This is a genomic window from Vibrio sp. Isolate22 (genome assembly GCF_022398115.1).
Classification (GTDB): Bacteria; Pseudomonadota; Gammaproteobacteria; order Enterobacterales; family Vibrionaceae; genus Vibrio.
In genome coordinates this window covers 1-57671 of record NZ_JAKEUW010000016.1, presented here as the reverse complement: position 1 = coordinate 57671, position 57671 = coordinate 1, and the positions used below count along the sequence as shown (strand labels likewise).

Sequence of the window (57671 nt, the reverse complement as noted above, 5' to 3'; positions counted from 1 at the left end):
CCACAATCACACACAGCCCAAACACAAAAAAGGATTGGTATCTCTACCAATCCTCTTTGGGGGTGTTTCGGTCTTTCTACCTTACGGAAGGCAGTAACGCGATTACTCGTAATCTGTCGCGTACGTATCTTCGTATGAGTGAGAGTAGAATTCGAATAAGTTGCCAAACGGGTCTTCTAGGTAAACCATTTGTGCTTGTTTTAGCTCGTCTTCTGGGTGGTAACGGTGAATGTCCATACGTACTTTACCGCCGAACTCTTCTACACGTTTGATAGCTGAATCAAATTGCTCTTTTGGAAGCTGTAGACAGAAGTGGAAGATACCTAGACGAGAGAAATCAACGTTATGACGCTCTTCACGGTCAACCATTTCGAATAGCTCAACACCGATACCGTCTGAAGTTACTAGGTGAGCAATGTTGAAGCCTTTGAAGCCTTCACCAAATACAGCGATACACATACGGCCGATTGCTGATTCGCGCTCTTCCATCACTTTAGTGTTGTTCATTACAACTCTTAGGCCTAGAGCTTTAGTGTAAAACTCTACTGCTTGGTCCATATCGCCAACCATGATGCCTACGTGATTCATTTTCATAACTTTCTCCAATTCTTTTTTAATTCTGTACTTTCGAAGCTCAGCTTCTGTATTTCGTTTCGATGGAGAGAGTATATGGAGATAAGTAGATTAAATAAAATTATCATAAATTATATTAATGATAATTTATTGTTATCTATTATTTCTAAAGGTCTATAGTAAACAAACATGTGCCCCAAGAACTTTTGCTTTTGGGGCACATTGATCATATGAACGATTGTTGTTCTCCTCACTAGCTTATCCATAACCCCTAACCCCAAACACAAAAAAGGATTGGTATCTCTACCAATCCTCTTCAGGGGGTGTTTCGGTTTTTCTATCTTACGACAGGTAGATGGCATCTATTACTCGTAATCAGTCGCGTACGTATCTTCGTATGAGTGAGAGTAGAATTCGAATAGGTTGCCAAACGGGTCTTCTAGGTAAACCATTTGTGCTTGTTTTAGTTCATCTTCTGGGTGGTAACGGTGAATATCCATACGTACCTTACCACCAAACTCTTCAACGCGTTTAATAGCTGAATCAAACTGCTCTTTTGGAAGCTGTAAACAGAAGTGGAAGATACCTAAACGAGAAAAATCTACTTCGTGACGTTCTTGGCGGTCAACCATTTCGAACAGCTCAACACCGATACCATCAGATGTTACTAGGTGAGCGATGTTGAAACCTTTGAAGCCTTCGCCAAATACTGCGATACACATACGGCCGATTGCTGATTCGCGCTCTTCCATCACTTTAGTGTTGTTCATTACAACTCTTAGACCTAGAGCCTTAGTGTAAAACTCTACTGCTTGGTCCATGTCGCCTACCATAATGCCTACGTGATTCATTTTCATAACTTTCTCCAATTCGTTTTTTATTCTGTGCATTTCGAAGTCTAGCTTCGTTATTTCGTTTCGATGAAGAGAGTATAGGGAGAGACCGTAATTAATTGAAATTATCATAAATTATATTAATGATAATTTTTCGTTATTTATAGTTACCAGGAGATCTCAGCTCACTTAAAGAAACACTGTCGACATAGATGTTCACGCTAATAGAGATAAGCCAAATGTAGAGGACAGCCTAAAGAGCATAGCTCCTCAAATAGGTGATGCTGATGTTTGATGGCTTTTACTAATTGTTTTTGTTGATAGCTTTTACCGATAGTCTTTTCTTTTCGAAGATAGGATTCGCCTATTGAATCTATAGAAATGTCCGATTTCACTAATTTTCGGTGCGGATGCAATATATCTCCATCGACGCGGGATAGCGTTAAACACTACAAATTAGAAAGAGAGTCAAATCATGATCAACACAGAAATCAAACCATTCAACGCAACAGCATTCAAAAACGGCGAATTCGTAGAAATCACTGAGCAAGACGTTAAAGGCAAGTGGGCGGTATTCTTCTTCTACCCTGCAGACTTCACTTTCGTATGTCCAACTGAGCTAGTTGACCTACAAGAAAAATACGCAGAGCTTCAATCTCGCGGTGTAGAAGTTTACTCAGTATCAACTGACACTCACTTCTCTCACAAAGCATGGCACGATACTTCTGACAAAATCGGCACTATCGAATACTTCATGGTAGGCGACCAAACAGGCACTATCACAAACAACTTCAACGTAATGCGTGAAGGTCAAGGCCTAGCAGACCGTGCTACGTTCCTAATCGACCCTGAAGGTGTTATCCAAGCAATGGAAATCACTGCTGAAGGTATCGGTCGTGACGCTGAAGACCTACTACGTAAGGTTAAAGCAGCACAATACGTAGCAGCTAACCCAGGTGAAGTTTGCCCAGCTAAATGGAAAGAAGGCGAAGAGACACTAGCACCATCTCTAGACCTAGTAGGTAAGATTTAATCTAAGCCTATCTAAAAAGAACAAATAAAACGGTTCTACAGGCGCGCTTCGGCCTCCCTCCTAAAGGGCAGTTGCGCGCCACCCTTTCAAAGCAGCAACACCACATTCAATTTGCCGACTTGCGCCCCCTTTTTATTTTCCTTTTTCAGCAAGAAGGTATTGGTCAATACCAAGACACAGAATTTAAGAGCAGGCACGATTATGTTAGATCAAGCAATGAAGCAGCAGCTAAAAGCATACCTAGAAAACTTAAAAACCAATGTTCAGTTAGTGCTGAGCCTAGATGACAGCGATACCGCACACAAACTCCAAGACCTAGCAAATGACATCGCATCTTTAACCGAAAAAATTGAAGTAACTCGCGATGATAGCGCAAGCACGCGTAGCCCTATCATGCAGGTAGTAAACCAAGAGAAAGGCACTGCGATTGGTTTCGCAGGTTTACCAATGGGTCACGAGTTCACGTCACTGGTACTGGCACTGCTTCACAGCGGTGGTCACCCTATCAAGCTTGAAGCTGACGTAATCGAGCAAATTAAAGAATTAGATCAAGAGCTTAATGTAGAGATTTTCATCTCGCTATCGTGCCAAAACTGTCCAGAAGTAGTTCAGGCATTCAATATGATGTCAGCAATTAACCCGCTGATTAAGACAACCATGATTGATGGCGCAGCATTCCAAGAGGAAGTGAAGTCTCGCGATATCATGGCGGTACCAAGTGTGTTCATTAATGGTGAACTATTCGGTCAAGGCCGTATGTCACTGGCTGAGATCCTTAATAAAGTAGACTCAGGCGCAGCGGAAAAGAAAGCGGCAAACCTAAACCAACAAGCACCATTTGACGTGTTAGTTGTGGGTGGTGGTCCTGCTGGTTCTTCAGCAGCTATCTACGCTGCACGTAAAGGCATTCGCACCGGTGTTGTTGCTGACCGATTTGGTGGTCAGGTAATGGATACCATGGCGATTGAGAACTTTATCTCTGTGAAAGCGACGACGGGCCCTAAGCTAGTGGCTAGCCTAGAAGAACACGTAAAAGAGTACGGTGTAGAAGTAATGACTGAGCAGCGTGCTGCCAACATCATTGCTGCGGAAGACACAAAAGACGGCTACATCCACGTTGAATTAGAGAGTGGTGCAACACTACGAGCTCGCTCTGTTATCACAAGTACAGGTGCACGCTGGCGTGAAATGAACGTTCCGGGTGAGCAAGAATACCGCAACAAAGGCGTGGCTTACTGCCCACACTGTGACGGTCCACTGTTCAAAGGTAAGAAAACAGCGGTTATCGGTGGTGGTAACTCAGGTATCGAAGCAGCTATCGACCTAGCAGGTATTGTGGAACATGTAACCGTGCTTGAATTTGCAGACACGCTACGCGCTGACCAAGTACTTATCGATAAAGCGAACGCAACACCAAACATTGAAATCATCAAAATGGCTCAAACCACACAAGTGTTGGGCGATGGAAACCGCGTAACGGGTCTGGAATACAAAGACCGCAACACTGAAGAGCTGAAACAGCTCGAACTCGCGGGTATCTTCGTTCAAATCGGTCTAATGCCGAACAGCGAATGGTTGAAAGGTTCGAAGGTTGAGCTTTCACCACGCGGTGAGATTGAGATTAACGCTCATGGCGCAACATCGATGAAAGGTGTGTTTGCAGCAGGTGATGTAACAACAGTACCTTACAAGCAGATCATCATTGCGATGGGTGAAGGTGCGAAAGCAAGTCTAGGCGCATTTGACCACCTAATTCGTAACCCAGCTCCAGTTAAAGAGGCTGAAACCGCTTAATCTTGTAATCAAATTTTCTTTAAGTGTCCTTGTTAACGTATCAGTTATGATTAACTTATTAGTGATGATTAACTGACTGTTTATCGTTAACGACTTTGTCGATATTTAGACACCACTCCTATGGACTTAGGAGTGGTTTTTTTCTTTGATAAAGACGCTCTACGCTGGTTGATAAAGCATAAAAGCAACCACTAACGCTAGGCTTCCACCCAAACAGCGGTTAACCATCACCATCTGTTTTGGTGATTGTAATAGACGCTGAAACATAGTGCCGCAATACGCCCAAACCAACATACACAATACACCGGTTCCCACCATGATGGTGGTGATCGTCACCACTTGAATCAGGTAATCTGCCTGTGTGGTGATGAACTGAGAAAATACAGTCAGTGAAGCAATCCATCCTTTCGGGTTCAATACTTGAATCAAAACACCAGACATAAATCCTGAGCGATTCACCGACTCTTCTTGCTCAATTTCCATGTTGGCAATCGACCACGCCATAAACAGTAAATAAGCCGCCCCAAGGTACTTCATTACCGTGTAGATCTCTGGGTAGAGGGTAAACAGGCTTACTAAGCCAGCACTTGAACCCGCCAGTATGATGATAATGCCAAAAGCGTTACCAGAGACAAAAGGCAATGTTGCCGCAAATCCATATCGGCTTGATATCCCAAGCAATGCAATGTTTCCTGCTCCCGGTGTAATTCCAATCGATATTGAAAACAACAAGAACGCCAGCATTAATTGAGCGCTCATTCTTTCTCTCCTAGTAAATAAAACGTTATTGGGAGAAGAGTTTACCGATTCGAGTAGGAATTAAATTGCTATATGCGCTAGTATAAAATCAAACTTGAGCAGACTTTTTCTAAAAACACCATGAAAGTGAAAGAATCCACCAATGAAGTGCTAGATGATACGGATATTGCCATTCTTGGACATATCCAAAAAGATGGGCGCATGAGTAACAGCAAGCTTGCCGAGAAGGTCAACCTAAGTGAAACTCCTTGCTGGCGTCGTTGGAAGCGCATGGAAGAGACGGGCTATATTGATGGATATACCGCGCAGCTTAATCGCAAAAAGCTAGGGCTTCATGTGGCAGGTTTCACCCTAGTGACACTCGGTAATCATGAGGTTGAAAACACCGAGCCTTTTGAAGAGTTTGTCGCAGTCACAGACTGGATCACCATGTGTCACTGCATTGCAGGCGGAGCCGATTACATGATTCAGGTACTGGCAAGAGATCTGGAAGAGTATTTTGAGCGAATCAGCTCAATTCGACGAGTGAAAGGCGTCAGTGCAATTCAATCAAACATTTCAGTGAAAGAGCTTAAAAACAGCTACCAACTGCCACTGCAAGATTAGTGGATTTAAAACTTAGAAGCCCAGTCAGCGATAATGCGACTGGGCTTTTTGTTGTCGTTCATACAAGAGTATCTATCTCACAAAGGCTTGAGACTGAGTTGGCCTCTACTCACAAGGGTGTGCGAGATGAATTAGCGCTAAACCGCCCAATGAGGTCTCACGATACTTCTTATTCATGTCTTTACCCGTTTGGTACATGGTCGCGATAACCTTATCCAGCGAGATTAAGGATTTGCTGTTTCGCTTCAGTGCCATGCGTGATGCATTAATCGCCTTCATCGCACCCATTGCATTTCGCTCAATACACGGCACTTGTACCAAACCACCAATTGGATCACAGGTCATACCCAGCGAATGCTCCATTGCGATTTCTGCAGCTATGCAGATCTGCTCGTTGCTACCGCCACGCAATGCAGTTAACCCCGCAGCAGCCATAGAGGATGATACGCCAACTTCACCTTGGCACCCTACTTCGGCACCTGAAATGGAAGCGTTGGTTTTATACAAAATACCGATCGCGCCCGATACCGCTAAAAAGTCTTTTAGTTGCTTGGTATCCAACTCTTTAATGAAGCGATGGTAATACATCAACACTGCTGGGATAACCCCTGCAGCACCATTAGTTGGTGATGTGACTACCTGACCGCCAGCTGCGTTTTCTTCACTGACTGCAAAGGCAAATAAGTTAATCCAATCCATGATTTCCATTGGATCGTTCTCAACCGCAGCATTCGCTTCCAACTTCTTCAGTAGGTTTGGTGCTCGGCGAGTAACGTTCAATCCACCATCAAGAATGCCTTCGGTTTCAAAACCGCGTTCCATGCAGCGAGTCATTACTCGCCAAATTTGATCAGCCTTTTCTGAAATAACATCATCGCCTTGGAAAGCCGCTTCATTTTTCAGAATCATGCCACCCAAGCTCATGCCGCTGCTTTCGGCTTTTTGCAGCATCTCATCGGCATTTTTGAATGGGAAAGGGACTTCTACGGCTTGGGTTTGAGTGCCATTTTGCAGTTCATCAGCGGTTGCGATAAAACCGCCGCCAATCGAGTAGTAGGTTTCATCGATAATCGCATTTCCAGCTTGATCAAATGCGGTAATCATCATGCCGTTTTCATGCAGAGGCAGATTGTCTTCATGGAACAACATATCTGTCTGGTAATTAAAACCGATAGCATGACTACCACTTAGTTGCATTTCACCACTGTCGATAGCGCGTCGCATCGCTTCATTAGCGCTGGTAATCTTAATCGTGTCTGGCTTATTGCCAAGCAAACCCAAGATGGTCGCTCTATCGGTGTGGTGACCTATTCCGGTTAACGATAACGAACCATAAAGATCGACCTGAACACGCCCCACCTCTGTGATTCTGTCTGCGATTAATTGTGTGAAGTGGAAACCCGCAATCATTGGGCCGTTAGTGTGTGAGCTCGATGGCCCCACACCAATTTTGTAGATATCAAAGATCGATAACATAGATATACCAGTAAAGAATCGGTCAATTAAGAAAGAGCGGCATAAAGCCAATCAGGGATAACAGTACAAGCAACAATCGTCACTACGGCAAACACCAGCAAGCCGTAGTGACTCGCGGTAGGCTTAGCGAACAAATGCTTTTGCTTAGCGATAAATTCATTCTGTTGTTGAGTCACTTCACCAAAGAAGCGGCTCACGATAACGCCAAGAACGAGGAAAACGACGGTGCCAATCAGCGCAAACCAAGGCCAAGAAATACCACTGTATTTGGCAATAAACACCACAACCACACTGCCTATGCTGCCGGCAATCACACCCTTCTCATTCGCTTTCTTGAAAAACAGCCCAAGGATGAAAGAGCCAAGACGAATACCAACGAAAATCGAGGTTAGGCTGGCAATGGTTTTAAGCACCGACTCATTTGAAACAGCCAGCAAAGCAGGAACAACTACTGACGCTGCGGCAACAAGGCTCATCTTTCTTGCTACCGATTCATAGTGTGCATCGGAGGCTGACTTACGGAAGAAGCGCTTATAGAAATCGAACGTTGCGACCGTCGCCATAGAGTTATAAGTGGAATCCAGTGTCGACATCGCCGCAGCCGACAATGCAGAAATCACAAGCCCAACAATGATTGGGTTAGTATGGTTAAACACGAAATCGAGAATCACTTCATTGCTGTTCTCAAAGCTGGTGTCTTGATAAAAGACACTTAGCAATACACCCATCACAGCAAAAAACAGATAGATGAAGAACGCGCCGTAACCACAAAGCAGCATGGATTTTTGCGCTGTCTGAACGTTTTTTGTCGCCAGTGTTCTTTGGATAATCAGTTGGTTAGTGCCATACACACTCAGATGTAAAAAGCTCACAGCCACTACGCCGGCCCACAATGTGGTATCGACGCCTAAGTCAAAATCGAGATTGATGATATTCAAATGTTCAGGAGACAACACCTCCCCCGCATCAATCTTCATCAGCAATAAACCAAAGATCGCAATGCTGCCAATAATCAATACTGCTGACTGCAGCATGTCTGTCCATATGACGGTTGAGATGCCCCCCGCATAAGTATACAAGGCGGTAAATAAACTGATGTAGATGATCGCCTCGGAGATACTCACCGGCAGCACTTGCACCAAGATCAATGCTACCGCATACAAAATTACCCCTGCCGAAATACACTGAACCACAATAAACACGATGGAATTGATCGTGCGAGCAACAACGCCAAAGCGGTGCTCTAAGTATTCATAAATCGAGGTCAGGCCGAGTTTGTAGAACACTGGAACAAAGAAAACCACAGCGAAAAAGATCACTATTGGGTAATTCAGATGAACGCTCATTGCTTCCATGCCTGAGCTATAAACCCAGCCCGGCATACCCACGAACGTCATCGCACTGATGTAGGTTGCAAGAATCGACACACCCGCCGTAAACCAACCAAATTGTTTTCCACCAGTCGAAAAGTCGCCACCGACACTATAGCGCCTATTAACTAAGTAGCTGATAAACAAAGTAGTTAGTACATAAAGAGCAATAACCACAAAACTTGAGTACGTAACCATTTTTAGATTCCGTTTATTGTATTCTTCTAATCATTCGCCGCCAATAGTACTCAAAAATGGATATTTTCCCTCAAAAACCCACAATAAGTGTGACCATTATCACTAAGATAGACGATTAAACACTCAAATCGCCCCGCCAAGCACAAAAACTCGGCTAAATGAGATCAAGATCACTAAAACACACAAAATGGGTACGCACTCATTTTAAAATTGACTTTGATCACGGATCTAATAACCACAAAAATTCTATTATCTCTCCCGAAATGAAGACGGTGTGATGAAGCTAAAGAATCAACACACAATAATTAAAACCAAAACCACCCTATATAAAATAAAGGTTTATCGGTCATGACCATTAAAAAACACATGAGCGAAGTTCCTATGATTCAAAGGGTAGCCGCATATCTAGCAATTCTAGTGGGTTACTTTTTTTATTGTTATAACTTTGTAATTATTGACTACGTACGCCCATACATCGTGGAAGAATATGCTGGTATTAGCCTTTCTGATACCGCTCAGTTCTACACTTGGCAGTCTGTTGGTGCTCTGATTGGTGCACTGAGCTGTGCATGGTTCGCAACCAAGTTCGGTAAGAAGTCCACACTAGTAGCAATTACGGCACTAAACGGTGGTGCAACCATCATCAACATGATGTTTACCGACTACGCCACTTGGGCTGCAATGCGTTTCATCATTGGACTATCTTTAGGTGGTTACTTCACTGTAGCTGTATCTTTGATGATTGGCCTATTTACACCAACGGTTCGCGGTAAGTTAACAGCATTTGCTTCTTCCATGTTCTCTGTTGCTTTAGTGGCAATGGGTGCGTACGCAGCCTTCATTACAAGTGTTGATGCACCTTGGCAGAGCCTAATGTGGGTAGGTGGTATTCCACCGCTTGTAGCAGCAGCGTTAATGATCTTTGTATTACCAAGCGACAAAACAGTGATCGCCTACGGTGAAGAAGATCAACAAACCACAACCAATGCAGCTGGGGAAGTAACCGAAGCGAAAAAAGGTTCTTGGGGTGAGATGTTAAGCAAGCCTTACCGCAAAATTACGATTACTTGTTTACTTCTTTCTGGTCTTAACTTCTACGGATTCCAATTCTTCGGTGGCTTTGTAACTACCTACCTGAAAGATGTTCGTATGTTTGATGGTGCGACCATCGGTTTGATCTTCTCTATCTCAGCATTTGGTTCACTCTTCGGTGCATGGTTCTGGGGATGGGCAGCAGATAAGTACGGTCGTAAGATCAATGCGTTCGGCTTCATCCTCGCAGGTATCATGGTTTCTATCTTCTTTGTCGCACCTGGCGACATGGTGATTGGTGGCCTAAACATGCTGGCTCTTCTAGGTCTTATCTACAACTTCGGTCTGTCTGCTTCTGCAGTATGGGGCGGTTACTTCTCTGAATTGTTCCCAGCACGCTTGCGTAGCTATGGTGCAGCTTTATTCCATGGCGGTCGTATTATCGGCATGTGGGCACCAATGGTTCTTATCTTCATCCAAGAGCGTACCGACCTACAAACAGCAATGTGGGGCTCACCAATCGTATGGATTATCGCCGGCCTACTATGGCTAACACTGCCTGAAACGCTTAAAGGTGGCGTCTTCGATAAGAGCAAAAAAGCTGAAGCAGCAAAAGCTTAATTCGACACTCATACGCTGAAGTTCAAATACGAAAAATGTAAAGCCGGCTGATAAGTCAGCCGGTAACAAAATCCAAATCGAGTCCTGTTCCGAATGTTGACTCGACAACACAAAGAGAAATTATTATGTCTAAATATCAAGAAGCTAAACGCATTGTTCGTGAATACTTCGATGCAATGGAAAACGCAACTCACGAGAACGTTGCTGAAGTTTTAAAAGCACACACTTCTGAAGATTACTTGTGGCGCGGTGTTTACCCATTCCGTGAGCAAGAAGGCGCACAAGCAGCAGCTGACATATTCTGGGCGCCAATGATGAAATCAATGACTCGCATGCAGCGTCGTCAAGACATCTTCATCGGTGGTAACAACGAAGTTAACCCAGATGAGATTTGGGTAATGAGCATGGGTCACTTCATGGGTCTATTCGACGCTGAATACCTAGGCATGCGCCCTACTGGCAAGATTATGAACGTTCGCTACGCAGAATTTAACTGTGTTGTTGATGGCAAAATCACTAAGACAGGCTTGTTCCTAGACCTTCTAGGCATGATGGATCAAGCGGGTTGTTACCCACTTCCACCGTCAACTGGTAAGCACTTCGTATACCCTGGCCCACGCAACCACGATGGTCTGCTATTCGAAGACGCGGCTCCAGAGGAAGGTGTTGCGACACTTGCTCTAGTAAACAAAATGGTTGATGACCTGTCTGCTCTTAACGACAGCGGTGCGATGGGTTGCCCACCAGAAGTGCTAGCGAAGAGCTGGTCAAAAGACATGATTTGGTACGGCCCATGTGGTATCGGCGCGTCTTACACAATTCCTCGCTACCAACAACAGCACCAACTTCCTTTCCGTAACAACCTGAAAGACAAGAAGTTCAACGGCCACGTTTGTCGTTTCGCTGAAGGTAACTTCTCTTGTTTCTTCGGTTGGCCAAACCTATCAAACACACCAACAGGTGGCTTCCTAGGTATGACTGGTGGTGAAGTACGTGCAAACATGCAAGTAGTTGACGTTTACTACCGTGACGGTGACAAACTGTCTGAGAACTGGGTTCTTATCGACCTTCCTTACTGGCTACAACAGCAAGGTCTAGATGTGTTCGAACGCACTTCAACCATCATGAACCCAACGCTGTAACTGTGTCCTATTGTCTATCTAGTCCATACCTACACTAGATAAACATGGCTGCCGAGGGCTCCTTCTCGCCCTCGGCAACTTGCTCCACCCAAGATAACCAACTTGTGCCTAACGGATGGGCACACCCTGCCAAACCATTACCTATATAACGGGCTTGAAAGCACGGCGGCTTTCTACGGCCTGAATAAAGAGAATAACAATGAAAAAGTCGATTCTTTCAGCAGTGATCTTGACAGCACTTACTTCGGGTTCTGCTTTTGCTGCACACACTTTTACCAATGACGCGGGCGACAGCCTGACCCTAGATGGCCGTTTTGACGTTCGTTACCAAGACAAAGGTGGCGACCATAACGGTGAATGGAACAGCGGTAGTTCTCGTTTCGGTCTTAAAGGTCAAATGGGACTAGACAACGACTGGACTGGCTTTGGCCATGCCGAATGGGGTTACAACTCAGGTGCTAACGGCGACAATATTTACGACCGACTTCTATACGCTGGCGTAGAGCACGAAAAATACGGCAAGATTGCTGCAGGCACTAAGCAATGGTCGACCTTCTACGATGTGGCTTGGTTTACCGATATGGGTCGTGTGTTTGGTTCACGTGGCTCTGGCTACTACAACCTATCTGACTGGGGTATTGCTTCTGGTACAGGCCGTGCCGAAAACTCAATCACCTACCGCAACAACATCAACGACAACTGGAAATACGGCTTCACTTACCAAACCACTCGTGAAGATGTTGGCCTAGCTGACGGTTTAACCGCGACGCTGAAAAACGGTATGGGTGCGTCAACGCTTTACACTGTGATGGATGGCTTAACCATTGGTTTGGCTTACCACCAGAATGAGTTTGATGATGTTGATGCCGGCGTGCAAAACATTAAAGATGGCGATACCCAGCGCATCGGTTTATTGGGTGTGAACTACACCAATGATGGCCTATTTGTTGGTTTCACTTACAGCCAGGGCTCAAACTGGGAAACCACCAGCCAAGCTGAATTCTACGACCACCGTGGTGCTGAATTCTTCACGTACTACCACTTTGAAAACGGTCTGCGTCCAACCTTTAACGTTAACTACTTAACAGATACAGACGACAACGCTAACGGCTACGAGCGTCAGCTGATCATCCCTGGTCTTGAGTACCACTTTAAGAAAAACAAGTTCTTAGTGTGGACGGAATACCAATTCGACAACGGCAACGACAAATCAGTGGGTAACCGCTACGAAAACAGCGACGACCAATTCGCTGCAGGTATTCGTTACTACTTCTAATGGCTGAATAAAGCGTTAGATAAGTAAGAAGTATTGAACAACACTGTCCAACTAAAGCTCTACAATCTGCTTATGCATGTACGTAGAGCTTTCTTTTGGGTCATACCCAAGATAATACCCAACAACCTCAATTAGCCCTTATCTTTCATAACATTCTAATGCATTGCTTTTTTGAATACGTACCTATCTATGATACTCTACACGCCATTAATTCGGCTTATAATGCATAGTCTATGAACTCTCCAAAACACGCTTCGGTATCCAAAGCAACCGTAACTTCAAAAGATGTCGCTAAACTTGCTGGCGTTTCTCAATCGACTGTATCTCGTGTATTTGTACCGGGTAGTTCAGTTTCTGAAAAGACCAAGCAGAAAGTATTTGAAGCCGCGAAAGCACTCAACTATCGCCCTAATGCTTTTGCAAGAAGCCTGACGACCAATGAATCAAAGTTGATTGGTTTGGTCTTCCCTGATGCGGATTACCCAATTCATATGAAAACCCTGCAGCTCATCTCTACTGAGTTACAAAAACAGGGTTATTCTGCGGTACTGATTCCGTGGCAAGTCGATGGTAATGACAACCACTCGATTCCTAACATCTTCCAATATCGAGTCGATGGTGTGATCGCCGCATCAGCCACCTTCAATAAGTCGCTTTATGAAGAGTGTGAAGAGTTCGACATCCCTATTGTTCAGTATGCACGCGTGGTGGAAGGTACTAAGAGTAGCCATGTCGTAAGCGATAACTATGCAGCAGGCCAAGTTGCCGCTCAGCACTTGCATAGCGTTGGAACAAAGTCAGCGGTTTACCTAACCGGTAATGTCCCTACTTACACCAACGGCGAACGTGAAGCCGGTTTCTGCTCTGAGTTCGAAGATCTAACAGGTAAGCAAGCTCGTGTTATTGAAGCGGATTATGACTACCTTGATGCACTAGAAACGATTCGAGCTATGTTTGCAGAATCACCTACGCCAGAAGCGATATTCTGCGCGACGGATAACTTGGCGATGGCAGTCATGGACGTAGCTCGATTAGAGTTCAACTTGCGTATTCCTGAAGATCTGCAAGTCATTGGTTTTGATGATATTCCTCAAACGCAGTGGCTTAACTACCAGCTCACAACATTCAAACAAGATTTCAAACGCCTTGCTCGTGAATCAGTGAAAATTGTGGTGAACCAAATTCAAGATCAGGATACCAGTCTAGTAAAACTGATGGTTCCGGTTAAGTTTATTGAGAGAAACACGACGCTCAAATAAAGCTAAGATTAAGACGTAATTCAACAAAAATCCCGCTCACACAGAGCGGGATTTTTATTATTCTCTTTCCACTAATTCCCCACACCACCGGTATTGTCTGGCTGAGTTTCTGGCGTCTTAGGTGGCCACTCTTTGAAAGTCGCTAGGTGTTGCTGTACCGCCGCTTGAGCCGGGCCAAATGCCCACATTTTTTGTCCCATCCACTTCAAGTACATGCCCGATTCTTCTGCCGCTCGCTCATACGGATCTCGACGTAAGTTAAACAGTAGCGGTGCATTGAGCTCTTCTTTAGGGCCACTCCAACCATGATTTTGAACCACGAAGTGCGCCTTCCAATCTCCTACTCGAACCGCTTGTAGCTTATCTCGCTCGTAGTAGTAAATCTCTTTACGATTCGACTCACCTTTTTCCGTCAACATATCGACTTGGTTATAACCATCGAGGTGTGCTTTAAAGCCATCGTGACCTTTTAGCATTTTCTCTTTCAGATCAGCAGGACCACCCGCAGCTGCAACCAATGTCGGTAGCCAGTCCATACCATCAAAGATGCCGTTACCCACACTACCCGCTGGAATCTTACCTGGCCAACTAACGAGAGCTGGAGCACGAACGCCACCTTCCCAAGTCGTGCCTTTCTCACCGTGGTATGGTGTCATACCACCATCAGGCCAAGTCATGATTTCAGGGCCATTATCAGCCGTGAAAATGATGATGGTGTTGTCAGCAATGCCGAGCTCCTCCATTTTCGCCATCATCTCGCCAACATGATCATCAAGATCTTTCATCACCACTTCTTGAAGTCCCCACCCATTCTGACCAAGCATAGCCTCATATTCAGGTGATAGGTGCGTCCATACGTGACCGCGTGATGGACAGTACCAAGTGAAAAATGGCTTATCCGCTTCAACCGCCCTTTCGATGAAGTTGATCGCGTGTTTATTTACTTCATCATCTAGTGTACGCATACGCTCGATAGTTAGCGCGCCATCGTCTTCAATGGTTTGTCCGCCTTTGCCATCGGATTTCGCGTAAATCACATTGCGAGGCGCAAAAGCATCCAACGAACCGTCTTTTGGCCAGTCTGGATCTTCGGTGTATTCCATCGCATTCAGGTGATACAACCAGCCCCAATACTCATCGAAGCCGTGCATTGTGGGTAAGAATTCATCACGGTCACCTAAATGGTTTTTACCAAACTGACCTGTCACGTAACCCATGGTTTTGAGAATTTCTGGTAGTGTTGGCGTATCCGCATGCAGCCCAACAGGCCCACCCGGTAAGCCCACCGTGTGCATACCCGTTCGCACTGGTAACTGCCCCGTTAAGAACGCAGAGCGACCCGCCGTACAAGAGGGTTGCGCGTAATAATCAGTAAGCAGCATGCCTTTTTCGGCAATACTATCAATGTTTGGTGTTTCACTACTCATCACACCATTATGATAAGCACTGAGGTTTGATATCCCAATATCATCCGTAAAGATAACAAAAATATTCGGTTGTTCTTGGGCTGACCATGCCGATAGCGAAAAGCTACTCAACACACTCAGAACGACAAGGTCGAAGATCCTTTTCATAGAATTTCCTTATACTGTTTCAGATTGCTCTTTGTGAACCATTTTTATTCCTACCAAACCAAAGCCAAGCTCCAATAATAAATAAACAACAAGTAGCCAATGAGGCATACCATCCACCACCAAGCTAATGACTCGGCCGGCAGCCAAGCCCAACATGAAGACCACCAAACTGTAGAGTGCTGGCAGTCGGTATTTCTTTAGTAGCGCCCCTGCGATCCAAAACAGAGCCAACGCTAAGTACAAACCCATCACAGCACGAAAGATGTGGGTGACATTGACGGGAGTTGCATCAATTCCGAAAAGATAATCGAGGGAGACAACGGGAGCATAACCGTACGACAATGCAATCGGTGTTAAACCCAAAACAGCGACGAACAAAAAAACACTTTGTGGCTTCATATCCTTACTCTTTTAATTTGGCTCTTTTCAAAAAACATAGTCTACAATCAGCAATATACAAGTTGCATATATGGGAAATGAATGGTCAAAACATACATTCATAACAGTGGGATTTCACATTGAGGATAAGGATATCAATATGGCTAAATGGCGTTACCTACTCGCATCAGCATTGGCTGCCAGCTCAACCGTAAATGCTCAGGAAGCAAACGAACAAGCGGATACAAAAAAGTGGCAACATAGCTTCGAAATTTACGCGCTCGCACTCAATATCCGCGGAGACAGTACCATTGGTGATTTGTCTGCTGATGTCGATGTGGATCCTGCATTCATCATGGATCATCTTGATATGACCGCAATGGTGCGTTTAGAGGGTATCTATGACAATCAGTGGGGCTATTACATTGACTACAGCTTCATGAAGTTAAGCGGAAAAACAAACTCAGTTTTAGGTAGCAATCTAGAGGTATTGAAAGGCAATCTTGATATCCGACAAGGTGTTTTAGATGTGAAGGGGTTTAAGCGCTACCAATACGATTTTGGCTCAATTGATTATCTGTTTGGGCTTCGTTGGTGGGATAACGACATTGATGCCAAGCTTTACGGTTCAGGTGGTAAGCTAAGTACAGACCGATCACTCGATGAAGATTGGGTTGACTACCAAATAGGTGTGAGATGGATAACGCAGATCAATAAGGATTGGAAGTTTCACGCAACTATTGATGCAGGGCTTGGCAGTGACACCAACTTTACTTCATCTCTGCTAACTGGCGTACGATACCAGATAAACAGTTGGTCTGACTTAAATGTCGCCTACAAATCGACCTGGGTTGATTACGAAAACAAGGGCACCTTTGAATACGATACTGCATCGCAAGGGTTCCTGATTGGTTGGGCTGCTCATTTTTAATGAGGAGTCAAAAGGTTGAGAATTGAGGTAAGCCTAATTCATGGCTTACCTCTCAAACGAAGTCTACCTTTCAAGAAAAGCTTCTGGTGACTTACCTATTGATTCACAGGACCTGGCACAACACACTCTTTCTTCATGATAGTTAAGCCTGCTTCGAGAGTTTCTGTCCATGCTTGTTCGACGCTTTCATCGTAGTGAGGATCGTATTTTTTAACCGTATTGAGCAACGAATTGAACCATTCGTTGAGCTCAATTTCGGAAATATTCAGCCCTAAATCTTTATGCCTTTTACCCAATTTCTTTACTGAGTTACGCACGCTCGGCAGACCCGCAGAGTTATAGATAAGGATGATCGAAGCTTTAAGCATCTTGGTTTGTTGCTCTAACCCTATATTTTCAAAACGTTCTGAAAACCTTGGATTATGCTCGCAAAAATCAGCCAAAAACGTTTCGAGAAATTCTTGGTCAATCCGGCAGCGCTCAAAGCTTTCATAAAACAGTTCGTTCGATGTCATTTAGCTGATCCTTTGCAAAATTTTGAGTATTCAGGAAGCTAACAAGTTCAGAGCAGTGACTTCGCTAATTCCGAACCATCAACATGATCTAAGTATACGCCACTGTGGCATAAAATGAACGATGACATAAGGTAAACTACGGCATAAAGTGAGTCGCACAGATCTTGTTTCCATCAGGATCTCGCAAATAAGCCATGTACAAACGACGCTCGTCAGAACCTCTCGCTCCGGGGCCGTTTTCAATACTGGTGCCGCCATTTTCGACGCCAACTCGATGCCATTCGTCCACCAGTTCAGGAGAAGATGCTAGGAAGCCGATCGTCATACCATTGCCGTGCGTTGCAGGCTGACCATCAATCGGTTTGGTTAAACCTAATACACCAGTTTGGCTAACGTAAACACAGCGCCCTTTAGGTTCAACGGAACCTTCACTGTAACCAAGCACTTTCATGATGGGGTCATAAAAAGCCTTCGCGCGTTCAATATCTTCGGTACCGAGAAAAACATGGCTGAACATAACTAACCTCTTCTTTTATTGAAAGAACCACCTACACTAGACCTATAATTTGTGTTTGTCTAGGCACGCAATTCGGTCACAACTGTTGCTTAACCCATTGAGCAAACACCTGAAACTTTGTTCGTTGCTCCATGCCTTTCGGACACACTAAATCATACCCTTTGCCCGATTCAATGCTCATAAGAGGTGCGACCAACAAGCCTTGTTCAATCTGCGGTGCCATGAACTCTAGCCGCCCTAGTGCTAGCCCCATCGATAATATCGCTGCATCCATCGCCAAGCGATTATCGCTGTAATAGTCACACTGAAGCGCGCAGTTGGTATCACTTTGAGCTTCATGTAACCAACGTTGCCACGCAGTGATATCACCATTGTGGATGAAACGCACATCATCTAAGTGTTGTATGCCTTGGTCTAAATTGAAGCGTTTCGCGTATTCAGGGCTGCACACTGGGGTTCTTACTCCACTGAATAACCGCTCACTGTAATGGTTTGGGTAATGACCTTCGCTATAGAAAATTGCCACGTCATAAGGTTCAAACTGGAAGTCTGACTGATTCTGTTTGGTTTGCAGTTTAATGCTTAGATTCGGATACAAACGTCTGAATTCCGGCAAGCGGGGCATTAACCACGGGGAAGCGAAATAAGGCGATGTCGCGATATATAACTCCCCGCTGAGCTCACCCGTTTGAATATCCATGAGTTCGGAAAAGATAGACTCAAACGACACGTTCAACATGGATAACACTCGCTGACCTTCTGGCGTCAGTTCGAGCTTTCTTGTCTTGCGCACAAACAGATTGAACTTCAGTTGTTGTTCGAGTTTTTTGATGCGATGGCTGACCCCTCCCTGAGTTAAGAAGAGCTCATCGGCGGCAAGTGTAAAACTTAGATGTTTAGCCGCAACACTAAAGGTGTGCAGCAGTGACAACGTTTGTTGGCGATTTTCGAATAGCCCCATGCATTAACCTCACTAATTAATAAGTCGTCAAAACTGGTTTGTCGGTGTATGTAACCATCATATAAATTAAACCAAGTAATCTACAACATTAAATGGTGAACAGCATGCAACAGAATCAAAAACTCAAAGTAACCGTAATTGGTGGTGGCTCAAGTTACACCCCAGAGCTCGTTGAAGGACTGATCAAGCGCCATCACGAATTACCTATCTCTGATCTTTGGTTGGTAGATATCGAAGAAGGCATGGAAAAAGCGGAGATAATCGCAGGGCTCACCAAGCGAATGATAAACAAAGCAGGCTGTGAGATTAATGTTCACCTCACCACGGATCGACAATTAGCTCTGAAAGAAACGGATTTTGTCTGCTCTCAATTTCGTGCTGGAAGAATAGAAGCCAGGCTGCGCGACGAACGAATCGCATTGAAATATCGCATGATTGGGCAAGAGACCAATGGTTTAGGTGGCTTCTCTAATGCTTGCCGAACCATTCCGATTGCACTCGAGATAGCGAAAGAAATGGAAGTGTTGTGCCCGAATGCGTGGTTACTCAACTTCACCAACCCATCAGGCATGGTAACGGAAGCACTGATTAAGCACTCAACCATTAAAACCGTTGGTCTATGTAACGTTCCCGTCAACATGGAGCTAGGCGCGGCGAAAATGCTTGGTGCAGAACGTAAAGATATGACGATGCAAATCGCCGGACTAAACCACCTAGTGTGGGCTCGTAAGGTGCTTCATAAAGGTGAAGATAAATTGGGAGAACTCATCGAGCAACTCCTCGGTGGTAACGATCAAATGACGCCAAAGAACATCCCTCCCTTTGAATGGGACGCTGAATTGATTCGTTCTCTGAACATCGTTCCTTGTGCTTACCTACGTTACTACTACCAATCCAGAGACATCTTAGACAAAGAGTTTGCTGCGTCTGAAAACAGCACCAATCGCGCAGACTTAGTTGCCAAGGTTGAACATCAGTTGTTAGAGATCTACAAAGATCCCATGCTCGATACCAAGCCTCAATTGTTAGAAGAACGAGGTGGTGCTTACTACTCTGAAGCGGCCTGTGAGCTCATGAGCAGTATCCACAATAACAAACGTTCTATCATGCACGTCAACACTCGCAACAATGGTGCGATTCAAGGATTACCCGATGACTGCGCGGTAGAAGTGAGTTCGGTAATCACCAGCAGTGCGATCCTGCCACTGAACGTCGAACCTTTTGATAGCGACACGCTACGCTTGATTCAGCAGATGAAAGAGTTTGAAACCTTAACCGTTAAAGCAGCGATGACGGGGGACATCGCAACAGCAAAACGTGCTCTGATCTTAAACCCTATCGTCGATAGTGGCTCACACATCGAAGAAGCTTTGCAGGAAACGATTCGTGAGAACTTAGACTTCATGCCTGCGTTTGCGCACCATCTCACACAAAATAAATAATAACCTTGGGAGTAGCTCAGTGAATACTGAGCTAGTTCAAGTCATTGATATCCAAAATTATAATATGAGGTCGCGATGAAATTAATATTCAATGCCGATGATTTCGGTCTCACAGAAAGTGTTAACCACGGCATCGTCGACTGCTTTAAAGCAGGAATCGTGAAGTCGACCACTATCATGATGAACCAACCCGGCACACAACACGCCATCGAACTCTATCACCAAGGATTAGTACCGGAAGTGGGTTTACACTTTACCGTTACTTCAGGAAAGCCATTGACGCCACCAGAACTGGTTTCAAGCTTAGTAGACGAACACGGTAACTTTTTGGACAAAGCCACTCTTTTTGACAAGAGTGGTGTGGTTAAAAAAGAAGTAGAGCTTGAGCTTAACGCTCAGTATCAAGCTGCGCTTTCTGCGGGTCTAAAGATCAACCATATCGATAGTCATCACTTTGGTGGTGTCTATAAGGCATTAAAAGCGGCATTTACTCGAACGGTAAACAACATCGGCCTACCAGTAAGGCGTATAGACAATATTCTGAGCGGCCAAGATTTGCTGTCAGTGCCAACCCCTGACGCCTTCGATATGCGTTTTTTTGATGGTGGGATTTCATTAGTTGATTTACAAAATGTACTGCTAAGCCACCAAAGTACCATGCCAAACGGCATAATCGAATTGATGTGCCACCCTTCATTAGCTGCAAGTGACGAGCTAAAGTCGTTGTCTGGCTACCACGAAAAGAGAGTGGAAGAACACGCGCTCTTAACCAACCCGATATTGAAACAGTGGCTTGCAGCCAACCATATTGAATGCATAGGCTTCGATGATTTGACACGAATATAAACCAGGACCTAAAACTTGATCCGAATAGGTTTAACTTAAAGCAGAAATGTTACTCAACGATACGCTGAGCCCCCTGTCCTTGGTCATGCAGAATATCTTCTGGGTTTAATAGATGGCACTTCTGCATACTCAGACAGCCGCAGCCAATACAGCCTGTGAGGTTTTCTTGTAATGAACGGATCTGTGCCATCTTACTGTCGAGTTGCCCTTGCCATTTCTTTGCCACTCGCTCCCAATCACGCTTGGTTGCGGTGTGGTTCATCGGCAAGCTAGACAGCTCTTCGGTAATTTCTTCAAGCGTAAATCCTATCGACTGAGCGACTTGAATCAGGGCAATTCGTCTCAGCATCGCTGATTGATAACGGCGTTGATTACCATTGGTTCGGATAGACGCAATCAATCCTTTGGTTTCATAAAAACGCAGAGCCGAAGGAGCCACGCCACTGCGCTCTGCCAACTGGCCTATGGTGAGGTATACGATGTTTCTCATTGTTAAACTATCCTTGAGGTCATAAACATTTAAAGTTTACTTTAACTTTAGAATAGCGACCTATTTTTACCTTAACCAGTTAATGCCCTTAAACTTTGACAGCAAGCTCAACGAAAAGCAGTCATGAACATGGCTGCTTTGTCTTATTGAGGTGTCATTCGGTCTCTAAATCTGACTCATGATCGATTTCAGGTTCTCGGCCATTTCGGCATTGATGACTTCTCCCGTTTCTACATTAAAGTTGTCATAGAAACTCGGTACCGACATTGAACCCTTCACATCAGCATCGAAGTAAGGCGCTGAGTTCACTGCAGAAGACAGCACCGAGGTTGCGCCACCAGGGCCGGGTGATGTCGATAACATAACAACAGGTTTGCCTTGATACACTTTCATGTCAATTCGCGATGCCCAATCGAACACATTTTTAAAGGCCGCGGTGTATGAGCCGTTGTACTCAGCAAAAGAGATGACCACAACATCAGCTTCGCCAATCTTGCTGAAAAAGCGCTTCGCGTGTTGATGAACGCCGGACTCTTTTTCTCTGTCTTCGCTGTAAATAGGCATCTCGAAATCATTAAGATCGAGCACCTCGACTTGTGCGCCCTCGGCTAAGCTTGCAGTGTACGCTGCCAATTGTTGGTTAATCGATGCTTTACTGTTGGTCGCGCCAATCGCTAATACTTTCATTATTTATCCTCAAATTTGGTTAGAAACATTTCTTTAAAAGTGAAAAAGGTACATTGAGTGTGAGACCAAAGTAGGTTTGTAGGGCTGCAAAGTAAGACGCCTCGTCCTCTAATGACCACTCTTCCGTAATGCCGTTTTGGGTCACTTTGATGGTTTGGTTGAGTAGCGTGACAATCCCATCTTCAATAGGCAGCGCCGCAATACAGTTCGATGTAAAAATCGATTTCGGGCTATTAGATGTAAAGAAGTTGCTCGACTCTAAATCGTTCGCACACACGTGAGTCATGTCTAGGCTGTATACCTTCATCCACTCTTCGCCCTGCTTGATTTGTAGTAGCAAGCCGTATAGCTCGTCTTCTACGAAGCGGAAGATTTGTAAGTCATTAGATTGTTCAAGACCGGTTTCTAGCAGCAATGGAGCTCGAGGTGTAAAGGTGCCAAAGCCCGCATCCACCAACCACTGCTTGTCATCAATAGTCACCATGGTCACTCGATGGCTGCGCCCTGTCGGCTCGCCAGCTAAGTGAACACGACCAAGCAGGCTTCTGGCTTCAAAGCCTAAGTGGCTTAATACGCTCAGCAACAATCCATTTAACTCTTGGCAGTAACCACCTCGCTTATTCACCACCAGCTTTTCATGCAGTGCTTCTGATGAAAGCTGAATCGGTAAACCCTGAATCACATCAAAGTTTTCAAACGGGATACTTCTGTGTTGATGTTGATGAATCGCCTTTAGGCTTTCGATTGTGGTGTTGCTTGGTTGAAGTAAACCAATTCTTGAAAAATACTCGGTGATCTGACGCTGTTCCATACCTAACCCCTGATTCGTTTTCATCACCTAATGACTGATGTCTTCCAAGCTTACAAGGCTCAAAAATGACAAGGTGATTGTTTATGTTTTTCGATTGGGGAGGATGATAAAACCTAAAGTTAACTTGAGGTAAAGCGATATTTTCAAAAAATAGAAAATAGTTTAAAAGTGGCGATAAAGCAGATAATTACGATGGGTGAAATATGGTGCTGTATGGCATAGGCAAAAATAAGCACACCCACAAATGCAGTAGATGTGCTTTATCGAAAGGTTATTTACTTAAGTTTATTTAATGAGCTGATACCCGAATAAGTAACGCCCGATAGCTCTGCCATCTCGCGATTCCATGTTGCCAAATCATGAGGGTTAAATTGATTCAAATGATCATGACCACATGCCCTAGCCATCACTTGCATTAATTCTGTCGAGGCTTCGAAGAAGTTCTTAAGCTGATTCGATGCTTTCTCGACATTCAAACGCTGGCGTAAGTCGGCCTTTTGAGTCGCAATACCCGCAGGGCAATTATTGGTGTTACACATTCGGGCAGCAACACACCCAATAGACTGCATGGCACTGTTTGAGATAGCGACACCATCTGCACCAAGCGCCATCGCTTTCACAAAGTCCATCGGCACGCGTAACCCGCCCGTGATGATCAATGTGACTCTGTCACTGACCCCTTGTTTATCGAGATACGCTCTCGCACGAGCGAGTGCTGGAATGGTCGGCACACTAATATGGTCACGGAACATCTCTGGCGCCGCCCCAGTACCGCCGCCACGCCCATCCAAGATGATGTAATCGGCACTGGCATCAAGCGCGAACTGAATGTCTTCTTCGATATGATTGGCACTTAACTTAAAGCCAATTGGTATACCGCCTGTCACCTCTCGAACTCGGTCGGCGAACTTTTTAAAATCCTCGACCGTTTTGAGGTCGACAAAGGTGGGTGGAGAAATCGCAGCTGTACCCGCTTCAATGCCACGCACCTCTGCTATCTTGCCAATGTTCTTCGCTCCCGGTAGGTGACCGCCTGTTCCAGTTTTCGCGCCTTGCCCTCCTTTAAAATGAAAGGCTTGAACATTTTTAAGCTTAGCTTCATCGTAACCAAACTGAGCACTGGCTAATTCATAAAAGTAGCGAGAATTGGCCGCTTGCTCTTCCGGTAGCATACCGCCTTCCCCCGAGCAGATCCCCGTTCCCGCAAGCTCCGCGCCTGTTGCTAAAGATATTTTCGCTTCTTCAGATAACGACCCAAAACTCATGTCAGATACAAACAAGGAGATGTTCAATTTAAGAGGCTTTTTCGCTTTTGGCCCAATAATAAGCTCAGTACCGACTGGCACATTTTCCAATAACGGTTTCGTCGCCATTTGTGCAACCATCACTTGAATATCATCCCAATGAGGTAATCGATATCTTGGGACGCCCATTGAGGTCATTGGCCCATGATGACCCACTTTGGATAAGCCATCTCGTGCCAGTTGATGAATGAACTCAACTGTGGGCTCTTCTTTGGTTGCAGAAGCCGCTGGCGAGAGGTCGGGCGTTACCGCTTGGATATGAACATCAGGGCCTTCTTGGCCAACTTGTTCAGCAGTAAACTGTTTATGAGTGCCATCGCAGAAAGGAAGGTTGTTGGAATACTTACAGCGGCAAAGGTAGGCGTCTCCGCTTTCTTCGGCGACAAAGCTTTTCGGTTTGAAACCCGTCCCGGCATGGGAACCGTCACAAAAGGGCTGACTTTTAGATCGGCCGCAGGTACAAAAGTAATACTCTTCTCCCTCTGTCAGCTCGACTTTGACGGGTTTGTTATCCGCGATTACTGGACTCTTCATAGTTCGTTCACCTTTGCTTTCTTATGATTTGATGACTGAAGCGATGATTTGCTCACAAGAGTAAAGTAAAGGTGAGATACGCGGCTAATTCAATAAATGAACCTGAGAAAACAAGCTTAATAAACAGCCCAAAAACAGAAGTCTTGCTTGTTCAACACAAACAAAAATGGCCACCGAATCGGCAGCCATTGTATTTTTATGCTGAATCTAAGCTTATGTGAAAGATTAATCGAATAACTCGATGACCAGCTTATTGTCTTTAATCACCAGATTCGGTTCCGATGACTTGATCAATGACTCTTGCACCTTGTTACTGTCCAATTTGTAAACTGGCGACTGGGACAACGCAAAACCAATCATAGAAACGGCAGGCTTAAGTAACTTCTCTATTTCAGGAGAGAGCTGTTTTCCCTTTTCCTCAAAGCGCTCTAGGCGCAGAGACTTTAAGTAGACCTCACCACTCTCTTTGTCGTATTCGGGAATCGCACTGAACTCGATATCAAGATCCAACCCCATGTTCGGCATGTTAAACACCTGAACTTTTGCATTGGTATTCGCCAGAACAGACACACGCTCGGCATCAGTTCGGCCAATTTGCACCGCTAAGTCATCAACAGCCACTTGCGCATACATAACGTTTTGCACACCGACTTCTTGTTCTAACATCACCGAATCTTGCAGATAGTTCGTCATTTCTTGTTCAGTAACGCTATAGCTCACACAACCACCTAGCACCAGCGCAGAAGCTGCTAAAATGAACTTTTTTGCTACGTTAATTATCATCAATATCAGCTCTTTATCGTTAGTGATTAGCGCGGAGTTTACCTTGTGAACATCAATAAACAAAACAGTAAAAGCAGCAAACACACGATATTCATGGATGCCTTTACTCTCAGTAAGTAAAGCACCTGATTGACTTCCCCGCTTGAGACAATGCTACTTGCTAGATCAACGCTAGCAGATTTGTGTACTCGAATTAATTGAATTTTGCTTCTAAGCTTATGGGATATTTAGGGGGCTTACTGTAGGTTTCATCATGGAGTCGAAACATGAAGAGTGAGCACAATGCCATCAAAAAGAGTGTCACCTGAGCCTAAAACTCGTTCTGTGATTCTGCTATGTAACACCACATGCCTGCACCATAATCAGTGGGTGGATGAGTTGCGCCTCCATAACTGGGAAGCTCAAATTGCAGAAACGACCGAACAAGCCATTCACTTACTCAACACCCGCAGCGACAGCTACTCACCCATTTTGATTTCTTGTCTAACATCATCCTCGATCGACAAGCAATGTGGGCAAATATCAACGCTCAAGGCTCGCTTTCCAAGTTTGAAAGCAATCGCTATCTGCAACCAACCACCAAGCCGCAACTTATCGCTCATTAAGCAAACCTATTGGGATTATTACCATCTACCTATTGATACTGAATGGTTCTGTCGAAATTTAGGGCATGCGTATGGCATGGTAGACACCAAGCAACACAAACCTAAGCCTGATTCGTGCCATGAATATCAATTAGTGGGGCAATCCAGCACCATCCAACAACTGAAAAAGAAGATAACTAAGATCGCTAACAACGATTTCCCAGTGCTGATTCAAGGGGAAACAGGAACAGGAAAAAGTCTATGTGCGCGTTTAATACATGAAGCGTCAGCTCGTAACCAGAAACCTTTCATCGCAGTAAATTGTGGCACAATTCCACAATCCCTGATTCACTCCGAGTTATTTGGTTTTGAAAAAGGCTCATTCACGGGAGCAAACAAACGCTACGTCGGACATGTAGAAAGAGCGAATGGGGGGACTCTATTTTTAGATGAAATTGGCGACCTTGAACTGTCGCTGCAAACCTACTTACTCCACTTTCTTGAAAATAACTTGATAGAGCGATTAGGCAGTAGCAACCAATTGCCCGTAGATTGCCGTGTGATTTTTGCCACCAACGTCAACATCGAACAAGCCGTTGCTGCGGGTAAATTTCGTAAGGACCTCTTTCATCGGATAAATGTGCTTCCATTGGAGCTAGTGCCACTCAATGATCATAAGGAAGACATAGAAGATTTGGTTCGATTCGAACTGAAGCACAAATACGCATCCAAAACCAAGCTTCCTAGTGACACCCTTGAGCAAATGAAACAATACCACTGGCCGGGCAATGTCAGAGAGTTATTCAACTGCATAAAAAGGGCGAGTGTGCTTTCTAATTCAAACGCGCTCTCTACTCGTCATATGGGGATTCAATTGAAAGACGCGTCTCCCGACACTGAGTGTGACACTCGACTTTCCGCAACAAATGTTCGTCGAGTGATTCAGCAACACCACTACAATATTTCCCAATCCGCTAAAGCCTTGTCTATTTCTCGGACAACCTTATATAAGCTAATTAAAAAACATCAGATAGCCATTTAAGTCACCTAGTTAATTAATGACCAAATGAAAAAAGCAGCCTAACGAACTAGGCTGCTTAAGAAGTTAAGTGAGTACAACTAATGAGAGTACTTATGGCTCAGGTACAGTAAATGGGCAAACATCACAGGTTGCAATATTGGATGTTTCCATAAATGCTTCTTGCAAGAACAGCGAGTCAAATGTTGCTGTCACTTGGTTCGATAGCATTCCGTCTACTCCAGAAGGCAACACATTAGGCGCATAAGTTTTGGTTACTTGTGTACACACTTGACCAATCGCATCACCAAAATTCGGTATCCACTCACCTTCACCCGTTTTACAAGCAAACAGTTCTGGGTCGGCACTTAATGCACTACACATATTACCAGCACCACATGTAGTCACATCCTCAAGATCATCACAAGGTAACGCGAAGTCGAGGTAATAACTGCTGTTGACGACTTCGGTAGGTAAATCAGAACGGCTCAAAGAATCATCCTTAGAGTCCATCAGCGATTCAATGGCCAATGGAATATCACCGGTATTACATATTTCAACATCATAGGTTTTCTTAAGCACAACTTGACCGCTATCAACCTCTAAGAAGCTATTACATACCTTAGAAATCTCAACCATTGGACTCAAATCTATTGGCGGACAATTGTAAGCCACGGGCGCTTGAGCATTCACGATAAGCCCGTCAAGATCCACTGAACCATCGATCACGCCGACGGCACCATTATTTACAGACAGGTAATTACCCATGAATGAGAATGACTCACCGACGCTCCACACTTCATCACCATTACCCACCACTGGAAGCGCACCTAAGATTGGAGAATCCGACAAAAAGGCCACTTCGTAGCCACCATTAGTGCCTAACGAACCAGGACCAGTGTTAGTAACCGTCACGGTGTAGTCGATATTGAACATGCCATCAACAGTAAAACTGGTTGTGTTACAAGTCGCCGCTATGCTGATACTACATAAACTGAATGAGCCGACAACGAAGTCAGCCAAAGATGCATCAATCGAACGGGAAGCTCGTGACTCCACTAAGAAGCTACTGAAACAAGGAATGTCACTGATACCAAACTCATCATTCAACAGCGCAGATAAGTTCAGGCGCCCTTCAACAAAGCTCTCCGTCGGAATAGACGTAGTTTCCCCAGTTTTTGCCAAATATTCCCATCCAGAAACATTAGGCAACGGTATCGCACCAATTGAATCATCATTTGAAATCGCACATATCTTGTCTACGCCGATAGCATCACTGCCACATCGAGCCCCAACAAAATCATTGGATTTAGGGTCTCCCGCCGTCTGGAACAGTCTGGTCATGTTGTCAGTCACATCACCATTATTCAAATCCCATTGCAGCACTTCAATATAGGGTTTACCGCCACTCGCTTGCGGAAAAGAAATCAAGACCAATATGTCTCCATTGACGTGCTCGCCTACGAAATCACCTTTTGTCGCTCCTGCCGGTAATCCTACTTGGTCTTGTAAGAACCAAAAACCAATGTACATATCACCATTGTTCGCATATCGATCGGCACCAAAATAAATCAGCAAATCACCTTCACTTTCAAAGGCAGCAGCATACGCATTGGTAAAGTCATCTTTTGGTTGCGGTGAAGCACTTCGGAACGCCCAGTCGGTAATATCCGAGTCATCTTTAGAACCACCTTTCCAAAAGATCTGATCCACACCATTGCGATCTTTTTGGAAAAACTCAGCAATCCCAACCATGCTATTGGGATCGTTAACATCATCCCAATCAATTGTGCTACCGGAACTAGTCACATCGCCGTCCAACTCCATCACATCAACGGTAGCACTCGCGACATTAGGAATACTAAACAGCAAAAATGCGACAAATAAATAATTTATAACCTTCATGTTCTCTCTCCATTTATCCCCTTGCTTACACTTTCAAGCGAAGCTTACGCTTGATAGCAAGCTTCTACTGATAGCTATTGGTAGATTCGATAGAGCATATTCCAAGCCAAGTCTAATCTATTGATTAAATGGACTTTTAATTCACGAAAAGAGAATGGGAATGTACACAAGAGTTCAAATTGTCAATTTTGAACCAATAAGCTAATAAGCTCAGGCATTTAGAGCTTGAACAAAGTGTTCACGCATGCCGTAATGACTCAACGTGATAATCAGTTAACAGACCGTAGAATATCTCTCACTGATCTAATCAAAGAAGGTTGGCGTAATGCGGTGTGTACAAGATTAAAATGGATAAACAATGACTGCATTAACGATATTTTATGATGGAACATGTCCACTGTGTGCGAAGGAGATGGCTGCGCTCACCAAATACGATACTAAGAAAAAGATCCAGACTATCGATATCTACAGCGAAGCGTTTGCAAACTATCCTCAGATTGATGCGGATGCGGCCAACACAGTGCTGCATGCTCTTGATGAGAACGAAAAGCTACTACTTGGGTTAGATGTGACCTACCAAGCATGGAACCTAGTAGGAAAAGGTTGGCTTTATGCGCCATTACGTTGGGCCATATTTAAGCCGGTTGCAGATTGGTGCTACCTAAGGTTCGCCAAGAATCGACATAAGATCTCATTCTGGCTAACCGGAAAATCACGTTGCAACGGAAACAGCTGTACGAAATAGTATTGAGTTAAGACATACCACTGGCGACTTTGTAGTAAACGATGCCAAACAGTGCAGCAAATACTAGTACGGTAAGAACGACTTTCAACCAAATAAACTTCATGCTTTGTCCTTTTCAATCGAGTTACTGATTCAGGCGACAAGTTATCACAACAAGACACAAGGTTGTGTAACGATTGATAGAACTTTGTAGTGAACCTTGATTCCCATAGAGAACCTTTATGTCGGCAAAAGAGAGAAACCTTCCCACACATCGAATTTCTAGATTCAGTAAGTTTGCCTCATTGGCGACACGGGTCGCGGGCAACGTGCTAACGGAAGGCACCAAGCAGCTTGCACAAGGCAATAGACCCAAAGCAAAAGATTTACTGTTAACGCCACAGAACATAGCTCGCCTGACCGACCAGCTCGCGCACCTACGTGGCGCGGCAATGAAATTGGGGCAAATGCTTTCAATGGATGCGGGCGATGTCTTAGAGCCAGAGTTAGCCGACATTCTTTCTCGCCTGCGCTCAGACGCTGACCCATTGCCAACAAAGCAGCTCAATCAAGTATTAGAAAGCTCACTCGGAAACCATTGGAAAACCGAATTCCTTTCCTTCAACTTTAAACCGATTGCCAGTGCGTCCATTGGACAAGTTCATCAAGCATACAGCGATGCTGGAGACAAGCTCGCCGTCAAAGTCCAATACCCAGGCATTCGAAAAAGCATCGACAGTGATGTAGATAACGTCGGCACACTACTCAATATCGTTGGGTTGATACCGAAGTCGGTCGACTACAAAGGTTTGTTAGAGGAAGCAAAGAAACAGCTCCATGATGAAGCGGACTATGCTCGCGAGGCTGACTACGCGACTCGTTACCATGACGCATTAAAAGAGCATTCGCAGTTCGTCGTACCTAAGATTCATCCGCAAGTCTCTTCAGAATCCGTGCTCACCATGGACTTCATTGAGGGCGTCTCAATAGAACAGATAGAAAGCTACGACCAAAGCACCCGTGACTTTGTGATGCACAGCCTGCTTGAGCTTCTGTTCAGAGAGTTGTTCGACTTTAAGATGGTGCAAACCGACCCTAATTTCGCCAACTATCTCTACGTTGAAAACACCCGACAAATTGGCTTGTTAGACTTCGGAGCAACCCGAGAATACAGCGACCGCTTTAGCGAGGGTTATCGCTTGGCTTTTTCCTCTGTCATTAACAACGATGAGCAAGGGCTCAATCAAGCGTTAGAGCAGATTGGATTCTTTAGCGAGACAATTCTCCCTGATCAACGCCAAGCGATTCTAAACCTAGTGAAGATGGCTTGTGAGCCGATGTTGGTAGACGAGGATTACGACTTCAAAGCAAGTGGTTTGGCACAACGTCTTCGTGAAGCTGGCACCATTCTGAGCATGGAACAAGAGTATTGGCACACCCCACCCGCCGATGCGCTGTTCCTACATCGAAAAATTGGTGGTATGTATCTATTAGCAGCTCGCCTTGGTGCAAAAGTGAATATCAGTCGTTTGGTCACTCCATATCTAATCTCAGAGAACAAATGTACAACTAAAAACGCGAGTTAAAGAGACAGTAAATAATACGCAAAGTGATCATTTCAACGTGCTCAAGAGTAATAACCATTACGCCAACTAAAATGAGCCAAACCTATGAAATGTTCACTACTTTGCTCAACCGTAATGATTACCAGCCTGACAAGCTCTATCGCTTTTGCAGCAAGTTGCCCCGAGATACTTAATGGCAAACAACGCTTGTTAAACTCAACCGAAGAAATCGCCTTGTGTGATGAATTTCAAGGCAAAACTCTACTGGTGGTTAATACTGCAAGCCAATGTGGCTTTACTCCGCAATTTGAGCAACTCGAGCAGCTTCATCAAACCTACAAAGACCAAGGCTTCACGGTTATCGGCTTTCCAAGTAATGATTTTCGCCAAGACAAAGGAAGCGAAGAGAAATCGGCTAAAGTCTGTTACCTCGACTACGGTGTGACCTTCCCTATGATGGCACGAGCTTCACTATCTGGCAGTAGTGCCAACCCTGTATTTGCCGAGATACAACAGCAAGCAGGCATAACGCCCAAATGGAACTTTTACAAATTCTTGATCAGCAAGGAAGGAAAAGTGGTCGCCACCTTCCCTAGTTCAACATCTCCAGTAAGTGCCACACTCAAAAACGCGATTGAGCAGCAGTTATGAGGGCGGACTATATGGCGACAACTCAAACCCGTAACACCATGGCCAAACTGGGGTATATGGGGTTAATTCCATTTTTATTCGGCCTCCTCCTTTCGCTCACCGACAGCCAATTTATGGGGATAAGCGGTGAAACGCTGTTCATCACCTATAGCGTGGCTATTTTGAGCTTTCTTTCAGGGATCTTGTGGGCAAACGGCATCGAGAACTTTGAAAGCCAATCAAGCAACAAAGCGCTATTGCTAAGTAACGCGGTAGTGCTCGTCGCATGGCTGGCGGTGTTACTTGGTGAACAAAAAGAACTGGTGACAACTCTGATTCTTATCCTCGGTTATCTTGCGGTTTGGCGAGCTGAAAGGACGATAAGAGAAGAGAACCAGAGCCAAGGCCCGATGGCTACTTTGATATGAGGACTCGGCTCACCTCTAGCGTAGTATTAATGCACGGTATCGTGATGCTGACCTAGAGCTATGAGACTGTCTTTGAACTGTGAGCCTTCGATTAAAAACCGTTAGCAACAATCTAGATAATGAGCTGCATCACTAATCTCGGCTCATCATCACCGAAATAGTTTTCTTCTTGTTTGATTGTGGAAAACCCCATCGACGCGTAGAGCGCGCAAGCGGATGTGTTATTTGGGTCTACAGTGAGCAAAAGCTTAGCGTCTCGGGGCAGCTGCTCAACCGACTGTTGCATCAGTTTCCGGCCAATTCCCATACCACGATAGTTCGGGTCTACCGCTAATGATAGGACCCAAAACTCATTCTGCGTGTCCGTAGATGTCGTTAAGGCATAGCCCGCAATCTTTGAGTCTTGCTTAGCAACTAATAAGCCTTTTCCCCAGCAATCAAATGCCTGACGAATGAAAAATTGCGGATAGGCATGGTCACCAAACAAAGCATGTTCAAGCTGGTAAATTTCAGCCAATTCCTGTTTTTCCGCACAGACAATATTCATAGATAGACTTTTATAGATTTGACTCCAACCTTGTTACAGCTGACCTTCCACAGTAGCTAGCCAAGTTGGTAATTGCTCCCTAAACCAGTGGATGTATTTCGAAGCTTCAGGGTTATTACGCGAGACTAATATATTAGTGACTTCGACAACGATCCAGCTTTTCGCTATGATCAGTTGTCTTATTAAATCTTCTCGGGAAATCAGATTGTTATGAGGTAAGTACTGGTCAACAATAAACTCATAGTCAGACAAAGTCCCCATACGAGAAACGAGCGGCGCCAAATCGATAGCTGGGCTGCCATAACCAAAACGCTCCCAATCAAATAATACGAGCTCACCATTGTCTCTTCTTCCCCAATTTCCCTCGTTCGCATCGCCAGAGACCAAGGTTTTCTGGTCGAACAAAGCACCACTCAATTGCTTGATACGCAGTAAACTGTCTTGAGTAACTTGAGGTAAACTCAGAGACGAGAGGGCAGCTTCAGTGGCACAGGTACTCCATCCATGCTCTTTCACTGCAAAACTCGGCGAGTATTGAGACTGATGAATACGAGATAGTTGCTGATACACCTCTGAAGTCGTTTGAAGCTCATTTAGTGTTAAAGAGTGAGGAATATGTTCGATGAACAGATTATCTCCCTCCACCGCCAACAATGTAGGGCTATGAACACCAGATAAATGTTGTGCGGCATATTGATAGAAAGAAGTCTCAACCTCACCCGCACCTTGCTTTCGAATACAAGGTACGCCATTACGATTTACAAGAGTTACCTTAGCCGACCCCATTTTAGATAGATCTTTGTTACTCATTAGAGATCCCTGAGAATACAATGAAACACCTTACCGTTATCGCTTATTTACCAAGCGCGACTCTATCAATAACCATTGCTGAGCAAAAGGCAAAAAGTTCTTATGAGGTATGAATTTACGTGCGGCTAAGTTCTGTTTTAAATACACCTCTTCCAACGCCCAAATATGGTGGTCAGCAAAAATGCCCCAAGCACAGACTCCATCACAAATGCTCGTTTTTGAAAGTTCATTAATGGACAAGTAACCGCTCACAAATTCGACCGACTTCTTCACATCCATGTCAAACATGTACATGCAAGCCCGGGCTATTTCGTAGGCAGGTGGCATGTATTGAACTAAGTCCCAATCGATAATACCACTCACCTTAGAATGATTATCAAAGAAGAGATTATAGTGATGAAAGTCGCCGTGAATCAGTACTCGCTCAGTTTTGGTCTTATAAGAGTGAACACTTTGATCACTTGCTAAAAAACAACGTTGCTGCATAGACCTTCGTCGCGCCCAGGCATCCTCCACGTTTTGCTCCCCTTTTGCTTCGATAGCAGCAATGATCTTATCAAGACGCTGTAGCCATTGCTCTCTATCCCATGACAGTTGGATAACTGGAAACATCTCGTTTTGCATTCCATTTCTAGGGTAGAGACTCAACTGACGATGAAGCTTTGCAAGGGTAATACCGGCTTCGAATGCATGCTTGTCTGTCAAAGCATGCTTCTCAATCAAGGAACCATGAGCCTCTGGAAACAACGCATAGTATTCACCATTGACCTCAACAAAACTTTGGCCATGTGAAGTGAGGCAGGGCGAAACAACAGTGGGTACTTTTTGAGATAAAAAGAACAGCAGTTTATGCTCATTAATTATACGGCTGACATCATGAGCCCTGTACTTCCTCAAAAAGAAAGCTGGTGTGGATTCAACCTTATACACTGAATTGTTTGCTCCAAGAGTAACTTCAGTTAACGACATATGGGGTTTAGTTTCTAGCCAATGAGAAAGGATATCTGTGCTTACCATATTGCTTTCAGCCCTAATTCGTTACTGACGACTCACCAACAGATTAGCACCGGATAGAGCAAGAAAAACCGAGCACGCTTTGTTGAAACGCTTAGCCATTTGCGGCTTGGAGAACCAGTTTCTGAGGTATAAACCAAAGGCAGCGTAGATAGAAATCGCGAGTAGCTCTAACACTAGGAATGTGCCACCTAGAATGAAGAACTGTGTGTTTACATTGGCTGAAACATCAACGAATTGAGGCAAAAATGCGGTAAAGATAAGTATCGCTTTGGGGTTACCAGCTGCAAGGGCGAACTCTTGTTTAACTAGACCAAACCAGTTTTTATTGCGCTCGATGTCCGCGACAGGGCTGGCTTGTGAACGCCATAAGTTGAACGCAATCCAAAGCAAATACATGGCACCAAACAACTTGATAAGAAAGAACAAGGTCTCAGAAGTGTAAAGCACCACGGCCAAGCCAGACGCCGCCAACGCAATCATTCCTGAGAAAGCAACAATTCTACCTAACCCTGCTATAAATGCGGCTTTAAAGCCATAGCAACGGGCATTATTCATCGACAAAAGATTGTTTGGGCCAGGCGTCATGTTCAGCGCAAAGCACGCTGGAATAAACGGCAGCAACTTCCATATTTCCATTGGGGTGTCCTAGTCGTCATGTATTACGTAATTGAATCATAAAATGCGATAGAAACTTTTATAACAGTATTTTATGTACTTTGTAATAGGACAAAAAAGCATCTCTCGGTATATATAACCTCTCAGCTAGTTCTCAAAGAATTTTTCATATTCTGGAGTCGATAGGTTTTCAGCAACGCCCATTTCACCCAAGAAGTAGATTGCGCTGGTTATCGTATCTATCGTTGGGTTCGATTCGCGTTCAGGAAAATCCCCCGCAGAAGAAACTAATTGTGGTTCGGATATTGAACTACAGACAAGGCTGCTACAAACGCTGTGTTGCGTTTCCAAAGGTGGGAGCTCTGGGGCATCAAAATGGTGAGACAATAAGTCTTGGCTGACAAGCTCAGCAGAAGCATACGATAGAGTTGAGCAAAACGCTGAAAGTACAATCCACTTATTCATATATCTTTCCATAGTTAGCATTCATTGAATTTATAGATACTATCTAACTCAGCCAATAATGAACAGTGTTTTATTTAGTTTGCGTGCGAATGCTTTCCCGGTGTGAGCTTATCAAGTAGAGCCTGGGGGATAACGATCACCGAGTATTTCACAAAGGCCACCAGCGTGATTAAACCAACAGCAGTACCCAGAATAAAGTCATGTACATCAACCAAACCAACCCCAAAAGTTGATCACTAACTATCGCCACTAATGCGATACCGACTGCCATGACCCACTTGCTATGCTCGTAAGGCAGCGGTTCCATCATTTGGCTTACAATATACAAAAGCATGAGTCGCACAATATAAGTGACGCAAAGAACAGTGATAACACCCCACACTCCATAAATAGGCGCTACCGCAAAATAGCCTATGGCAGCCAATACCGCACAACTACTTTGTATCCACATCTGTGATTGACTTGAATCTCCACTGAAACACCCTAAGTTGAGGTAGTCTCCCGCACTTTTAATAACCGCAATCGCTATCAGTGCGACCACAATAACCCCAGCCTGATGATAGCTGCTTGGTAAAATAAGAGAAATGAAGCCCGGAACAGTTAAGATCATCAAGCCCCCTAACACTATGGCTAAGTTAACTCCGACTAAGGCTCTGTCTGCACACATTTTGCTGCCGCCGGGTTGCTGAAGCATGGCGACTCGGTTTGGAAACCACCAAAAGCGCGTAAGGTTGCAGCAGCAAGCCTAGAATTAGCGCAAACTTACCACTAACCGCATAAACGGCTAACTCCTCAACCCCAACAAAACTTGCCATCACCCAGCGATCTAGCCCGGTGATCATGTAAATAGAGGCACCGCCAACCAAGGTTGGTAACCCAAATTTCAAGATCTTTGCTGAATATTGAAAACAACCTAAGCTGCCCATCTGTTGCCATTGATAGCTAACGAGACACAGCATCAATAGCACACTGGAAGCAGCAGCAGAAATCAGCACGCCATCAATGCCATAACCCGCTTCAAGCAGTACAAACGTCATAATCGCCTGAACACTGGCTTTCAATACGTTGAGTTGGCAAAAACGCTTTGCCATTGCGTTCATGCGCATCAAAGTAAGCGGGATGGATATTGCCCCGTCGAGCATCGTAGGAATGAGTAGAAGAACGATCTGATAAGGTTTGAATTCAACAGGCAACGTCAGCAGCAGCAGAGGCATGCTGAGCGCAATAAGCACGCCACCAAGTAAACACACCACTAAGCTGAGCGTGAAGCAGTTAGATATCAGCTTTCGCTTTTCATCGCCTTCCGCGACGCCAACGTAACGATACATCGATTCAACAATACCAAAGCTGAATAAGATCGTACCGATGTCAGCCAGTAAGACAATCGCTTCTAATGATCCATATTCTGCCAAGGTCATTTTATGAGTAATGTAGGGGATCATCACCAACGAGATCCCTTTCATCATCAGTATGCCAATAGCGTAATAGGCTGACTGTTTTAATGAACCCATACGAGTCACCGATTCCTTACCATGCAGGCTTTAGGAAACTCTTACAGTCACCTATCAAATGTCGCAATGTACGTTTTTGAGGAGCCATCACCAAAGAGCGGAAACTGTAGACAATAGCCTGTCTATTCTGTTGTAAGCCTCGATAATAGTCTGCATAGCCCTCTAATATTCTGGCCTTTGCAACTTTAAAGCTAGACTGAGATAAATTCCATCGCTGGCTGTTGTTTTGATAACGCTGAAGAATGGTCTCTATAGAAGCTAGGTTTCTGAGCTTGAGGTCTTCAGTTTGAGTCACAGATGTTGCTCTCATTAAGTAACCCACCTCAACAGAGTTCAACACACCAATCTGATGGTTTTCGCTCATTCGAAGCCACAACTCCCAATCTTCACCATACTTGATGTCTGCATTAAAGCTATCGGTTTGCGAAAACACATCGGCTTTCACCATGACGGTTGACGTACCAATCACATTGTTTTCAATGATGAACTCTAGTGGGTTGTCGATGTTGATGAACTGCTCTTCTCGATTTTGAAATTGCGACCAATAGCTGAAGCAATCAACGATGACTTCATAGTCTTCTGTTAGGTGCTCGTAGTTAGTGAAACTCATTGCCATTTCAGGGTATTGTTGGTGGAACTCGAGTTGGCGCTCAATTTTTTCAGGGAACCAAAAATCATCTGCGTCTAAAAAGGCGATAAACTCCCCTGTTGCTTTCTCTATACCCAGGTTTCTTGCTTGTGGTGCCCCCACTCCCAAGGTTGATAACTTAACGATCCGGTGATCTTGAATCGACGCGAGATAAGTCGACGTTCCATCATTGCTATTATCATCGATAATGATCAATTCGATATCTTGATGGGTCTGCTTAAGCACGCTACCAATGGCCTTTGGTAGATAGTCCAAACAGTTGTAGGTAGGGATAACAACACTTACTTTAGCCATAATGACGCTCTCACATTTGTACGTTGTACAGCTTGTACTGCATGTTCTATGCCGTATTCCATGACCTACTGGATCGCTTTCATATCAGCCACCTATGTGCCCTTTTGCAAAATGACAAATAGCATTGAAGCATGCTCAATTCGAAATTGATTTCCATTTTGAGAAAAACAGGGTTAACCGTCGCATAAGATCAAGAAAAGCATCAAAAAGCCTCTCCCAAAAGCGCTTTAATCTTGGTTCGCATCTTGCTTAGTTAGCTTTAGTGACCTTCGTCAAGGGAGAGAAAAATGAAGAAAGTAGCGTTCGTTGCGCCGACATACCCGGTACTTAGCGAAACTTTTATCCAAACGGAAGTGGAATCCGTGAAAGCTTGTGGACACGACGTCTGCGTAATGACATTCAAAATTGAAAGCAGTGAAAAATCGTTCGACTACGACATTGTTAAAATCGGGCAAGATGTTCGTATGGGCAAAATAACCCACATTAATTGGTTAGGATTTGTCAAAGCACTGTCATTTGTCTCAAGACAAAACAGCATGCCCAAGAAGTCTCTTTTCGGGTATGGGTTTAAGCTAGCTTTACAACTGGCAGAAAAAGACATTGACCACGTACATGCGCACTTCTGCCAACACACTACTGCACATGCCATTGTCGCCGCCAAGCTACTTAACATTACCTGCTCGTTTGTCGCTCATGGACATGATGTTTACGAGTTTGCTTATGACATTGAACACAAAATATCTTCAAGTGATTTCGTGATTGCTGTGTGCAAAGACATGCTTAACGACTTCAACAACATGGCGAAAGGGAACATTAAATTGTTGCACTGTGGTGTGAACACCAAGCAGTTTAAGCTACAACCTAAAAACGACACCAAGCTCCTACGCCTAATCTTTCTCGGTCGACTGGTTGAACAAAAAGGCGTTCATCACTTGATCGATGCACTAGCTCCCATTGCACAACCGCTCAATATTCATTTAGATATCATCGGAACTGGCGACTTAGAATCTCAACTCAAGATGCAAGTAGAGCATCAGGAACTTACCCGAAACGTGACTTTCCATGGTGCACAAACCCATGAGTGGGTGAAGAAAAACTTACCAAACTACGATGGCTTAGTGGCGCCTTTCTGCTTTTCAGAAACAGGCTGTGTCGATACCGGCCCCTTAGTTCTGAAAGAAGCGATGGCCGTTGGCGTTCCCGTTATCACCACAAACATCATGGGTTGCAAAGAGATTGTCACTCCAGAGACTGGCTTTTAGTGAATGAGAAAAGTGTTGATGAGTTACGAGAAACTATTGAGCGTTTTGCTCAACTAAGCAGTGACGAAAGAGCAGAAATGGGGACGAAAGCCAGAGCACGAGTTGAGACTAAGTTTAATTCTCTCAAGCAAGCCCAGCAGTTGTCTAACTGGATAGAGAACCCCGCTTAGGGCCGTGTCGAGTAGAATAGAAAATAAAACAAAGCGTTACATTGCTCAAAGCGGTAACGCTCTAGATAGTTCGTACTCTCACGAGCGTGCTTGTTAACCCGCGCGCAATGCTAAGATCTCTGTAAGATCGTCCGTTTCGGTATAACGGCTCAAACCTTGCTCTTTCGAAGAGATCGCCACAATAGACATTCGGTCAGCAAGCTCATTGCCCTCAATACCGACGTGACCGTTCACATGGTAGATAGTGATTTGAGAAGCGATCTCTTGATAAAGTGCGTAAGCGGCTTTAATGATATCGAGGTTTTTTATCTCACCACCAGATTTAGTCCAGCCCTTTTTCTCCCAGCCTGATGCCCACTTAGTAATGCAGTCTATCGAATATTTTGAGTCGCTATAAATCGCCACAGACAGCCCAGCTTTCAGCTTCTCTTGCGCGAGCATAAAGGCCTGTTCTAAACCTTGTAGCTCAGCAGTATTATTAGTCCCCATCGGTTGGTACAAGCCATACCATAGTTCAGTGAGATCATTCTTTAAATAAACCGCTAAACCCGTTCCCGCTTCGCCTGGGTTAGGCTCACAGGCACCATCAGTAAAGATTTTAATATCAAATGGCATGTCAGTAATTTGCTGCTGAGAAAGAGGTGGAGTCTTTGACTTGTTTGCACCACTGGACTTCGGAAATGCAGACTTAGAACCTGAGGTAGACTTAGTCGCAAAAGACGAGCTACCACCAAAGGCTGATTCAGCTTCTCCCAGTGTTGGAAACGATTTATATCTCGCGCCCGCAAAACCATCGACTTGCGCTTTACACTCATTCCAAGTGGTAAAGATACCTGGTTTACGACCTTTCCAAACCACATAATATTTCTTAGCCAAATTAACTCCTTACCAAACCTAACGACACAAACTGTGAATCAATACATTAGAAGTCACCGAGCCACGTGTTGCAAGGTCAATCACTCAAAAACGGGTCGAAAGAAGCTGCGCTCATAACTCACAATACAATCAACTTCATCCGCATATTCAAAGGCTCGAATACACTCCGGGTCTTTCAAAGATAAGGTTCGATAATCTTCATAAGCCGCTAAGCTATCAAATGAAAACAGTGCCATCGCAATATTGTTCGCGCCTTCAGATGGTAGGAAATAGCCATTGTGCTGACCGCCAAATTTAGCCACCAAGGGAATCCACATTTTTGCGTAGGTCTCAAACTCATTAATCTTCATAGGATCAATTACATATCGAACATAACAAGTAATCATATACCGCCCTCAAATATTGAATAACACACCAAATTTAGATTAGCCATCAAGAGAATAAGAAATCCATCGCTACAAGGTTGTAGAACAAAAACACCGCCATACTGACACCAATGGTTAGCAGCACGTTGCCTGTTTTCCATATCAGCAAACCTGTCACAAGCGCCCCGATTAAATACGGGTTTTGAAAACTTGGCCAAAATGTCTGCTCTGGAGCAAACACAATCGGCCCCCAAATCGCAGTCAGTACTGCCGGACTTGAGTAGCGCAATAGACGTCGCGCAGTTTGGTTAAGTCGAAGCGGAATCGCTGGCTCAAGAAATAAGTATCGGCTAAAAAACACAATCGCTGTCATCAGTAATATCGTTAACCAAATCATCTCTATTTCCCCTCCACGATTGTCTTGTTACCGTTGGTTCGCTCTTGGAACGATTCGCTGAAAAAGCCCGCTAACATGCCAGCGATCGCTGCAATCATTAGTCCACCCTCAATATTGTTAACCGACATGGTAACCGAAGTGACCAGTGAAACCACCACACACACAACAACAGGCAATGTTCGGATTAAAGGAAAAACCAACGCGATAAACGTCGCGGCTACCGCGAAATCGAGACCGATTTCATTGAGTGACGGGATTTGGCTTCCAGCGACAATGCCGACGAAACTCGCGATGTTCCAAACTAGATAAAAACCGCCGCCCACACCCGCTGCGTACCAACGATTAAACTCTTGCTGAGACTGCCCACTACAAATCGCAAACAGCTCGTCGGTGAGCCAAAAACCAAGTAATAGACGCCAACGTGCTGGAAGGTGACTGATTTTGTCGCGCATCGATACGCTATACAGAAAGTGCCTTGAGGTGATGAACAGTGTGGTCAGCAACATAGTGCCAAGGCCAATGCCCGCTTTGAACATACCTGCGGCGACCAGTTGCGCCGAGCCTGCAAATAGAATCGCTGACATTGCTTGTGCTTGCAGTTGATTCAATCCAGCATCAATCGCGTATGAGCCAGCTAAAATTCCCCACGGTATCACGGCAATACTCAGAGGCATTCCCGCTAAAACGCCCTTCCACAGCTGTGTTCGCCTATCCATCTTTTGATTATCCATATTATTCTTTTCTCTCTTCACATTGGCTATTCAATGTAAAAACACGTGAGTGGATTCGATTGTACAAACTTGCTCGATTAAGCGACCGTATTTTTCGCCTACGCTCAAAGCATCTTAATGTATTGCCCCGGTGTGTAGCCATTGGCCTTTTTAAAGTGTCGGTGAAAATGGCTTTGGTCGTGAAAACCACACTCTTGGGCAGTATCTGAAATGGTATGCCCTTGCTTCAACAGTTTGCGAGACAGCCTCAAACGAGACTGTATCTGATAAGCATGAGGAGGAAGGCCAAACTCTTTCTGAAATGATCGAACTAAATGAAATGGACTTAAGGCCGCCAATTTAGATAACTCTTCCAAAGAGACATCGGCCTGCGGAAAATCATCTAAAAACTCTTTTACCAGAACAAGTTGGCGCTGAGTTTTACTATCCAACTGAGGTTTAAGGCTCGACTTGCCATGTCGACTAATCAACTTAACCAACATCCCATACATCAAGGTTTCACGGAGCAGTCGATTATCCGATTCATCAATCGCATTAAACACCAGCCTCAATTGATTGGCGAGTTCAGGGTCTTCAACGACCGCCCTAGGGAAATAAGGGGCGCCATAATTAGGAAGGTTTAGTTCTTGAATAATTTTGGCCAGTTGCTCTGGGAGCGGATACATCGCACGATAAGCCCAACCGCCTTCCGTTGCCGAATGACCGCTATGTACCTCATCAGCATTGACCAGAATAATGGCGTCTTGGGGAGCGATATGATGACCACCCGTGCGATAGAAACGTTGAGCGCCCTGCTCTATAACCCCAAGCGTGTACCCCTCATGGCTATGACGTGAGAAGTTTTGCTTTTCGTATTCAGCATTAAGGATTTCAATGCCGCCCAGTTCCTCAGCGACTTTATATTCGGCCTTTTCTTTAGAACGTTTCTTGTTCTCCATAACAATTCCCAAGCCTGTTAATTATCGAACGACTTATCAGTCTACTCTATAGGCTCTTTTAGCTTTTGTACAAAATTGCGCTTTTGGTCGGTAATACTGTTTTTAGCTTTAGATTCAAAGCTCGGGATAATGCTTTCTAATTGCGAGCGAGGTCGTGCTACGCTGGTACTTGGCGAAAAATTGACAAATGACTGTCTGAATCATGCCAATAATTCTCACCAACCATAGGCTACCCTTCGAGAGATATAATGAAAAAAACCGTAGCACTTCTGTTCTTCTTAAGCCTAACAGGCTGCACTCATAACCAGTCGAAAGCGTTAAGCATGAACTCTTCGGCAGTTAATTCATACCCGCAGTCGATGTCGAACCTACAACTGTGCGACACCTTGTATTACGGAAGGCCGAGCAATCAAACACTGGCCGCTATTGGCAGCGAGTTTAATCGTAGAGGTCTATCAAAGCGTTGGTGTGATACCGAAACCAATAAGCTTTATTTAACCAAGACGATTGATTGGGTTACAGAACAAGTTGAAGGCAAAGAAGATTCAGAGGAAGAAGCGTCGGCAGTTGTGTTGCCTGCGAATTAGATTGAGTAATCAGGGCTAACCAGACCATCTTATCTAGCATGCATTAGAAGAGTAATGACAATTGTCATTACTCTTCAATGATCACTTCACTTAGCCGATACCAACCATCAGGCTGTTTCCCTATATTTGCCAAATTCAAAGGTTTACTGTCACGACTTTCACTCACTGCTATTTCGATATAATAATGACCGACATTTAGATCTGTCGGCAATGAGAAGTTCGCAATAGATTTATAATCCCCAGGGAGCCAAGCTTCGCTACTTGTACTATCTTTTGCAAACGAAACCACCTGACCGTTGCTGTTTACTAATCGATAATACGCATAATAAGGTTGGTATGTTGGTGCCACTCCATCGTTAAAAATATGAGCTTCCAGAGAGAGGTTTTTCCCCATCGACAGGTAAGCTGAATGACGAATCGTATCGACTCGAAAGCGATATCCAATTTTTAGCAACGCATTATCTAACAAATCACGGTACTGTTCGGGAATTGGCTTCGATTTCAAGTTTAGGCTACTCGCATGCTGATTAATCGCCCAGTCTAATGAGGCAGCCACTTGAGCTCTTGTGTAATGTTGTGTGGCTAGCCAACCATGCATGTCACCACAGACTTCAAAACTAACCGGCTGGTGCTGCCAAGCCGTATCAAATATTGGTGTTTGCGAGTTTGCTTGTTGAATTCGATACGGGTAGTCATCATTCATATGACTCCAAGTAGGGCCAAAATTATGCCAATCGCCCCAGCAATCGGCACGCCAGCCAGCACCTTTTTCTATTGCGTATGCGAAAGAATCCCCCCCGTTGATAAGCATTAATTTTGCAGTATTTGGGAATGCTAAAAAGTGCAGATCAACGAACTTATTTAACTGATTTTCTGAATACTTACTAAATAGTGGTTCAAGCTCTGGAAAGTTGCTGTTATGCCATTCTCCCCAAGAGCCCACCATACCAATGTCAATCTGAGCAAGTCGCGAGTCATTATCGTAACGCCGCCCAAAAGCACTAAGTAATTTTTCTACGTAATATAAATAAGTTTGGTCATCCAGATCGGCCACGAAGGTTTTGCCGTTTTCAACCCACTGCCCTGAGATACCCTTATCTATAAGCCACTGCGGGATCTTTGTGCCTGAGGATGGTTCATCAAGTGTCATAAAACGCAAAGCTACTCGCTTTGATTGTTCTGCGTTCTGCTCAAGCAAGTCATCAATAAGAGAAAAGTTGTACTCCCCCTCGCTTGGCTCAAGCTCACTCCAGTAATACCGGTAGTATCCCATTCCTGAGGCCGGATATTGATCAAGAGTTAATACTGTACCCCACCCGTCATGAAAAGTTTCAACCCCCATACCTGGATTGGAGACAGGAGTATCGAGTGCCACGATGGATGTCACTTTATCCCTTACTTCGTCAGCATAGGCGTATGAAGTAACAAGGCCCACTAACGATAATAGATATAACCATGAGCACAGCCAATTAATGACATTTTTCATTTGTTTATTTCCTATCACTATTCACTCCAGTTCAACTCTTATAGCGATTGAAACCAGTCCCATATCCCTAGTGAAAAGTTCTCGAACAGATCGATACCCAGTGCAGACTTTAACAAATACAATGCCAGTAGAGCGAGCATCCCCCCCGCAAGGACAAAGGTAGTTAGCAATACCGTTGTAGCATAGACTAACCATTTAGACTCACCTTGACGCTCTGCTGTACGACGATCACGCCCACTCAACAGCACGACATAGTAGCGCTTGCCAAACCAAGGAAAGCTTTTACGGATATCAACGGAATGTTTTGCGACTAAGCCAACTTGATTAACTGCTTTTTCAATAGCTTGCCTTTGTTCTTCACTCAAGCTTTGTTGCGTTTCTTGCTGTAAAACTCGGTAAAATTGAGTCACTGCCCGGCTCTTATTAGGCTCATCCGTATCATTGTTTTTATTAAGACGATTAGTCACGCTTGCTTCCCAACATGTTATTGTAAACATCCACCGTTTGATCAGCGATTTTATGCCAGTCATATCGTTCTAAAAAGTGCTGATAGTCTTGTAGAGGCATCACACTCCTTTTCTTTATTGCCTGTGATAATTCATCTATATTTTTGACTGGGTAATAGCAATCAGATTCAAGTCCAACCTCACTGTTTGGCGCAATATCGCTAACCACCACTGGTAAGGAATATGACATCGCTTCTAGCAGTGCAATAGGCAGCCCTTCATGATAAGAAGGCATTACGAATAACTTAGCTTGAGAAAATACAACTTGTAGTTCCTCCCCTTTGAGAAAACCGGTCAGTATCACGCCTGGGGTGTCTTTCGCTGCTTGTTTTAATGAGCGACTGTATTCACTTTCATGATCGGAATCTCCGATCAGTACGAGCGGCATATCAAGCTTGGGTTTTGCGTAGGCTTGAAGAAGATCATGGAAGCCTTTTTCTTCAACAAAACGTCCTACCGCGACAATATATCCTCGCGCACTTAACTGGTAGCGCTCTAATATAGATGATACGACATCAACAGGCAGAGACTTAGGCGGGTTAACTCCATTATAAATAAGATGTGCATCATCTCTTTGATAAGACTGCTTAATAAGGTCATTAATCACCTCTGATATGACAATGACTTCATTGGCATATTTAACGGCAAAACGCTCACCGAGCTTCAAAACAATCTTTGCTAGCTTCCCCCATTTCTCACGCTGATAATCTGGACCATGATGGGTGAATACCACTTTCTTTCCAATCAAACGCAACAGTGGCACGACTAACCCAGGGCCGATCGCATGAACATGCACCACATTCGAGCCATCCGTTAAGGTAGAAAATGCCGCAATAGTCGAGTGAACGATAGCTTCTAACGATGTCTTTTTCGGAGCCCACAGTGCTTTGGCCGCGACCCCCTTATAACTCCTCGTTTTATAAGCGACATAAGGAGAACGAGCGATAACCTCTACCTCAAATCCTTGCTTAACAATAAGAGGGTAAAGGTGCTGACAGTGAGTTTCGACTCCTCCTAATACATCAGGAATACCACGCGTCCCTAGTACTGTTACTTTCATGATTGCTCACCCAATAAATTTTGATACAAATCGACCAACTGCTGATGATGTGCTCTCAATGAATAGCGCGACTCTAAGCGTTGTCTTGCTTGTTCACCATAGTACTTTGTAAGCTCTGGCCGTATCGCAAACTCATCCATCACATTGGCAAGATCATGGGCATTACCCGCTTCAAATAAACGCCCCTCTTTTCCATCTCGAACTTGCTCAGGGATACCTCCAATATTTGCGCCGATAATAGGCTTCCCGTACGACATAGCTTCAAGCACTGACATAGAACAGTTTTCATAGCATTCCGAAGGGACAATAACTGCACTAGCTTGTTTTATGAGTAAATGTAAATCCTGCCCCGTTTTAAAACCTAGCCACTCGACCTTACTCTGTTTCCCTGATAGGGAGTCTGCAAGTGGTCCTGTACCGGCTATTTTTAATGGTATCGATTGGTTAGACAACTCGTAAGCCGCTACCATTGTCGCCACGCCTTTTTCCTGACTCAACCGCCCTAAATATAAAAAATATCGATGATCTGCCACATCTTGCTGATCAACGTTCTCGTCAATGCCATTCACTATGACCTCAATTCTATTATTAGGGAGCTTACGACGAATGATATTAGCTAAAAACTGACTAGGTGAAACTATCACATCCAGTGATTGATAGTTCTGAGCAAGCGATTGATACAACGCCTCCACAACAAGCAAGCCACTTTTAAACCATGATCCTTGTTGGCAACGATATCTTAAAGCGTTAAAAACACTTCCTTGTAAACACGCTTCACAGGTGTGTCCATCACGATACATGGTATAACTAGGACAGGCTATTTTAGTATCATGAGCGGTGAGCACCGTTTTACATCCGGCTTGCTTAGCAACCTTGATAATTGAGGGAGTTAGCTGGTGATAAATGTTGTGAAAGTGAACGATATCGGGTTGCTCAGTAGTAATCAACTCAGAAAGCTTTTCACACGCTTCTGCGTTATGCACAAACCGCATTGCCGTTTTCAACGCGCTGAGTAAAGTAGCATTAGCGTGATAATCCACATTATCGACGAAACTAGCACTATAATCAGATACCAAGTTGTCATTGTGAGCCATTGAAAAGTCGATAACCGAAAACCCTAGATCCATCAACATTTCTCTTTCTTGAAAAAAGACCGTTTCAGCGCCCCCCTTTAAGAAAAAAAACTTATTCACCACCAATACTTTCATGACACATCTCGCTCTAACACTTTATGTGACGGTGGTTGGTTTGGGTCTTTAATGGGCAAAAACAAACCATTTACCAATCCGGTTGAAAATACGGTCAAATTAATAATGCTCTGCGCACCGTCCTTTATTGAGCGGTTTTTCAACGCTTTAGCAGCAAAGAAAAGCATCAATGGCAACAGGCTAATAGTCAACAACGAAACATTACCCACCAGCAAGGCCAAAATTAACCAAGCAAGATAGCAAGCAAAGATCAACTCATTACGCACCACACTCACAGCTTTTCGAAAGTACGCTTTACCAAACGCGCTCTTTAGCAATTCGCCTGACGCAAACAAATAACCACGATTCCATCGGTAGCGCAGTAACGTTAACGTCGGCATATCATAAGAAGTATGATGGAAAAACGGGGTATCCAAACGATGCAATTTGTAACCAGCATGTTCGAGTCTCATACCAAGCTCGGCCTCTTCATAGGCATGCAATGTGCGATGTGTAAGATAACCTATATCATTGATTGCACTCGCCCGATACAGCCCTCCCCCGGCTAAATGACTACAATCACCAGTAGGGTATATTTTGTGATGCCTTTGTTGGCGAGATTTAAATTCGTAGCTATTCGCTTCATCCATTTCAACCGTCCCCGCCACCGCGGCGTAAGTCGGCTCTTTTTCCAGAAATGCTATCGCCGCATCAATGAACCCGTCTTGTAAACGCATATCACCATCCAATAACAATAGATAGTCACCAGTGCTGTATAAATAGCCAAGTTGATGGCCTACGCCGCAGCAACGATCATTAGCGTTGATTAACGTCACGACTTTAGCGCCATTCTCTAACGCAATTTTTTGCGTATCATCATCAGATAAGCTATCGGCAACAATGACATCATATTGATAATTCTTTAGCTGACTTTGAACGCTTTTAATCGTCGCAGCAATACCACCTTGTTCATTGAGTGTTTTTATAATCACGGTGATTCTAGGTAAAGAACTCATAACCTTGCCCCCGATTGAATAACAGTCTTGCGTATGATTAGACTTCCGCCAAGTGAAAAATAGAAAAGGAACTGCAACATAGGCACCAACATTAAAATTTGGCTGTAAGGTAAGCTTAATAAACCTGCAAAACTAAATGCAATAAACGCAGGTTGCCAAGAGAGCAATTGAATGTCTTGCATCGATAACTGCTCACGTTTTAGCACTTCCTTGGGCATTGACACCTTTAGCGCCAATAAAATTGGACATAAAAATAGGACTAATCCAACGACACCAAATTCCCACAACATCATGCTTAGTGACGTAGAATCTAGAAGGACATTAAATATTTGATTCAAGAAACCTGGAGCTACCGAACTACCGTGGTTGGTTGCATTTAACCCATAACCAAACCACACGTTAGACCATCCATAAAGCTGACTATTATCCAACCAGAAAAATAGCGTGGTCATCCGCCCTAATTCTCCCGTTGGTAAGATGTAATTTGAGTCATATATATACTCTAAAGAATCCCAAAACACCTTTAAAGCACTGTGGTCAGGGTCGGTATCAAAAGCGCTTGCGTAAGAGGCAGCAAGGACAACTATTGCCAATAAAACTAATAATCCCATTGTACAAACCATAAGAAGCACTTTCTTAATATCCTTTTGCCTAACGCCGTAAACATAACTAGGACACAGCCAAACAAAAATTAAAAGTATAGGAGCAAGCAAAATGACGAACTTAACTTCACCAAGAACGCACAAAATAAACGCGGCAACAATATGCAGTATCATGTTAAGCCGACTAACTACACCATGCCTAAATTCAGACAATTTAAGGAGCATTACAAGTAAACAGAATAACCCTAATGCTGCCGTGTTTCCCCCGCCCATAGGGTCACCACCGAAAGTCCCTACCACAGAGTCCCACTTTTCAAATTCACCTTTCAAAGCGACACGTTGCGGGACAACAACTAAAATCTGATACAAGATAACTGGGAATTGTAGATAGAAAATCCAATATAGCATCTGCACCACGCGGTAAAGCTGCGACTCTCGGATAAACCCCAATAGTAAGCATAAAAAAATAAGCGACAATGCAAGTTCGTTCTTCCAACCTACAATGGTCACCGTCAGCCCATTTTGTAGAACTGTCGACGCTAAGATCAACGTATAGGCCCCCACCAACAACAATGTGAGTACTGTTTCTATATTATCTAACTTAGCCTCCTCGTAATTGGTTTGTATCAATAACAACAAAACCATCGCAAAGGCAGCAACAAATGGCAGCCAAAGCACTGCGCCGACACCAGTCAGATACTGTACTAGCCCACAAGCAACTAACGTTACAAACGTGTATACCTGCAAAAACAGACCATTATTTATCTTCAAGTAACCTCCATCGTTCGACGAAGTCGCACAGCCGTTTTATTCACTTCAAAATAAATAAACAGGTATCGAATAGAAGACAGTAGGGCGAAGGCAATAACCGAGTATGCATAATCACTTATAAAAAATGGCAGCGCACCAAAAGCCAATACCACCACCATAAGTTGCTCAAGCTGAATGCGAAGGAAATACTTTGGAGATCCATAAACCAACTCAAGAACGGTCAATGGGCACACCGCTAGCGCCATAAACAAATACGGTAGCATATAGCGAGAAGTTGGCACTGAAGCGACCCATTCAGCGCTAAACCCTAATTGCATCACTATGGGGTAGAAAATGAAAACTCCAAGCACCGCCGAAGTCCCCATAGCAAAGAGTAACCGCCGCACCTTGGAAAATTCAGCGTAATTAAACTGATTGCGTCTAAAGTCGACAGACCAAGTGGAAAAAATAGAGTTTCTTACAGCGTTACCAATGATAACAATAGGCGCTAAGCAAAATCGGCTAACTACGGCGTAATAACCGGCTACAACAGGACTGAACCACACGTTAATAAGGATAACGGGTAAATTATTATTCACCATCGCCAAAATCTCAGCGCTCCCAACTTTGACAATATGATGTTTGTGCTTACGGAAAAACAGTGACAAGGATGAAAGCGAAAATTGCTGTAGATTCATCACATTTCTTGGTAGAGAGTAACCAATACATAGCAACATACACACTAGCAACGATGCTCCCCAAGCCCAATAGAATGCACTCAAGTCTTCACTGACAACAATTAGTAACAACACTAACATCGAAATCGATGTTCGCTGTAAAGCTAGTGACTTCATTTTTTGATCTCTCAGCAGTAGATTCTCAGAGATCAAAACCCATGCATGTGCCAACGTTAACATCAGAATTTGAAGAATGGGACGGTCAAAGAAACATGCAATGCCCATAGAATAAATGACCGACGCACAAACACTAAATAACAAGCAAAAAGAGACATTTTGCCCTAGCTCGTTACTCTGTTGTTTTGGCAATAGCAGCTGTGATGCAAACGTACAAACTTGTGCTCCGATTAAGGCAATACTGTACGTTAACGCGTATGAGCCGACTTCCGACATCCCGTACCAATGCGAAATCAACCATATCGAACCAGCCCCAATTAACTGAGACAATATCGATGATGTCGCAATAGTGGAAATGCTTTTAAGCAAGCTCACTAAGAGCCCTCTATATTGAGTAAATCCATACTACCTTGAGCAATAAAACGCAGAGACTCTTCACCCACAACTCGGTCATCACTCACTTGATTGAGTACTCCAAAAGCTGGCTGGTCCAACAACGGCGACAACTTATTTAGTTGATGCTTGATTTCATTCGCCGTATGTTGTTCAGATTTGACCACAACAATCAGGCTATCCAAAAAGCGCAATAGGAGCTGTGCATCCTTACTATCATTCAGAGCTGGAAGCTTAATGATTACAGATTCAAAACGCTGACAAAGTGCCAGCAATGCAGATTCACATTCTGGACGAGCAAAAAAAGTTAATGGTGATTCAGCCAGGGTGCCAGGGGCGATATAAGACAACCCCTGTGATATTGGCATAATGACTTGCTCAATATCGAATTGTAGTGCTTCTTGTAATGATGAAGATTTGTTTTCATCACCTATTTGTATCGAACTCAATTGGCTAAACACCAAATGACTAAACCCAGCAATTTCCTCCTGCTCGTTTAACTTAGCGGTACTGCGGTGACTGTCCGCAATAATATCTCTTGTAAATTCGCCTTCTCCACGATAATCCAAATCAAGCAGTAAGGTTGGTTTCACTTCACTGACTGCGGCAGCTAATAACAACGCCGTCGTCGTTGTCCCTTCTTGTCGGTATGACGATACGACACCAACACATTGGCTGCTGGGGCAAGCTAAAGATAATGCGGTATAAGCGCCATTACCGATCTCGTTCGCATATTGGTTGGAAAAAATTTGCTTACCTAACGTCCATGTCGGCATCGGTTCACTAATGAATGTGGGCATATCCGTCAGTGGAATCAACCCAAGCTTTGTCTCCAACTGTGCGAGAGTTGTTATTGTTTGTTTGGTGGCAGCCCGAATAATGACAATCAGAGCGCTAATTATCATTGTCATTATACTTACCATCACGACTAACAATGGTTTATTAGGTTTCGCTGGGCGCTCACTGACCACCGCAGGGTCATAAATTCGTGCGTCTTGCTCTCTATATGTTGTGTTAAGAGCATGCTCAGTTGTACGCAGATAAAGCTGTTCATATAGCGATTGTTTTTGAGTAAGGTCGGCCATCAAAGCGTCATAATGCTCACGCTTGTCTGCAAGTGTAAAAAAGTCCTTTTTATGCAAGGCTAATAGCGCTTTATAGTGGTTCTCTTTGATAAGTTCTGCTTGATATTTTTGCTGAAGCCCTAGTTTTAATTCATCAAGCAGCTGCACGGTTTGTTTATGAATAACCTCTATTTCAGCATTGGCTTCAAGAACTTTAATGTGTTTTGGTCCATATCGTCGATTAAGATCAGACAGTTTCCTTTTTGCTTGTATAAGCGCAATTCTAAGATCTTGTAGCTGAGGATGTGAAGAAAAATCAGGCAACGAGGTGAGATTCGCCGAGTCACCTTTCATGTATTTGTTCACTAATTCATAATTGGCTTGCGCAGTCAGGCGCCGCTCCTTTGCATCCGCCAACTTATTGGTAACAATCCCGAGTTCTTCTGTTTCAAATCCATCAATACCGCGAAAAGTCAGTAACCCTTCGCTTTGTAAAAACGCGTCTATTTCTTGTTTTTGCTGGCGAATTTGCTTTTTGAGCACACCAAGCTGTTGCTGATTCCACTGCTTAGCTTGTTGGGTCTTCGCTATTTTTTGCTCCACCGTATAGTCAATAAAAGCTTGAGCTACCCCATTTGCTATCATTGAGGCTTGTTGTGCGTTCGCGGATTCATACGACACATAAACTAATTGAGTTAAGCGTACTGAAGTAAATGTTAGATGCCGTTTCAACTCTTTAACAGCATGATCAATGCGTAACTCTCTAGACAATGTCCAATCGCCATTATCAGTTAGCATTGCCCCGTTAAATTGTTCATTTTGTTGCAACTCTAGCTCTTCAACGGCTTTGACCAACACCACTCTAGATTGCATAAGGTTAAATTGAGTTTCATAGTACTGTGAGCGAGCAGAGTCATAATCTTCTATCTGGTCAATCGGGGAGGCATTATCCGGCTGCGCCTTAATCAACACTGTCGCCGTCGAGACGTATTTAGCCGTCATCGACCAAATCACCGGCAGACTTAACCCTGTTACTACCACTGTAATCAGCAATAACTTAAGCCCATGACTTTTCAGCGCGCCCAGAAGCGGTGCAAAGTTGACGTTACTTTCTAAAGGTTTACCACGTTCTACCATTAATTTTATCACCTTAGAAAAAGCTCTTCTCAACAATAACAACATCGCCAGGATAGACTGAGTGTGTCATGTCGACTTTCTTTATCAATTCTTTTTGCCCTGATGGGCGAATGTTAATATCACTTCTATCGGCTCTATCGGTGAAACCACCGGCCATAGCAATCGCTTGTTCAACCGTAAGTTGCGGTTCATATTCATAACCATTTGGACTTTCAACTTCTCCAAGAAGGTAAAATTTCCGGAATTCTTCCATAGTGACGGTTACCATTGGCGAGCGAATAAAACCAGCTTTCAAACGAGTTTCAATGTCGTGCTCTATCGAATCTGTCGTTTGTCCCGAGAGCTGTACTCGACCTATATAGGGGAAATTAATATCACCACGCTTGCCTATCTTTAGCGACATCGACATTTCTTTCTCCCCATACACCCAGATTCGTATCGCGTCTCCTGGTCCCAAAAGGTACTCTCGGGCCTCACTGTTAGCCGACTGATGGCTATTTTCAAGAGTATTGGAAGTAGTGCCTTCCACTTCTTTTTCAGGTGCTGTCGTGTTTGCGGTTGCGGCAAAACTGATACAGCTCATCAACACACAGTAACCTAATAGCAGTAGCTTTATTTTTTTCATCTCTAGATCTGTACCTTTAGTGTCAATCCAATTGTGTTTTTGTCATAGCCTAGCTGACGACTCACCGGGGATTGGGAGTTATCTCCGATGAAAAACACCACTTCATCCTCGTTCGAACGTTTACGGGCGAACTGATAGTTCAACTCAAGCCGAATCGAAGGTCGAAAATCATACCCTAACGTGACCGACGCAACGTCTAGATCATCCTTTCTATCATTCTTTTCTACCCGATAGTCATCGACTTCTCTTCCATAATCAACCGTAGTACTTAACCGCTCGACCCACCAATGATGTTTCCACGATATACCGACCTTAGTGTTAAGAACATAACCACCTTCTTCCGTTTGGTCTTTGACTCTGCGCCAACCATATAAAGACCACTTCGAATGCTTGAGTGGTTGCCAGTTAATATTAGCGTCCCAATTTAAACCGCTGAACGATTGTGCCTCGCTGTTATTCGGAAAACGCTTGTACAACCATGCTAAATCAGTCTCTATTATCAGTTTTCCCGTTCGTTGGGACTTCAAACCGACGAGCGCATAATGTTCGCTCGAATCCTTAGCCGAATTTGCTTCATAGCTTCTTAGATTACTAATTAGACTGTATCGAAAGCGGGTCCGCGATGAATACTGGTCGAACAATTCAGCAGTTATAGTATTTTCTTTCCATTCCTGCTCTTTTATATAATGGTAGAAGTCACTGGATGCGCTTTGTATTTCGTCCAACTCATCAAACGTTATATCTTTAACCTGCCAAGCAAAGTCTAATTTTCCCCGCCCCTCAGGCGCTCCATAGCTATATCGTATCTCACTATTTAGGAACCGGTTTTGTAACGGTGTATTCACCCCAAAAGATGCAAACTGAGTAGGATTGAAACCTTCCGTTAGTTCTGTACCCCTTTCCTCATGCCCCCAATCTTGCTGGATAAACCAATCAAGACCTTGCTTAAGCCCAAACCTCAACGAAGATTGAAACATTAAAAAATGGTCAGTGTAATCATCATCACTTGCACTGGCATAGCGTGAATAATCACCAGAGTAAACCAGCACATATCGGTCTTCTCCACGCTCGCCTACTGCACGTAAATACGGTGTTAATTTGGTATAAGTTGAGTCTATTTCATTCATCGATTCAACTTGGTATGTCACATTGGAATCCTGACCATACTCAACGCCGACCTGTGACTGAACATCAATACCCGCGACTGAGATATGCGACTTGGGAGTAAGCTCGGCATGACAAACTTGGCTAACCAAACCAAGAGAAAACACAACATTGATACTTAATAGGCTAGTACGCCTTTTCACTAACAAACCCTTTGAAAACTGTTAGAAACACTATTTTAATGTCCAACCAAAGCGACCAATTCTGTAAATAAACGATGTCATACTGAACCCGCTTACTCATTTTATCGACGGTTTCGGTCTCTCCACGATAACCATTAATTTGCGCCCAGCCTGTGATGCCGGGCTTTATTTTATGCCTAATCATGTAGTTGGATACAATCTTTCGGTACTGCTCATTATGCGCAACCGCATGAGGTCTAGGTCCGACTATAGACATTGACCCTTGTAACACATTGAAAAATTGTGGAAGCTCATCTAATGACGTTCTACGAATAAACGCACCAAACTTGGTCACCCTTGGATCTGATTGTGTTGCCTGTTTAAAGTCTTCTCCATTCTCCATCACATTCATAGAACGAAATTTCCACACCTTTATCTTTTTGCCACCTAGACCATAACGATCTTGTTTGAACAAAACAGGGCCTTTGGAGCTTAATTTGACTCCACCAGCCACCACACAAAGAACGGGAGAAATAAGCAATAATATGAGGCTTGCTAAAACAATATCTTCTATTCGCTTGATCACTCCGCCTATCCCATCGAATGGAGTACCAAAGATACTTAACGTTTGTACGTTACCAACAGACTTGAATTGAGAGGCCGAGAGATTGTAGCTGTATAGATCGGGGACTATAAAAGTATCAACGGTAGTATCAGACAAAAGTTCCAGACATTGAATAATTCGCTCTTTTGCGACCATAGGTAAGGCAATGTAAACCTCATCAATCTGGTTGTGTTGTGCTTGTTCAACCAAAGTATCTACCGTTCCAATATAAGGAGATTTAATCATGTACCCAAACCGCTCTTCCTTACGGTCGTCATACAATTCAATCTCTATGTCTTGGCTCCTGTAATAAATCAGTAATTGCTTTTCCAAAGCAATCGCTGCAGGTGATAGTCCGACAATCGCTATTCTCTTTACCTTTTTGTACTTTTTAAAACACGATCGATAGATCGCAAACGCAATAACTCGAATCAAAATGGTTGACAACATAGCGCTTGCAAACCAAATATAATACAAACCATTGTGAAAATGACTTAATTGACTTCCGACTAAGTCCTCTACATTATATTTAACGATCTCCATTGCGATCAGAGTAAAGAAGGCTGTCGCAACAATTCGAACAATAGAAGAATCCAGGCGTCGACGAACGTGAACACGATATAAATGGCAATACTCGCCGAATAACAGAAAGAATGTCGCGACAACAAACGCCGCTGCCACATCAATTGCGGTTTCATCAACAAATACGGTATTGATAACAACTGCCAAAGACAGATTTATTAGTAAAAAGTCTGTTGCTTTAAATAATGGTGCATAGCCGTCTTCTGCAATTTTCAGAGCTTGTTTTGTATTCATAAACGAAAAAGACACCTCGAGACATATCGTTAACTGTATTCATTTGATATTAGCTAATTTCTCTCCAGTTTATGTGGTCTAAACATAAATCTACGAGTTGCTCGTATGGAATTATAGTAAACACGCTACAGTCTAATTAAAGATCCATGATGTTCATATTTAACGTCTATCAAACTCTCTCTCAGTAAAGGGTACACTATGCAGGCTTTGTTGCGTAATTAAATTTAGATATAGAGCCAACCCGTTTCGCGTATTTCTTAGTCAATACGACAAGTTTTAGGCATACCTAACCTAGTAAGCTTGTTCAACGCTTTTATCATTGCGTAAGTTTCACCCACCTGGGCATTGTAATTTCTTAAGCTCAGTTTCCCTCCTAGCAACTGTTTAACTCGATACATCGCTGTTTCTGAGAGTGAACGCTTGTGGTATCCATACCGCTCTTTCCAATACTT

At 44.0% G+C, this 57671-nt stretch carries 53 protein-coding genes and 4 pseudogenes; 17 read left to right on the top strand and 40 right to left on the bottom strand.

The genetic code is table 11. From position 1 onward, the window contains the following. Positions 1-102: 102 nt before the first annotated feature. Positions 103-594: a VOC family protein gene (locus L1D55_RS11270; protein WP_102300459.1), complete on the bottom strand. Its 492-nt coding sequence runs from the start codon at positions 592-594 to the stop codon at positions 103-105. A 344-nt stretch (positions 595-938) separates the two neighbouring features. Further along, positions 939-1430, bottom strand: a complete 492-nt coding sequence (locus L1D55_RS11265; RefSeq protein WP_063522279.1) for a VOC family protein — start codon at positions 1428-1430, stop codon at positions 939-941. Between the two features lie 451 nt (positions 1431-1881). On the opposite strand from L1D55_RS11265, the gene ahpC reads away from it, so the two are divergent. Continuing rightward, on the top strand, positions 1882-2439 hold the full coding sequence (ahpC, locus tag L1D55_RS11260; protein WP_008220943.1) for an alkyl hydroperoxide reductase subunit C: 558 nt from the start codon (positions 1882-1884) through the stop codon (positions 2437-2439). Positions 2440-2640: 201 nt separating this feature from the next. Next, positions 2641-4233: an alkyl hydroperoxide reductase subunit F gene (gene ahpF, locus L1D55_RS11255; RefSeq protein ID WP_239917488.1), complete on the top strand. Its 1593-nt coding sequence runs from the start codon at positions 2641-2643 to the stop codon at positions 4231-4233. A 159-nt stretch (positions 4234-4392) separates the two neighbouring features. Here the strand turns inward: ahpF and L1D55_RS11250 are convergent, their stop codons facing one another. Continuing rightward, the gene (locus L1D55_RS11250) at positions 4393-4992 is read right to left on the bottom strand and encodes a LysE family translocator (protein ID WP_239917487.1); all 600 of its coding nucleotides are present in this window, start codon (positions 4990-4992) and stop codon (positions 4393-4395) included. A 120-nt stretch (positions 4993-5112) separates the two neighbouring features. Here L1D55_RS11250 and L1D55_RS11245 point away from each other — a divergent pair, with 120 nt between their 5' ends. After that, positions 5113-5598 (top strand): Lrp/AsnC family transcriptional regulator, encoded by a 486-nt coding sequence (locus L1D55_RS11245; protein ID WP_004739989.1) that lies wholly within the window; start codon positions 5113-5115, stop codon positions 5596-5598. 105 nt (positions 5599-5703) lie between these two features. On the opposite strand, the gene L1D55_RS11240 is transcribed toward L1D55_RS11245, so the two are convergent. Continuing rightward, on the bottom strand, positions 5704-7074 hold the full coding sequence (locus tag L1D55_RS11240) for an L-serine ammonia-lyase (RefSeq protein ID WP_239917486.1): 1371 nt from the start codon (positions 7072-7074) through the stop codon (positions 5704-5706). A 26-nt stretch (positions 7075-7100) separates the two neighbouring features. Further along, on the bottom strand, positions 7101-8642 hold the full coding sequence (locus tag L1D55_RS11235; RefSeq protein WP_239917485.1) for a sodium/solute symporter: 1542 nt from the start codon (positions 8640-8642) through the stop codon (positions 7101-7103). Between the two features lie 348 nt (positions 8643-8990). Here L1D55_RS11235 and L1D55_RS11230 point away from each other — a divergent pair, with 348 nt between their 5' ends. The 4 genes from L1D55_RS11230 to L1D55_RS11215 all read left to right on the top strand — a co-directional run bounded on the left by L1D55_RS11230 (position 8991) and on the right by L1D55_RS11215 (position 13972). Next, positions 8991-10295, top strand: a complete 1305-nt coding sequence (locus L1D55_RS11230) for an MFS transporter (RefSeq protein WP_239917484.1) — start codon at positions 8991-8993, stop codon at positions 10293-10295. A gap of 125 nt (positions 10296-10420) precedes the next feature. Then, positions 10421-11437, top strand: a complete 1017-nt coding sequence (locus tag L1D55_RS11225) for a nuclear transport factor 2 family protein (protein WP_239917483.1) — start codon at positions 10421-10423, stop codon at positions 11435-11437. 199 nt (positions 11438-11636) lie between these two features. Continuing rightward, positions 11637-12713, top strand: coding sequence for a porin (locus tag L1D55_RS11220; RefSeq protein ID WP_132787379.1), 1077 nt, complete (start codon positions 11637-11639; stop codon positions 12711-12713). Between the two features lie 233 nt (positions 12714-12946). After that, entirely contained in the window at positions 12947-13972 is a 1026-nt protein-coding gene (locus L1D55_RS11215; protein WP_239917482.1) for a LacI family DNA-binding transcriptional regulator, read from the top strand. 71 nt (positions 13973-14043) lie between these two features. Here L1D55_RS11215 and L1D55_RS11210 read toward each other — a convergent pair whose 3' ends face one another. Together L1D55_RS11210 and L1D55_RS11205 are read right to left on the bottom strand one after the other, a co-directional pair. Next, on the bottom strand, positions 14044-15546 hold the full coding sequence (locus L1D55_RS11210; RefSeq protein ID WP_239917481.1) for an arylsulfatase: 1503 nt from the start codon (positions 15544-15546) through the stop codon (positions 14044-14046). 9 nt (positions 15547-15555) lie between these two features. Then, a complete protein-coding gene (locus L1D55_RS11205) occupies positions 15556-15945 on the bottom strand; it encodes a DUF4345 domain-containing protein (protein ID WP_239917480.1) in 390 nt (129 codons plus the stop codon). 139 nt (positions 15946-16084) lie between these two features. Here L1D55_RS11205 and L1D55_RS11200 point away from each other — a divergent pair, with 139 nt between their 5' ends. Next, positions 16085-16855 (top strand): DUF481 domain-containing protein, encoded by a 771-nt coding sequence (locus L1D55_RS11200; protein ID WP_171762638.1) that lies wholly within the window; start codon positions 16085-16087, stop codon positions 16853-16855. Positions 16856-16950: 95 nt separating this feature from the next. Here L1D55_RS11200 and L1D55_RS11195 read toward each other — a convergent pair whose 3' ends face one another. The 3 genes from L1D55_RS11195 to L1D55_RS11185 all read right to left on the bottom strand — a co-directional run bounded on the left by L1D55_RS11195 (position 16951) and on the right by L1D55_RS11185 (position 18848). Then, on the bottom strand, positions 16951-17370 hold the full coding sequence (locus tag L1D55_RS11195; protein ID WP_239917479.1) for a globin: 420 nt from the start codon (positions 17368-17370) through the stop codon (positions 16951-16953). A 136-nt stretch (positions 17371-17506) separates the two neighbouring features. Continuing rightward, positions 17507-17887, bottom strand: coding sequence for a VOC family protein (locus L1D55_RS11190; protein WP_239917478.1), 381 nt, complete (start codon positions 17885-17887; stop codon positions 17507-17509). Between the two features lie 76 nt (positions 17888-17963). Then, positions 17964-18848 (bottom strand): LysR substrate-binding domain-containing protein, encoded by an 885-nt coding sequence (locus L1D55_RS11185; RefSeq protein WP_239917477.1) that lies wholly within the window; start codon positions 18846-18848, stop codon positions 17964-17966. A gap of 104 nt (positions 18849-18952) precedes the next feature. Here L1D55_RS11185 and L1D55_RS11180 point away from each other — a divergent pair, with 104 nt between their 5' ends. Continuing rightward, on the top strand, positions 18953-20290 hold the full coding sequence (locus tag L1D55_RS11180) for a 6-phospho-beta-glucosidase (RefSeq protein WP_239917476.1): 1338 nt from the start codon (positions 18953-18955) through the stop codon (positions 20288-20290). A gap of 75 nt (positions 20291-20365) precedes the next feature. Then, positions 20366-21136, top strand: a complete 771-nt coding sequence (locus L1D55_RS11175) for a carbohydrate deacetylase (RefSeq protein ID WP_239917475.1) — start codon at positions 20366-20368, stop codon at positions 21134-21136. Between the two features lie 49 nt (positions 21137-21185). Here the strand turns inward: L1D55_RS11175 and soxR are convergent, their stop codons facing one another. The 5 genes from soxR to L1D55_RS11150 all read right to left on the bottom strand — a co-directional run bounded on the left by soxR (position 21186) and on the right by L1D55_RS11150 (position 25745). After that, entirely contained in the window at positions 21186-21626 is a 441-nt protein-coding gene (gene soxR, locus L1D55_RS11170; RefSeq protein WP_019825955.1) for a redox-sensitive transcriptional activator SoxR, read from the bottom strand. Positions 21627-21791: 165 nt separating this feature from the next. After that, a complete protein-coding gene (locus L1D55_RS11165) occupies positions 21792-22313 on the bottom strand; it encodes an NADPH-dependent FMN reductase (protein WP_239917474.1) in 522 nt (173 codons plus the stop codon). Between the two features lie 19 nt (positions 22314-22332). Beyond that, complete coding sequence (locus L1D55_RS11160) at positions 22333-23124, bottom strand: arylamine N-acetyltransferase (RefSeq protein ID WP_239917560.1); 792 nt, start codon at positions 23122-23124, stop codon at positions 22333-22335. Between the two features lie 275 nt (positions 23125-23399). Beyond that, complete coding sequence (locus L1D55_RS11155) at positions 23400-24962, bottom strand: glutamate synthase-related protein (RefSeq protein ID WP_239917473.1); 1563 nt, start codon at positions 24960-24962, stop codon at positions 23400-23402. 225 nt (positions 24963-25187) lie between these two features. Beyond that, complete coding sequence (locus L1D55_RS11150; RefSeq protein WP_239917472.1) at positions 25188-25745, bottom strand: DUF1439 domain-containing protein; 558 nt, start codon at positions 25743-25745, stop codon at positions 25188-25190. 282 nt (positions 25746-26027) lie between these two features. Between L1D55_RS11150 and L1D55_RS11145 the strand changes: the two genes are divergently transcribed. Next, a complete protein-coding gene (locus tag L1D55_RS11145) occupies positions 26028-27371 on the top strand; it encodes a sigma-54 dependent transcriptional regulator (RefSeq protein WP_239917471.1) in 1344 nt (447 codons plus the stop codon). Between the two features lie 90 nt (positions 27372-27461). On the opposite strand, the gene L1D55_RS11140 is transcribed toward L1D55_RS11145, so the two are convergent. After that, on the bottom strand, positions 27462-29252 hold the full coding sequence (locus L1D55_RS11140; protein WP_239917470.1) for a hypothetical protein: 1791 nt from the start codon (positions 29250-29252) through the stop codon (positions 27462-27464). Positions 29253-29610: 358 nt separating this feature from the next. On the opposite strand from L1D55_RS11140, the gene L1D55_RS11135 reads away from it, so the two are divergent. The 4 genes and pseudogenes from L1D55_RS11135 to L1D55_RS11120 all read left to right on the top strand — a co-directional run bounded on the left by L1D55_RS11135 (position 29611) and on the right by L1D55_RS11120 (position 32655). After that, a complete protein-coding gene (locus L1D55_RS11135) occupies positions 29611-29997 on the top strand; it encodes a DUF393 domain-containing protein (RefSeq protein ID WP_239917469.1) in 387 nt (128 codons plus the stop codon). A gap of 221 nt (positions 29998-30218) precedes the next feature. Next, on the top strand, positions 30219-31562 hold the full coding sequence (locus L1D55_RS11130) for an AarF/ABC1/UbiB kinase family protein (protein WP_239917468.1): 1344 nt from the start codon (positions 30219-30221) through the stop codon (positions 31560-31562). 84 nt (positions 31563-31646) lie between these two features. Further along, positions 31647-32192, top strand: a complete 546-nt coding sequence (locus L1D55_RS11125; protein ID WP_239917467.1) for a glutathione peroxidase — start codon at positions 31647-31649, stop codon at positions 32190-32192. Then, positions 32189-32655: pseudogene (locus L1D55_RS11120) on the top strand (DUF3429 domain-containing protein). Before L1D55_RS11125 ends, L1D55_RS11120 begins: the two are co-directional and overlap by 4 nt. A gap of 56 nt (positions 32656-32711) precedes the next feature. On the opposite strand, the gene L1D55_RS11115 reads toward L1D55_RS11120, so the two are convergent. From L1D55_RS11115 to L1D55_RS11085, 7 genes and pseudogenes are all read right to left on the bottom strand, one after another. After that, on the bottom strand, positions 32712-33146 hold the full coding sequence (locus tag L1D55_RS11115; RefSeq protein ID WP_239917466.1) for an N-acetyltransferase: 435 nt from the start codon (positions 33144-33146) through the stop codon (positions 32712-32714). A 33-nt stretch (positions 33147-33179) separates the two neighbouring features. Next, complete coding sequence (locus tag L1D55_RS11110) at positions 33180-33956, bottom strand: aminoglycoside phosphotransferase family protein (RefSeq protein ID WP_239917465.1); 777 nt, start codon at positions 33954-33956, stop codon at positions 33180-33182. 36 nt (positions 33957-33992) lie between these two features. Beyond that, positions 33993-34973 carry a phosphotransferase gene (locus L1D55_RS11105; protein ID WP_239917464.1) on the bottom strand — a complete coding sequence of 327 codons (981 nt, stop codon included), beginning with the start codon at positions 34971-34973 and terminating at the stop codon, positions 33993-33995. 21 nt (positions 34974-34994) lie between these two features. Beyond that, positions 34995-35609 carry a LysE family translocator gene (locus tag L1D55_RS11100; RefSeq protein ID WP_239917463.1) on the bottom strand — a complete coding sequence of 205 codons (615 nt, stop codon included), beginning with the start codon at positions 35607-35609 and terminating at the stop codon, positions 34995-34997. 126 nt (positions 35610-35735) lie between these two features. Next, positions 35736-36053, bottom strand: coding sequence for a hypothetical protein (locus L1D55_RS11095; RefSeq protein WP_239917462.1), 318 nt, complete (start codon positions 36051-36053; stop codon positions 35736-35738). 74 nt (positions 36054-36127) lie between these two features. After that, positions 36128-37564: pseudogene (locus tag L1D55_RS11090) on the bottom strand (oligosaccharide flippase family protein). A gap of 16 nt (positions 37565-37580) precedes the next feature. Next, positions 37581-38507, bottom strand: coding sequence for a glycosyltransferase family 2 protein (locus tag L1D55_RS11085; protein ID WP_239917461.1), 927 nt, complete (start codon positions 38505-38507; stop codon positions 37581-37583). 287 nt (positions 38508-38794) lie between these two features. Between L1D55_RS11085 and L1D55_RS11080 the strand changes: the two are divergent. After that, positions 38795-39939: pseudogene (locus L1D55_RS11080) on the top strand (glycosyltransferase family 4 protein). A 93-nt stretch (positions 39940-40032) separates the two neighbouring features. Here L1D55_RS11080 and L1D55_RS11075 read toward each other — a convergent pair. The 5 genes from L1D55_RS11075 to L1D55_RS11055 form a co-directional block, all read right to left on the bottom strand. After that, positions 40033-40815: a ribonuclease H family protein gene (locus tag L1D55_RS11075; RefSeq protein ID WP_239917460.1), complete on the bottom strand. Its 783-nt coding sequence runs from the start codon at positions 40813-40815 to the stop codon at positions 40033-40035. 80 nt (positions 40816-40895) lie between these two features. Continuing rightward, the gene (locus tag L1D55_RS11070; RefSeq protein ID WP_239917459.1) at positions 40896-41201 is read right to left on the bottom strand and encodes an NIPSNAP family protein; all 306 of its coding nucleotides are present in this window, start codon (positions 41199-41201) and stop codon (positions 40896-40898) included. A 46-nt stretch (positions 41202-41247) separates the two neighbouring features. Further along, on the bottom strand, positions 41248-41577 hold the full coding sequence (locus L1D55_RS11065; protein WP_239917458.1) for an AzlD domain-containing protein: 330 nt from the start codon (positions 41575-41577) through the stop codon (positions 41248-41250). Positions 41578-41579: 2 nt separating this feature from the next. After that, the gene (locus tag L1D55_RS11060) at positions 41580-42308 is read right to left on the bottom strand and encodes an AzlC family ABC transporter permease (protein WP_239917457.1); all 729 of its coding nucleotides are present in this window, start codon (positions 42306-42308) and stop codon (positions 41580-41582) included. A 104-nt stretch (positions 42309-42412) separates the two neighbouring features. Continuing rightward, a complete protein-coding gene (locus L1D55_RS11055) occupies positions 42413-43246 on the bottom strand; it encodes an AraC family transcriptional regulator (RefSeq protein WP_239917456.1) in 834 nt (277 codons plus the stop codon). 248 nt (positions 43247-43494) lie between these two features. On the opposite strand from L1D55_RS11055, the gene L1D55_RS11050 reads away from it, so the two are divergent. After that, on the top strand, positions 43495-43833 hold the full coding sequence (locus L1D55_RS11050; protein WP_239917455.1) for a hypothetical protein: 339 nt from the start codon (positions 43495-43497) through the stop codon (positions 43831-43833). 67 nt (positions 43834-43900) lie between these two features. On the opposite strand, the gene L1D55_RS11045 is transcribed toward L1D55_RS11050, so the two are convergent. The 12 genes and pseudogenes from L1D55_RS11045 to L1D55_RS10990 all read right to left on the bottom strand — a co-directional run. Next, positions 43901-45319 (bottom strand): DUF4832 domain-containing protein, encoded by a 1419-nt coding sequence (locus tag L1D55_RS11045; RefSeq protein ID WP_239917454.1) that lies wholly within the window; start codon positions 45317-45319, stop codon positions 43901-43903. A gap of 38 nt (positions 45320-45357) precedes the next feature. After that, entirely contained in the window at positions 45358-45786 is a 429-nt protein-coding gene (locus L1D55_RS11040) for a hypothetical protein (protein WP_239917453.1), read from the bottom strand. Beyond that, positions 45779-46885, bottom strand: coding sequence for a glycosyltransferase family 4 protein (locus L1D55_RS11035; RefSeq protein ID WP_239917452.1), 1107 nt, complete (start codon positions 46883-46885; stop codon positions 45779-45781). Before L1D55_RS11035 ends, L1D55_RS11040 begins: the two co-directional genes overlap by 8 nt. Continuing rightward, entirely contained in the window at positions 46882-48093 is a 1212-nt protein-coding gene (locus L1D55_RS11030; RefSeq protein WP_239917451.1) for a glycosyltransferase family 4 protein, read from the bottom strand. Before L1D55_RS11030 ends, L1D55_RS11035 begins: the two co-directional genes overlap by 4 nt. Beyond that, on the bottom strand, positions 48090-49088 hold the full coding sequence (locus tag L1D55_RS11025; protein ID WP_239917450.1) for a glycosyltransferase family 2 protein: 999 nt from the start codon (positions 49086-49088) through the stop codon (positions 48090-48092). The genes L1D55_RS11030 and L1D55_RS11025 overlap by 4 nt, the downstream gene beginning before the upstream one ends. After that, positions 49085-50461 carry a capsular biosynthesis protein gene (locus L1D55_RS11020; protein ID WP_239917449.1) on the bottom strand — a complete coding sequence of 459 codons (1377 nt, stop codon included), beginning with the start codon at positions 50459-50461 and terminating at the stop codon, positions 49085-49087. The genes L1D55_RS11025 and L1D55_RS11020 overlap by 4 nt, the downstream gene beginning before the upstream one ends. Then, positions 50458-51669: an oligosaccharide flippase family protein gene (locus tag L1D55_RS11015; RefSeq protein ID WP_239917448.1), complete on the bottom strand. Its 1212-nt coding sequence runs from the start codon at positions 51667-51669 to the stop codon at positions 50458-50460. The genes L1D55_RS11020 and L1D55_RS11015 overlap by 4 nt, the downstream gene beginning before the upstream one ends. Next, positions 51669-53888: an exopolysaccharide transport family protein gene (locus L1D55_RS11010; RefSeq protein WP_239917447.1), complete on the bottom strand. Its 2220-nt coding sequence runs from the start codon at positions 53886-53888 to the stop codon at positions 51669-51671. Before L1D55_RS11010 ends, L1D55_RS11015 begins: the two co-directional genes overlap by 1 nt. A gap of 13 nt (positions 53889-53901) precedes the next feature. Next, positions 53902-54504, bottom strand: a complete 603-nt coding sequence (locus tag L1D55_RS11005) for a polysaccharide biosynthesis/export family protein (RefSeq protein ID WP_239917559.1) — start codon at positions 54502-54504, stop codon at positions 53902-53904. An 11-nt stretch (positions 54505-54515) separates the two neighbouring features. Then, the gene (locus tag L1D55_RS11000) at positions 54516-55820 is read right to left on the bottom strand and encodes an outer membrane beta-barrel protein (protein ID WP_239917446.1); all 1305 of its coding nucleotides are present in this window, start codon (positions 55818-55820) and stop codon (positions 54516-54518) included. Then, positions 55804-57219 carry an undecaprenyl-phosphate glucose phosphotransferase gene (locus L1D55_RS10995; protein ID WP_239917445.1) on the bottom strand — a complete coding sequence of 472 codons (1416 nt, stop codon included), beginning with the start codon at positions 57217-57219 and terminating at the stop codon, positions 55804-55806. Before L1D55_RS10995 ends, L1D55_RS11000 begins: the two co-directional genes overlap by 17 nt. A 257-nt stretch (positions 57220-57476) precedes the next feature. Further along, positions 57477-57671 (bottom strand): annotated as a pseudogene (locus tag L1D55_RS10990) (IS5/IS1182 family transposase); the annotation flags it as partial.

What these genes read in the sequence shown, in the direction of transcription:
- L1D55_RS11270 (WP_102300459.1), bottom strand. Translation starts at nt 594, where the DNA reads ATGAAAATGAATCACGTAGGCATCATGGTTGGCGATATGGACCAAGCA.
- L1D55_RS11265 (WP_063522279.1), bottom strand. Translation starts at nt 1,430, where the DNA reads ATGAAAATGAATCACGTAGGCATTATGGTAGGCGACATGGACCAAGCA.
- ahpC (WP_008220943.1), top strand. Translation starts at nt 1,882, where the DNA reads ATGATCAACACAGAAATCAAACCATTCAACGCAACAGCATTCAAAAAC.
- ahpF (WP_239917488.1), top strand. Translation starts at nt 2,641, where the DNA reads ATGTTAGATCAAGCAATGAAGCAGCAGCTAAAAGCATACCTAGAAAAC.
- L1D55_RS11250 (WP_239917487.1), bottom strand. Translation starts at nt 4,992, where the DNA reads ATGAGCGCTCAATTAATGCTGGCGTTCTTGTTGTTTTCAATATCGATT.
- L1D55_RS11245 (WP_004739989.1), top strand. Translation starts at nt 5,113, where the DNA reads ATGAAAGTGAAAGAATCCACCAATGAAGTGCTAGATGATACGGATATT.
- L1D55_RS11240 (WP_239917486.1), bottom strand. Translation starts at nt 7,074, where the DNA reads ATGTTATCGATCTTTGATATCTACAAAATTGGTGTGGGGCCATCGAGC.
- L1D55_RS11235 (WP_239917485.1), bottom strand. Translation starts at nt 8,642, where the DNA reads ATGGTTACGTACTCAAGTTTTGTGGTTATTGCTCTTTATGTACTAACT.
- L1D55_RS11230 (WP_239917484.1), top strand. Translation starts at nt 8,991, where the DNA reads ATGACCATTAAAAAACACATGAGCGAAGTTCCTATGATTCAAAGGGTA.
- L1D55_RS11225 (WP_239917483.1), top strand. Translation starts at nt 10,421, where the DNA reads ATGTCTAAATATCAAGAAGCTAAACGCATTGTTCGTGAATACTTCGAT.
- L1D55_RS11220 (WP_132787379.1), top strand. Translation starts at nt 11,637, where the DNA reads ATGAAAAAGTCGATTCTTTCAGCAGTGATCTTGACAGCACTTACTTCG.
- L1D55_RS11215 (WP_239917482.1), top strand. Translation starts at nt 12,947, where the DNA reads ATGAACTCTCCAAAACACGCTTCGGTATCCAAAGCAACCGTAACTTCA.
- L1D55_RS11210 (WP_239917481.1), bottom strand. Translation starts at nt 15,546, where the DNA reads ATGAAAAGGATCTTCGACCTTGTCGTTCTGAGTGTGTTGAGTAGCTTT.
- L1D55_RS11205 (WP_239917480.1), bottom strand. Translation starts at nt 15,945, where the DNA reads ATGAAGCCACAAAGTGTTTTTTTGTTCGTCGCTGTTTTGGGTTTAACA.
- L1D55_RS11200 (WP_171762638.1), top strand. Translation starts at nt 16,085, where the DNA reads ATGGCTAAATGGCGTTACCTACTCGCATCAGCATTGGCTGCCAGCTCA.
- L1D55_RS11195 (WP_239917479.1), bottom strand. Translation starts at nt 17,370, where the DNA reads ATGACATCGAACGAACTGTTTTATGAAAGCTTTGAGCGCTGCCGGATT.
- L1D55_RS11190 (WP_239917478.1), bottom strand. Translation starts at nt 17,887, where the DNA reads ATGTTCAGCCATGTTTTTCTCGGTACCGAAGATATTGAACGCGCGAAG.
- L1D55_RS11185 (WP_239917477.1), bottom strand. Translation starts at nt 18,848, where the DNA reads ATGGGGCTATTCGAAAATCGCCAACAAACGTTGTCACTGCTGCACACC.
- L1D55_RS11180 (WP_239917476.1), top strand. Translation starts at nt 18,953, where the DNA reads ATGCAACAGAATCAAAAACTCAAAGTAACCGTAATTGGTGGTGGCTCA.
- L1D55_RS11175 (WP_239917475.1), top strand. Translation starts at nt 20,366, where the DNA reads ATGAAATTAATATTCAATGCCGATGATTTCGGTCTCACAGAAAGTGTT.
- soxR (WP_019825955.1), bottom strand. Translation starts at nt 21,626, where the DNA reads ATGAGAAACATCGTATACCTCACCATAGGCCAGTTGGCAGAGCGCAGT.
- L1D55_RS11165 (WP_239917474.1), bottom strand. Translation starts at nt 22,313, where the DNA reads ATGAAAGTATTAGCGATTGGCGCGACCAACAGTAAAGCATCGATTAAC.
- L1D55_RS11160 (WP_239917560.1), bottom strand. Translation starts at nt 23,124, where the DNA reads ATGGAACAGCGTCAGATCACCGAGTATTTTTCAAGAATTGGTTTACTT.
- L1D55_RS11155 (WP_239917473.1), bottom strand. Translation starts at nt 24,962, where the DNA reads ATGAAGAGTCCAGTAATCGCGGATAACAAACCCGTCAAAGTCGAGCTG.
- L1D55_RS11150 (WP_239917472.1), bottom strand. Translation starts at nt 25,745, where the DNA reads ATGATAATTAACGTAGCAAAAAAGTTCATTTTAGCAGCTTCTGCGCTG.
- L1D55_RS11145 (WP_239917471.1), top strand. Translation starts at nt 26,028, where the DNA reads ATGCCATCAAAAAGAGTGTCACCTGAGCCTAAAACTCGTTCTGTGATT.
- L1D55_RS11140 (WP_239917470.1), bottom strand. Translation starts at nt 29,252, where the DNA reads ATGAAGGTTATAAATTATTTATTTGTCGCATTTTTGCTGTTTAGTATT.
- L1D55_RS11135 (WP_239917469.1), top strand. Translation starts at nt 29,611, where the DNA reads ATGACTGCATTAACGATATTTTATGATGGAACATGTCCACTGTGTGCG.
- L1D55_RS11130 (WP_239917468.1), top strand. Translation starts at nt 30,219, where the DNA reads ATGTCGGCAAAAGAGAGAAACCTTCCCACACATCGAATTTCTAGATTC.
- L1D55_RS11125 (WP_239917467.1), top strand. Translation starts at nt 31,647, where the DNA reads ATGAAATGTTCACTACTTTGCTCAACCGTAATGATTACCAGCCTGACA.
- L1D55_RS11115 (WP_239917466.1), bottom strand. Translation starts at nt 33,146, where the DNA reads ATGAATATTGTCTGTGCGGAAAAACAGGAATTGGCTGAAATTTACCAG.
- L1D55_RS11110 (WP_239917465.1), bottom strand. Translation starts at nt 33,956, where the DNA reads ATGAGTAACAAAGATCTATCTAAAATGGGGTCGGCTAAGGTAACTCTT.
- L1D55_RS11105 (WP_239917464.1), bottom strand. Translation starts at nt 34,973, where the DNA reads ATGGTAAGCACAGATATCCTTTCTCATTGGCTAGAAACTAAACCCCAT.
- L1D55_RS11100 (WP_239917463.1), bottom strand. Translation starts at nt 35,609, where the DNA reads ATGGAAATATGGAAGTTGCTGCCGTTTATTCCAGCGTGCTTTGCGCTG.
- L1D55_RS11095 (WP_239917462.1), bottom strand. Translation starts at nt 36,053, where the DNA reads ATGAATAAGTGGATTGTACTTTCAGCGTTTTGCTCAACTCTATCGTAT.
- L1D55_RS11085 (WP_239917461.1), bottom strand. Translation starts at nt 38,507, where the DNA reads ATGGCTAAAGTAAGTGTTGTTATCCCTACCTACAACTGTTTGGACTAT.
- L1D55_RS11070 (WP_239917459.1), bottom strand. Translation starts at nt 41,201, where the DNA reads ATGATTACTTGTTATGTTCGATATGTAATTGATCCTATGAAGATTAAT.
- L1D55_RS11065 (WP_239917458.1), bottom strand. Translation starts at nt 41,577, where the DNA reads ATGATTTGGTTAACGATATTACTGATGACAGCGATTGTGTTTTTTAGC.
- L1D55_RS11060 (WP_239917457.1), bottom strand. Translation starts at nt 42,308, where the DNA reads ATGGATAATCAAAAGATGGATAGGCGAACACAGCTGTGGAAGGGCGTT.
- L1D55_RS11055 (WP_239917456.1), bottom strand. Translation starts at nt 43,246, where the DNA reads ATGGAGAACAAGAAACGTTCTAAAGAAAAGGCCGAATATAAAGTCGCT.
- L1D55_RS11050 (WP_239917455.1), top strand. Translation starts at nt 43,495, where the DNA reads ATGAAAAAAACCGTAGCACTTCTGTTCTTCTTAAGCCTAACAGGCTGC.
- L1D55_RS11045 (WP_239917454.1), bottom strand. Translation starts at nt 45,319, where the DNA reads ATGAAAAATGTCATTAATTGGCTGTGCTCATGGTTATATCTATTATCG.
- L1D55_RS11035 (WP_239917452.1), bottom strand. Translation starts at nt 46,885, where the DNA reads ATGAAAGTAACAGTACTAGGGACGCGTGGTATTCCTGATGTATTAGGA.
- L1D55_RS11030 (WP_239917451.1), bottom strand. Translation starts at nt 48,093, where the DNA reads ATGAAAGTATTGGTGGTGAATAAGTTTTTTTTCTTAAAGGGGGGCGCT.
- L1D55_RS11025 (WP_239917450.1), bottom strand. Translation starts at nt 49,088, where the DNA reads ATGAGTTCTTTACCTAGAATCACCGTGATTATAAAAACACTCAATGAA.
- L1D55_RS11010 (WP_239917447.1), bottom strand. Translation starts at nt 53,888, where the DNA reads ATGGTAGAACGTGGTAAACCTTTAGAAAGTAACGTCAACTTTGCACCG.
- L1D55_RS10995 (WP_239917445.1), bottom strand. Translation starts at nt 57,219, where the DNA reads ATGAATACAAAACAAGCTCTGAAAATTGCAGAAGACGGCTATGCACCA.